At 59.4% G+C, this 57,089-nt stretch carries 54 protein-coding genes, 1 tRNA gene and 2 pseudogenes (2 of these 57 only partly in view); 27 read left to right on the forward strand and 30 right to left on the reverse strand.

Annotation, left to right across the window (positions count from 1 at the left end; all coding sequences use genetic code 11):
• The 4 genes from AC3ITA_RS22710 to AC3ITA_RS22725 all read left to right on the forward strand — a co-directional run.
• On the forward strand, positions 1 to 506 hold the 3' end of the coding sequence (locus tag AC3ITA_RS22710; protein ID WP_489278400.1) for a TonB-dependent receptor. The gene continues 2,062 nt to the left of window position 1, outside the view; 506 of the gene's 2,568 nt are visible here — the last part of the coding sequence; its start codon lies off the left edge, out of view; its stop codon occupies positions 504 to 506.
• A 114-nt stretch (positions 507 to 620) separates the two neighbouring features.
• Positions 621 to 1,223, forward strand: a complete 603-nt coding sequence (locus AC3ITA_RS22715; RefSeq protein ID WP_095942755.1) for a biliverdin-producing heme oxygenase — start codon at positions 621 to 623, stop codon at positions 1,221 to 1,223.
• Positions 1,224 to 1,382: 159 nt separating this feature from the next.
• Positions 1,383 to 1,772 carry a YbaN family protein gene (locus tag AC3ITA_RS22720; RefSeq protein WP_150673646.1) on the forward strand — a complete coding sequence of 130 codons (390 nt, stop codon included), beginning with the start codon at positions 1,383 to 1,385 and terminating at the stop codon, positions 1,770 to 1,772.
• Positions 1,773 to 1,918: 146 nt separating this feature from the next.
• A complete protein-coding gene (locus AC3ITA_RS22725) occupies positions 1,919 to 2,650 on the forward strand; it encodes a hypothetical protein (RefSeq protein WP_489278401.1) in 732 nt (243 codons plus the stop codon).
• A gap of 60 nt (positions 2,651 to 2,710) precedes the next feature.
• Here AC3ITA_RS22725 and AC3ITA_RS22730 read toward each other — a convergent pair whose 3' ends face one another.
• Positions 2,711 to 3,379 (reverse strand): hypothetical protein, encoded by a 669-nt coding sequence (locus AC3ITA_RS22730; RefSeq protein WP_150673648.1) that lies wholly within the window; start codon positions 3,377 to 3,379, stop codon positions 2,711 to 2,713.
• Between the two features lie 616 nt (positions 3,380 to 3,995).
• On the opposite strand from AC3ITA_RS22730, the pseudogene AC3ITA_RS22735 reads away from it, so the two are divergent.
• The 3 genes and pseudogenes from AC3ITA_RS22735 to AC3ITA_RS22745 form a co-directional block, all read left to right on the forward strand.
• Positions 3,996 to 5,012, forward strand: a pseudogene (locus tag AC3ITA_RS22735) (methyl-accepting chemotaxis protein); the annotation flags it as partial.
• A 102-nt stretch (positions 5,013 to 5,114) separates the two neighbouring features.
• A complete protein-coding gene (locus tag AC3ITA_RS22740; RefSeq protein ID WP_404942368.1) occupies positions 5,115 to 5,870 on the forward strand; it encodes a methyl-accepting chemotaxis protein in 756 nt (251 codons plus the stop codon).
• 172 nt (positions 5,871 to 6,042) lie between these two features.
• Positions 6,043 to 7,392: a CoA transferase gene (locus AC3ITA_RS22745; RefSeq protein ID WP_489278402.1), complete on the forward strand. Its 1,350-nt coding sequence runs from the start codon at positions 6,043 to 6,045 to the stop codon at positions 7,390 to 7,392.
• Between the two features lie 127 nt (positions 7,393 to 7,519).
• On the opposite strand, the gene AC3ITA_RS22750 is transcribed toward AC3ITA_RS22745, so the two are convergent.
• Both AC3ITA_RS22750 and AC3ITA_RS22755 read right to left on the reverse strand, forming a co-directional pair.
• Positions 7,520 to 8,383: a DNA-3-methyladenine glycosylase family protein gene (locus AC3ITA_RS22750; RefSeq protein WP_489278403.1), complete on the reverse strand. Its 864-nt coding sequence runs from the start codon at positions 8,381 to 8,383 to the stop codon at positions 7,520 to 7,522.
• Positions 8,380 to 8,514: a hypothetical protein gene (locus tag AC3ITA_RS22755; protein WP_489278404.1), complete on the reverse strand. Its 135-nt coding sequence runs from the start codon at positions 8,512 to 8,514 to the stop codon at positions 8,380 to 8,382. The genes AC3ITA_RS22750 and AC3ITA_RS22755 overlap by 4 nt, the downstream gene beginning before the upstream one ends.
• 435 nt (positions 8,515 to 8,949) lie before the next feature.
• On the opposite strand from AC3ITA_RS22755, the gene arcD reads away from it, so the two are divergent.
• From arcD to AC3ITA_RS22815, 12 genes are all read left to right on the forward strand, one after another.
• Complete coding sequence (gene arcD / locus AC3ITA_RS22760) at positions 8,950 to 10,377, forward strand: arginine-ornithine antiporter (protein WP_095942762.1); 1,428 nt, start codon at positions 8,950 to 8,952, stop codon at positions 10,375 to 10,377.
• A 52-nt stretch (positions 10,378 to 10,429) separates the two neighbouring features.
• Entirely contained in the window at positions 10,430 to 11,686 is a 1,257-nt protein-coding gene (arcA, locus tag AC3ITA_RS22765; protein WP_095942763.1) for an arginine deiminase, read from the forward strand.
• Between the two features lie 24 nt (positions 11,687 to 11,710).
• Positions 11,711 to 12,721, forward strand: a complete 1,011-nt coding sequence (locus AC3ITA_RS22770; RefSeq protein WP_095942764.1) for an ornithine carbamoyltransferase — start codon at positions 11,711 to 11,713, stop codon at positions 12,719 to 12,721.
• A 151-nt stretch (positions 12,722 to 12,872) separates the two neighbouring features.
• Positions 12,873 to 13,802, forward strand: a complete 930-nt coding sequence (arcC, locus tag AC3ITA_RS22775; protein WP_095942765.1) for a carbamate kinase — start codon at positions 12,873 to 12,875, stop codon at positions 13,800 to 13,802.
• 63 nt (positions 13,803 to 13,865) lie between these two features.
• Positions 13,866 to 14,228 (forward strand): DUF5064 family protein, encoded by a 363-nt coding sequence (locus AC3ITA_RS22780; RefSeq protein WP_095942766.1) that lies wholly within the window; start codon positions 13,866 to 13,868, stop codon positions 14,226 to 14,228.
• A gap of 200 nt (positions 14,229 to 14,428) precedes the next feature.
• The gene (locus AC3ITA_RS22785) at positions 14,429 to 15,937 is read left to right on the forward strand and encodes a sigma-54-dependent transcriptional regulator (protein ID WP_414929441.1); all 1,509 of its coding nucleotides are present in this window, start codon (positions 14,429 to 14,431) and stop codon (positions 15,935 to 15,937) included.
• Positions 15,938 to 16,365: 428 nt separating this feature from the next.
• Positions 16,366 to 16,749 carry a glycine cleavage system protein GcvH gene (gcvH, locus tag AC3ITA_RS22790; protein WP_008047373.1) on the forward strand — a complete coding sequence of 128 codons (384 nt, stop codon included), beginning with the start codon at positions 16,366 to 16,368 and terminating at the stop codon, positions 16,747 to 16,749.
• Between the two features lie 11 nt (positions 16,750 to 16,760).
• Entirely contained in the window at positions 16,761 to 19,613 is a 2,853-nt protein-coding gene (gene gcvP, locus AC3ITA_RS22795) for an aminomethyl-transferring glycine dehydrogenase (protein WP_095942768.1), read from the forward strand.
• 203 nt (positions 19,614 to 19,816) lie between these two features.
• On the forward strand, positions 19,817 to 21,193 hold the full coding sequence (locus tag AC3ITA_RS22800; RefSeq protein ID WP_489278405.1) for an L-serine ammonia-lyase: 1,377 nt from the start codon (positions 19,817 to 19,819) through the stop codon (positions 21,191 to 21,193).
• A gap of 36 nt (positions 21,194 to 21,229) precedes the next feature.
• On the forward strand, positions 21,230 to 22,354 hold the full coding sequence (gcvT, locus tag AC3ITA_RS22805; protein ID WP_150673656.1) for a glycine cleavage system aminomethyltransferase GcvT: 1,125 nt from the start codon (positions 21,230 to 21,232) through the stop codon (positions 22,352 to 22,354).
• Positions 22,355 to 22,757: 403 nt separating this feature from the next.
• Positions 22,758 to 22,970: a cold-shock protein gene (locus AC3ITA_RS22810; RefSeq protein WP_007977299.1), complete on the forward strand. Its 213-nt coding sequence runs from the start codon at positions 22,758 to 22,760 to the stop codon at positions 22,968 to 22,970.
• A 95-nt stretch (positions 22,971 to 23,065) separates the two neighbouring features.
• Positions 23,066 to 23,554, forward strand: a complete 489-nt coding sequence (locus tag AC3ITA_RS22815) for an RDD family protein (RefSeq protein ID WP_095942771.1) — start codon at positions 23,066 to 23,068, stop codon at positions 23,552 to 23,554.
• Positions 23,555 to 23,690: 136 nt separating this feature from the next.
• Here AC3ITA_RS22815 and nadA read toward each other — a convergent pair whose 3' ends face one another.
• From nadA to AC3ITA_RS22905, 18 genes are all read right to left on the reverse strand, one after another.
• Positions 23,691 to 24,749, reverse strand: a complete 1,059-nt coding sequence (nadA, locus tag AC3ITA_RS22820) for a quinolinate synthase NadA (RefSeq protein ID WP_095942772.1) — start codon at positions 24,747 to 24,749, stop codon at positions 23,691 to 23,693.
• A 270-nt stretch (positions 24,750 to 25,019) separates the two neighbouring features.
• Positions 25,020 to 25,095: transfer RNA gene (locus AC3ITA_RS22825), tRNA-Lys, on the reverse strand.
• A gap of 63 nt (positions 25,096 to 25,158) precedes the next feature.
• Entirely contained in the window at positions 25,159 to 25,851 is a 693-nt protein-coding gene (queC, locus tag AC3ITA_RS22830; protein ID WP_095942773.1) for a 7-cyano-7-deazaguanine synthase QueC, read from the reverse strand.
• A gap of 1 nt (position 25,852) precedes the next feature.
• A complete protein-coding gene (gene queE / locus AC3ITA_RS22835) occupies positions 25,853 to 26,500 on the reverse strand; it encodes a 7-carboxy-7-deazaguanine synthase QueE (RefSeq protein WP_008047363.1) in 648 nt (215 codons plus the stop codon).
• A 166-nt stretch (positions 26,501 to 26,666) separates the two neighbouring features.
• Complete coding sequence (gene ybgF / locus AC3ITA_RS22840; protein WP_414929438.1) at positions 26,667 to 27,506, reverse strand: tol-pal system protein YbgF; 840 nt, start codon at positions 27,504 to 27,506, stop codon at positions 26,667 to 26,669.
• Positions 27,507 to 27,512: 6 nt separating this feature from the next.
• Positions 27,513 to 28,010, reverse strand: coding sequence for a peptidoglycan-associated lipoprotein Pal (gene pal, locus AC3ITA_RS22845; RefSeq protein WP_003178634.1), 498 nt, complete (start codon positions 28,008 to 28,010; stop codon positions 27,513 to 27,515).
• Positions 28,011 to 28,062: 52 nt separating this feature from the next.
• Positions 28,063 to 29,343 carry a Tol-Pal system beta propeller repeat protein TolB gene (gene tolB / locus AC3ITA_RS22850; protein ID WP_167362903.1) on the reverse strand — a complete coding sequence of 427 codons (1,281 nt, stop codon included), beginning with the start codon at positions 29,341 to 29,343 and terminating at the stop codon, positions 28,063 to 28,065.
• 17 nt (positions 29,344 to 29,360) lie between these two features.
• A complete protein-coding gene (tolA, locus tag AC3ITA_RS22855; RefSeq protein ID WP_095942775.1) occupies positions 29,361 to 30,440 on the reverse strand; it encodes a cell envelope integrity protein TolA in 1,080 nt (359 codons plus the stop codon).
• Entirely contained in the window at positions 30,440 to 30,892 is a 453-nt protein-coding gene (gene tolR / locus AC3ITA_RS22860) for a protein TolR (protein ID WP_160389304.1), read from the reverse strand. Before tolR ends, tolA begins: the two co-directional genes overlap by 1 nt.
• 23 nt (positions 30,893 to 30,915) lie before the next feature.
• Positions 30,916 to 31,611, reverse strand: coding sequence for a protein TolQ (gene tolQ, locus AC3ITA_RS22865; protein ID WP_007897030.1), 696 nt, complete (start codon positions 31,609 to 31,611; stop codon positions 30,916 to 30,918).
• A complete protein-coding gene (gene ybgC, locus AC3ITA_RS22870) occupies positions 31,601 to 32,068 on the reverse strand; it encodes a tol-pal system-associated acyl-CoA thioesterase (protein WP_008052449.1) in 468 nt (155 codons plus the stop codon). The genes tolQ and ybgC overlap by 11 nt, the downstream gene beginning before the upstream one ends.
• A 127-nt stretch (positions 32,069 to 32,195) precedes the next feature.
• Positions 32,196 to 33,257, reverse strand: coding sequence for a Holliday junction branch migration DNA helicase RuvB (gene ruvB, locus AC3ITA_RS22875; protein ID WP_008015800.1), 1,062 nt, complete (start codon positions 33,255 to 33,257; stop codon positions 32,196 to 32,198).
• Positions 33,258 to 33,866 (reverse strand): Holliday junction branch migration protein RuvA, encoded by a 609-nt coding sequence (gene ruvA, locus AC3ITA_RS22880; protein WP_095942777.1) that lies wholly within the window; start codon positions 33,864 to 33,866, stop codon positions 33,258 to 33,260.
• Positions 33,867 to 33,979: 113 nt separating this feature from the next.
• Complete coding sequence (gene ruvC / locus AC3ITA_RS22885; protein WP_008015799.1) at positions 33,980 to 34,504, reverse strand: crossover junction endodeoxyribonuclease RuvC; 525 nt, start codon at positions 34,502 to 34,504, stop codon at positions 33,980 to 33,982.
• 157 nt (positions 34,505 to 34,661) lie between these two features.
• The gene (locus tag AC3ITA_RS22890; protein WP_056726044.1) at positions 34,662 to 35,408 is read right to left on the reverse strand and encodes a YebC/PmpR family DNA-binding transcriptional regulator; all 747 of its coding nucleotides are present in this window, start codon (positions 35,406 to 35,408) and stop codon (positions 34,662 to 34,664) included.
• A 128-nt stretch (positions 35,409 to 35,536) separates the two neighbouring features.
• The gene (gene aspS, locus AC3ITA_RS22895; RefSeq protein ID WP_007995642.1) at positions 35,537 to 37,312 is read right to left on the reverse strand and encodes an aspartate--tRNA ligase; all 1,776 of its coding nucleotides are present in this window, start codon (positions 37,310 to 37,312) and stop codon (positions 35,537 to 35,539) included.
• Positions 37,313 to 37,431: 119 nt separating this feature from the next.
• Positions 37,432 to 37,653 (reverse strand): FmdB family zinc ribbon protein, encoded by a 222-nt coding sequence (locus AC3ITA_RS22900; protein ID WP_032829812.1) that lies wholly within the window; start codon positions 37,651 to 37,653, stop codon positions 37,432 to 37,434.
• Between the two features lie 124 nt (positions 37,654 to 37,777).
• Positions 37,778 to 38,125, reverse strand: coding sequence for a ribbon-helix-helix domain-containing protein (locus tag AC3ITA_RS22905; protein WP_095942780.1), 348 nt, complete (start codon positions 38,123 to 38,125; stop codon positions 37,778 to 37,780).
• A 413-nt stretch (positions 38,126 to 38,538) separates the two neighbouring features.
• Here AC3ITA_RS22905 and AC3ITA_RS22910 point away from each other — a divergent pair, with 413 nt between their 5' ends.
• Positions 38,539 to 39,141 carry a cold-shock protein gene (locus AC3ITA_RS22910; protein ID WP_489278406.1) on the forward strand — a complete coding sequence of 201 codons (603 nt, stop codon included), beginning with the start codon at positions 38,539 to 38,541 and terminating at the stop codon, positions 39,139 to 39,141.
• A gap of 64 nt (positions 39,142 to 39,205) precedes the next feature.
• On the opposite strand, the gene AC3ITA_RS22915 is transcribed toward AC3ITA_RS22910, so the two are convergent.
• Together AC3ITA_RS22915 and AC3ITA_RS22920 are read right to left on the reverse strand one after the other, a co-directional pair.
• Positions 39,206 to 39,412 (reverse strand): SlyX family protein, encoded by a 207-nt coding sequence (locus tag AC3ITA_RS22915; protein ID WP_008052459.1) that lies wholly within the window; start codon positions 39,410 to 39,412, stop codon positions 39,206 to 39,208.
• 3 nt (positions 39,413 to 39,415) lie between these two features.
• On the reverse strand, positions 39,416 to 39,841 hold the full coding sequence (locus tag AC3ITA_RS22920; protein ID WP_095942782.1) for an HIT family protein: 426 nt from the start codon (positions 39,839 to 39,841) through the stop codon (positions 39,416 to 39,418).
• Between the two features lie 910 nt (positions 39,842 to 40,751).
• Between AC3ITA_RS22920 and AC3ITA_RS22925 the strand changes: the two genes are divergently transcribed.
• Positions 40,752 to 42,080 carry an OprD family porin gene (locus tag AC3ITA_RS22925; protein ID WP_414929437.1) on the forward strand — a complete coding sequence of 443 codons (1,329 nt, stop codon included), beginning with the start codon at positions 40,752 to 40,754 and terminating at the stop codon, positions 42,078 to 42,080.
• 132 nt (positions 42,081 to 42,212) lie between these two features.
• Here the strand turns inward: AC3ITA_RS22925 and AC3ITA_RS22930 are convergent, their stop codons facing one another.
• Both AC3ITA_RS22930 and AC3ITA_RS22935 read right to left on the reverse strand, forming a co-directional pair.
• Complete coding sequence (locus AC3ITA_RS22930) at positions 42,213 to 43,055, reverse strand: mechanosensitive ion channel family protein (protein WP_414929436.1); 843 nt, start codon at positions 43,053 to 43,055, stop codon at positions 42,213 to 42,215.
• A gap of 136 nt (positions 43,056 to 43,191) precedes the next feature.
• Positions 43,192 to 43,677, reverse strand: a complete 486-nt coding sequence (locus tag AC3ITA_RS22935; RefSeq protein ID WP_053155306.1) for a YajQ family cyclic di-GMP-binding protein — start codon at positions 43,675 to 43,677, stop codon at positions 43,192 to 43,194.
• A 135-nt stretch (positions 43,678 to 43,812) separates the two neighbouring features.
• On the opposite strand from AC3ITA_RS22935, the gene AC3ITA_RS22940 reads away from it, so the two are divergent.
• The 3 genes from AC3ITA_RS22940 to AC3ITA_RS22950 are packed head-to-tail and all read left to right on the forward strand — an operon-like array spanning position 43,813 to position 47,396.
• A complete protein-coding gene (locus tag AC3ITA_RS22940; protein WP_489278407.1) occupies positions 43,813 to 44,730 on the forward strand; it encodes a putative 2-dehydropantoate 2-reductase in 918 nt (305 codons plus the stop codon).
• 45 nt (positions 44,731 to 44,775) lie between these two features.
• Positions 44,776 to 46,812: a sensor histidine kinase gene (locus AC3ITA_RS22945; protein WP_489278408.1), complete on the forward strand. Its 2,037-nt coding sequence runs from the start codon at positions 44,776 to 44,778 to the stop codon at positions 46,810 to 46,812.
• 2 nt (positions 46,813 to 46,814) lie between these two features.
• The gene (locus AC3ITA_RS22950) at positions 46,815 to 47,396 is read left to right on the forward strand and encodes a cob(I)yrinic acid a,c-diamide adenosyltransferase (protein WP_150673659.1); all 582 of its coding nucleotides are present in this window, start codon (positions 46,815 to 46,817) and stop codon (positions 47,394 to 47,396) included.
• Positions 47,397 to 47,523: 127 nt separating this feature from the next.
• Here the strand turns inward: AC3ITA_RS22950 and AC3ITA_RS22955 are convergent, their stop codons facing one another.
• From AC3ITA_RS22955 to secA, 4 genes are all read right to left on the reverse strand, one after another.
• Positions 47,524 to 48,468, reverse strand: coding sequence for a Nudix family hydrolase (locus tag AC3ITA_RS22955; protein WP_489278409.1), 945 nt, complete (start codon positions 48,466 to 48,468; stop codon positions 47,524 to 47,526).
• A complete protein-coding gene (locus tag AC3ITA_RS22960) occupies positions 48,465 to 49,097 on the reverse strand; it encodes a glutathione S-transferase family protein (RefSeq protein WP_489278410.1) in 633 nt (210 codons plus the stop codon). The genes AC3ITA_RS22955 and AC3ITA_RS22960 overlap by 4 nt, the downstream gene beginning before the upstream one ends.
• Before the next feature lie 146 nt (positions 49,098 to 49,243).
• Entirely contained in the window at positions 49,244 to 50,461 is a 1,218-nt protein-coding gene (gene argJ, locus AC3ITA_RS22965; RefSeq protein ID WP_414929431.1) for a bifunctional glutamate N-acetyltransferase/amino-acid acetyltransferase ArgJ, read from the reverse strand.
• A 120-nt stretch (positions 50,462 to 50,581) separates the two neighbouring features.
• The gene (gene secA, locus AC3ITA_RS22970) at positions 50,582 to 53,317 is read right to left on the reverse strand and encodes a preprotein translocase subunit SecA (RefSeq protein WP_095942791.1); all 2,736 of its coding nucleotides are present in this window, start codon (positions 53,315 to 53,317) and stop codon (positions 50,582 to 50,584) included.
• A 307-nt stretch (positions 53,318 to 53,624) separates the two neighbouring features.
• On the opposite strand from secA, the gene AC3ITA_RS22975 reads away from it, so the two are divergent.
• Positions 53,625 to 54,083, forward strand: coding sequence for a DUF721 domain-containing protein (locus tag AC3ITA_RS22975; protein ID WP_046042193.1), 459 nt, complete (start codon positions 53,625 to 53,627; stop codon positions 54,081 to 54,083).
• A 104-nt stretch (positions 54,084 to 54,187) separates the two neighbouring features.
• On the opposite strand, the gene AC3ITA_RS22980 is transcribed toward AC3ITA_RS22975, so the two are convergent.
• Positions 54,188 to 55,666, reverse strand: a complete 1,479-nt coding sequence (locus AC3ITA_RS22980; RefSeq protein ID WP_095942826.1) for a helicase HerA-like domain-containing protein — start codon at positions 55,664 to 55,666, stop codon at positions 54,188 to 54,190.
• A 188-nt stretch (positions 55,667 to 55,854) separates the two neighbouring features.
• On the opposite strand from AC3ITA_RS22980, the pseudogene AC3ITA_RS22985 reads away from it, so the two are divergent.
• Positions 55,855 to 56,886 (forward strand): annotated as a pseudogene (locus tag AC3ITA_RS22985) (HAMP domain-containing protein); the annotation flags it as partial.
• A 93-nt stretch (positions 56,887 to 56,979) separates the two neighbouring features.
• Positions 56,980 to 57,089 carry the 5' end (the start) of a methyl-accepting chemotaxis protein gene (locus tag AC3ITA_RS22990; protein WP_489280820.1) on the forward strand. The gene runs 655 nt beyond the window's last position, so 110 of the gene's 765 nt are visible here — the first part of the coding sequence; the start codon lies at positions 56,980 to 56,982; its stop codon lies off the right edge, out of view.

Raw genomic sequence — 57,089 nt, forward strand, 5'->3', positions numbered from 1 at the left:
ACGCCACCATCAAGGGTGCCGAGATCAAGGGCCGTCTGAACCTCGACGCCTTCGGTGCGCCGCAAGGCCTCTATACCCGGGGTTCGGTGGCCTATGCCTACGGTCGCAACGACGACAACGGCGAGCCGCTCAACAGCGTCAACCCGCTGACCGGCGTATTCGGCCTCGGCTACGACAAGGACACCTACGGCGGCTTGCTCAGCTGGACGCTGGTGAAGAAGAAGGACCGCGTCGACAGCACCAGTTTCAAAACCCCGGACGGTACCAGCACCCAGTTCAAGACCCCCGGTTTCGGCATTTTGGACCTGAGCGCGTTCTACAAAGTGACCGACGACGTGACCATCAGCGGCGGCGTCTACAACCTCACCGACAAGAAATACTGGCTGTGGGATGACGTGCGCGGCTACGACAGCGTCGGCGAAGCCTCGGTGACCCAACCGGCCAACCTCGACCGCCTGACCCAGCCGGGTCGCAACTTTGCGGTCAACCTGATCTGGGATATCTGATCCGCTCATCTCGCCGGGCGGTTTCATCACGCCGCCCGGCGAGGAATTTTTACTGTCAGGCGCCTTGCTGTTCGTCTCGTTACCAAGCGCCTCATCTTTCTCCAAGGAATCGCCATGACTACCCAGGCCACTGCACAACGCACCAACCTGCGTTCGCAACGTTTGAACCAGATCACCAACGAGCCACACAGCAAGCTCGATGCCCTGGTCAAGGCCCATGCTCCGTTTGAAACCCCGGCCAGTTTCGCCCGCTTCGTGGTGGCGCAGTACCTGTTCCAGTCGGAATTGGTGTCGCTGTACAACGATGCCGAACTGACCGCCATCGTCCCGGACCTGCCGGCCCGCTGCCGTGCCGATGCCGCCAGGGCCGACCTCGCGGACCTGGACACCGACGTGCCGGCACCTGTGGCCGGTGCACTGAAGCACCCGACCAAGGCCGAGGCCCTGGGCTGGATCTTCGTCTCCGAAGGTTCGAAGCTCGGCGCGGCGTTCCTGATCAAGCGTGCCGTGGGCCTTGGCCTGAGCGAAACCTTCGGCGCCCGCCACCTCGGCGAACCGGCCGGTGGCCGCGCGGAAGGCTGGAAGCGCTTCGTCAAGACCCTGGACGGTCTGGCATTCAGCGCCCAGGAAGAAGCCGAAGTGGAAAAAGGCGCCATCGACGCGTTCAACCGTTTTACGGTGTTGCTGGAGCAGGCTTACGCTACCGAAGCTGCCTGACACACCACTGCCCCTGTGGGAGCGAGCCTGCTCGCGATGACGGAATGACATTCAATAGAGATGTCGACTGTAAGACCGCTATCGCGAGCAGGCTCGCTCCTACAAAGGGCCGGGTCAATCTGCAGGATCTCCATTCAGCGTCACACGCCTCCCGAGCCCATGCCCGCATCAACAAAACTCTCCCGCCTCCTCTTCGGCCTGCTGGCCTACGTCAGCCTGGGCGTCGGCCTGATCGCCATCGTCATACCCGGCCTGCCAACCACCGAGTTCATCCTGCTGGCCGCCTGGGCCGCAACCCGAAGTTCGCCGCGCCTGAGTGCCTGGCTGGAAAACCACCGGCTGTTCGGCCCCATCCTCCATAACTGGCGCAACGGCAGGATCATCGCGCGCCGGGCAAAAATCAGCGCCTCTGTCAGCATGCTGTTATGCGCCGGTCTGATGCTGGTGATGCTCGATCACGGCTGGCCGATTTACCTGGCAATTGCCGGTATGGGGCTGGGCAACCTGTGGATCTGGTCGCGACCGGAATCACTGTCGCAATCGACCTGAAACCTCTTCAAACCGCCCTGTATCAGCCGGCAACGGCACACTTGAAAGTACCTACTTCCTGTTCGGATTTCTCCTACGTGTTTATCAGGTCATCCATTTCTGTGTCTGGCCGTTAAGCACCATGACGCCCACAACGAGAAGCTGACATGAATGTAAGTGCCGCTGCATCTTTTCAAGTTCCGTATCCGCAAACAGTGAAGGCGAACACGGAAAAAGCCCAATCCAAGAAAGTCGAAGGCTTTGTAGTAGATGAGAAAAGGGTGAATTTGACCATCGAGAAACTCCGGTCCCCTATAAAAACAGGTATCACTAGCGAAGATCTGGATGAGTTGGAAAAATTTTTGGAGGTATCCGGTACAGGCAGCAAGTATTCCGGCCTGCGTTATGAAATAAAGTGCCATAGAGACCTAATCCTTTGGGCTAAAGAGCTTCGCGCAGGAGATATGCTCCATGATATGGAAGGGATATACGCCAACTTCAAAAAAGACCTGCAAAGTAAATGGCCAGTCATGGCCAAAAACGTCATTGGTTTCACGATAGCCGAAGACGGTCGGTTGAAAGTCACTTCGCCCCCCAACACATTGACCCCCAAGGAAGAGGAAATACTGAATAGCCTGTTGAACAAGACCAAAGGCTTGCAAGCCTTGACTCTCAAGCACGCAATCGCCGTGATCGAACTGGTCCAGCTGGACAAGCCACAGTTCGAGGGCAAGGTGAAACTGGACTTGAGCAACTTCCATACGCTGATTGACTATGGATTATTGTTGAGCAAAGGCGCATTGGACCTGAGAAGCCCGGACTCTTGGCTGGACCAATTGCATAAAAAGTCCGACCAGGATCCGAGCGTGAAAAAGCAGGGACTGCACATCGAGGTCTGATCGTATGATTCGCTCGGCAAAGCGCTCATGCACACTCGCTTTGCCGGGAACATGACAGCCCTAATTACGCAACATCCTTTGATAGCATATCTGTGCGAATGAAACGTTCGGCACTCTGCGACCTCCCACCCCCGACGCGTCTTTGCCTTTAACCTGGATCAACCAATACCCCCGGTTGTATTCGACTTCCCACTTATTGCGATACTTGCCACTGCTGGTCCAGAAAGGGTCAGACTTCAATTGGCCGTGACACCCGTCCAACTGAATGGCGCCCGCAGCGTGACCAGTACCGTCTGTTACAAGATCGAACGAATCCTCATCCGCCCCCTTGTTCAATTTTAAAGTAGCGGTACCACCCTCGAGTGGGTTACCTGTCGAATCCTTCAACCGGACCGACCAATTCAAAACTCTGTAGGCCTGTGTGGTCGCCCAGTAGGACGGTAACTCGCCTGCATCGCCCTGGACGTGACTGTCGGCGTAATAAGGTGCTGAACCCAACTTAAGGTCGTAGGTATCACCCACCACGAACGGGCCAGACAGCGTCTTCGAGATGCGAACCTGAACGGCTTGACTCGGCTCCAGGCCAGACACCGCAAAGGGTTCCCCCCAAGGGATATTCACCCAGTTTTCATTGCGACTATATTCCAGAGTCAATGGCCCGCCTTTTGTCACACCCGCATGGATCAACACGTCCTGTCCCCGTACGGCGATGAAGCTGTAATGCTTCACATCGGTTTCGTCAGCCAGGCTGTCCTCGAGCGTGTTCAGTTTGTCCGGCAGTACCGTTACCGCCGTTGTTACTTGAGAAGCGGTACATATATATGTTGGAGCACACACCCCCAGCCCGTCGCCTCAAAACTCGAGACGTGAACTCCTCCTGAATCCGCCCCGCGTTTTTCCTATTTTTAACCCCATTTTCGGCACATTTTCCTGCGCAAACGTTCAACCAATACCGTTCGTCGGGTTGCCCCTCATGTAACCTCAACGCCACGCCGATGTGCATTGATCGGCGCTAAATGGATTTAGCGAGTGAGCCGCAACGGCCCACAGCCAACACTTCATCCATTCGCGAGCTCGCCCTATGTTCGACTCACTGTCCATCCGCCTGAAAATCGTCCTGCTGTCCGGTCTGTGCCTGCTGGGCGTAGTCGCCTTGATAGTGGGCATGAACATCTACCAGACCAATCAGAACGATGACCTGGTCAGCGATTCCAGCAGCACAATGCTCACCACCAGTGTGCAGGACCTGCTCCAGGCCAAAGCCGCCGAGCAAGCGGTGCGGGTGCAGAAGACCTTCGGTGAAACCCTGACGGTGGTGACCGCCCTGGCCGACCAGATCAAGGACATGCGCACCCTGGCCGCCAAGCGCTCGCTGGAGCCCGGCGCTTTGCGTGAGGAATTGAACCAGAGCCTGAAAACCGCCTTCGAGCGCAACAGCAAAGTGCTGGGGATCTGGCTGGCCTTCGAACCCAACGGGCTGGACGGCAAGGACAGCGAATTCGCCAACGACGCCGCCCGCCAGTCCAACGAGATCGGTCGTTTCGCCACCTACTGGAGCCGCGCCGGCGGTGAGTCGTTGAACACAATCATGGTCGAAGAGGACATGACCAAAACCACCCTGAACCTCAGCGGCACGCCGTACAACGTCTGGTACACCTGCCCGCGGGACAGCAAGCGCATCTGCCTGCTCGACCCCTACGCCGATACGGTCGGCGGCAAGGAAGTGTTGATGACCACCATTTCCGTACCGCTGCTGGTCGAAGGCAAGTCCATCGGCGTGGTCGGTATCGACATCGCCCTCGACGCCCTCCAAGCGGCGGCGGTCGACTCCCAGCGCGACCTGTTCAACAGTGCCGGGCACATGCTGATCGTTTCCGGCACCGGCGTGCTGGCCGCCTACAGTGTCGATGCCGGCAAAGTCGGCAAGAACATCGGCGACACCCTGGGCGGCGATGGCAAGGACATCCTGCAATTGCTCGCCAATGGTGCGCCGAAGATTCTCCAGCAAGGCGACCTGATCCGCGCGGTGTACCCGGTCAGCCCGATTAGCGATGCCAAGGCCTGGGCCGTGGTGATCGACCTGCCCAAACAAGTGCTGCTGGCCGATTCGGTGAAGCTGCAAGCGGTGCTCGACGATGCCCAGCAAAGCGGCACACTCAAGGCGCTGTCGGTGGCGGTGATTGCCGGCCTGCTCGGGCTGTTGCTGATGTGGCTCACCGCGTCCGGCGTGACCCGCCCGATCAACAGCGTGGCCGACATGCTCAAGGCGATTGCCAGTGGCGACGGCGACCTGACCCAGCGCCTGCACTACAGCAAGAAGGACGAGCTGGGTGAACTGGTGGGCTGGTTCAACCGCTTCCTCGACAAGCTGCAACCGACCATCGCGCAGATCAAGCAAAGCATCACCGATGCCCGTGGCACCGCCGACCAATCTTCGGAAATCGCCCGCCAGACCAGTGAAGGCATGCAGGTACAATTCCGCGAAATCGACCAGGTCGCCACCGCGTCCAACGAAATGAGCGCCACCGCCCATGATGTCGCCAACAGCGCCTCGAACGCGGCCAACGCGGCGAAAGGTGCCGACCAGTCGGCCCGCGACGGCATGTCGATCATCGAGCGCAGTACCCGCGACATCAATCAACTGGCCGAAGAAGTCAGCAAGGCCGTGACCGAAGTCGAAGCCCTCGCGGTCAACAGCGAGCAGATCGGTTCGGTGCTGGAAGTGATTCGCAGCATCGCCGAACAAACCAACCTGCTGGCGCTCAACGCGGCGATTGAAGCTGCCCGTGCCGGTGAAAGCGGTCGTGGCTTTGCGGTGGTGGCCGATGAAGTGCGCAACCTGGCCAAACGTACCCAGGATTCGGTGGAAGAGATTCGTCTGGTGATCGAACGCATCCAGAGCGGCACCCGCGGCGTGGTCGCCACCATGCATTCGAGCCAGACCCAGGCCCACAGCAACGCCGGGCAGATCCAGCAGGCAGTCCAGGCCTTGGGCAAGATCAGCGACGCGGTCACCGTGATCAGCGACATGAACCTGCAAATCGCCAGCGCCGCCGAACAGCAAAGCGCCGTCGCCGAAGAGGTCAACCGCAACGTCTCGGCGATCCGCACCGTCACCGAAACCCTGACCGGCCAGGCCACGGAATCGGCGCAGATCAGCAGCCAGCTCAATTCCCTGACCACCCACCAGATGAAGTTGATGGATCAGTTCCGCGTTTAAATAGTCACCACATCCCCCCTGTGGGAGCGAGCCTGCTCGCGAAAGCGGTCTTTCAATCAACATTGATGTTGAATGTAATTCCGTCATCGCGAGCAGGCTCGCTCCCACAAGGTTTCACATGATCCAGCCATGTTTGAACTAAGATCTGGCTCTCACTCCAGAGGGCCCTTCGATGACTGATCTGCTCACGTCCATTCAAGCCGCACTCGGTTTGCCTCATACCCCGATTCCATTCACGTCCAGCGGCGCCCTGCCCTCGGCGTTTGCCGTCACGGATCTGGCCTGCGCCAGCATTGCCGTCGCAGGCCAGGCCGCCAGCGAACTGCTGCACCAGCAAACCGGGCGCCTGCCCGACCTTGAAGTTGACCGGCGCCTCTCATCATTCTGGTTCGCAACCTCGATTCGCACGCTTGGCTGGAGCGTTCCGCCGCTGTGGGACCCGATAGCCGGTGACTACGCCACCCGCGATGGCTGGATTCGCCTGCACACCAACGCGCCCCACCACCGCGCCGCCGCCGAAAGCGTGCTCGGCGCCTGTACGGACCGCTCAGCGATGACCGGCAAAGTGGCCCGATGGGCGAACAACGAACTGGAGCAGGCGGTGGTCGATGCCGGTGGTTGCGCCGCCGAAATGCGCACCTGGGAACAATGGCAGGTCCATCCTCAAGGCCAGGCAGTGAATGCCGAACCCTTGATTCTGTTCGCCAACCACCCAAGCCAGAGCCGCAAACCGTGGACAGGTTCAGTTGCTCGACCGTTGGCCGATATCAAGGTGCTGGATTTGACCCGAGTACTGGCAGGCCCCATTGCCAGTCGCTTTCTGGCAGGCCTCGGTGCCGATGTCTTGCGCATTGATCCGCCGACCTGGAACGAGCCCGGGGTGGTGCCGGAAGTCACCTTGGGAAAACGCTGCGCGCGTCTTGATCTGAACGACAGGTCCGACCGCGCCGTATTCGAATGCCTGCTCAAGGACGCCGACATTCTGCTCCACGGCTATCGCGCCGATGCACTGGAGCGACTTGGCCTGGGCATGAATGAGCGTCGGCAACTGAACCCCGGCCTGATCGACGTTTGCCTCAACGCCTATGGCTGGAGCGGCCCCTGGCAAAACCGGCGGGGCTTCGACAGCCTGGTGCAGATGAGCAGTGGCATCGCCGAAGCGGGCAGGCGCTGGAAACAGGCGGACAAGCCGACGCCATTGCCGGTACAGGCCCTCGATCACGCCACCGGGTATTTGATGGCGGCCAGTGCGATCAGGTTGTTGGCGCAGCGGTTGAACGACGGTACGGGGGGCTCGGCCCGGTTGTCGTTGGCGCGTACGGCAAGGTTGTTGATCGAACAGGGTGCCGGCCCGAATGAATCGTTGCGTGGCGAAGATCAACACGATCAGGGGCTACAGATTGAGCAAACGCCCTGGGGGCCGGCGCATCGATTGCAGCCGCCCCTGAAGATCATCGGAACGCCGCTGCAGTGGGCATTGCCCGCGACTGAGCTGGGTTCACATCCCGCGCAGTGGTGGTGACTTTCAGATGGCTATCGCGAGCAGGCTCCCCACAGGTAACCGGGTTCTCCCGGACGACCGCGATCAAATGTAGGAGCGAGCCTGCTCGCGATAGCGCCAGCAGAGACAACACTAAACTCGCTCCCGATCAATCAGGGCGACTCAACGAAGTCCACAGCACCTGCGCCGCATACCCCCGATAAGGCCGCCAGGTTTCGGCTCGCGTTAAAAGCTGCCGCGCCGTCACCGGCCCACCTTCCAGCGCCGTCAACGCATTGATCAGCCCGACATCACCATTGGGAAACCCATCCATCTCCCGCAACTGGCGCAAGGCAATGTACTGCGCCGTCCAGTCACCAATCCCGTGCAACGCCAGCAACCGCGCTACGCCCCCCTCCCGGCCGGGCTCAAACAATCGTGGATCATCGAGCAGTGCCTGAGCCACCCCCGACAAGGTCCGGCCTCGGCTTTTCGGCATGCCCAGCGCTGCCAGATCTGCGCCTGCCAAAACGCTGGCCCGGGGAAACACATGGGTCAAACCCGATAGCTCTGAACTCAACGGCACACCGTACTGCGCCACCAGTTTCCCCGCCAATCTGATCGCCGCCACCACCGTGATCTGCTGCCCCAGTATCGCGCGGATCGCCAATTCCAGCCCATCCCAGGCCCCCGGCACACGCAGCCCGGGGCGCTCGGCAATCAACCGGGCCATTAGCGGATCAACCGCTAAATGCCGATGGATCGTGGCGAGGTCGGCATCCAGATCAAACATCTGCCGCACGCTTGCGACGATTTCGGGCACGGCGTTCGAGTCGGGAAAATCCAGCGTCAGCTCCAGGGCATCAGACGTAGCAGGTCGGATAGAAAAGCTGCCGTGCTTACCCTTCAGTTCGATGCCGCGCGAGTAAACGCCGCCGGCAACCGTCTCCAATCCTGCAATCGCCCGCGCCGACAAAAAACCCAGCATCGCCGGCCAGTCATAGGGTGGCTGATACGCCAGCAACACCTTCACAGGCTCAACAACCCGCTGTACAAGCCATAGGCCGCCAGCCCCGCATGGCCCAGAGCGATGCGAGCAATCATCGGGCCCACCACCAACGCGCTCAATGCGCTCAAGCGAAGCTTGTTCAGTGATTGCGACATCGTTGCATCTCCATTTTTCGGGCGGCAACTGCCGCGAGACCGTCACATAGCGGATGTTAATTAAATTGATGAAGAGTAATGACGTTTATTGAATAACGCCAACAACCGTCTTTTAACTTGCACAAAACGGCTAAATGGACGTCGTTATAACCATTTGCTTTATACGCTTTATTAATACATCAATTTTGTACAAAACCCGTTAAGAGCATTTTCAGATCCTGAACAACCAACTAACGTCATAATTCGAAACAAATGCAAAAAAGTTCTTAAATAACCTGCAAAAGCCTCTAGAACAAGCATTACAGACAGCCACCCTGCAAACAATGGCACTCTGCCAACAAACTGTAGCACTCTCATTTAGTGATCCAAGTCAGCTGATTGGATAGCCAACGGAATTAGTCTGTTGCCTCTCTTCTCCTGCATTGGAGTCATGCAATGTCTGAAGCACCCGGAAAATTGAAACTCGGCGCGCTGATTGCGTTAGTCGTAGGTTCAATGATTGGTGGCGGGATCTTTTCCTTGCCACAAAACATGGCCGCCAGCGCGGATGTCGGCGCCATTCTGATCGGTTGGGCGATTACCGCGGTCGGCATGCTCACCCTGGCATTCGTGTTCCAGACCCTGGCCAACCGCAAACCCGATCTTGATGGCGGTGTCTACGCCTACGCCAAGGCCGGTTTCGGCGACTACATGGGCTTCTCGTCCGCCTGGGGGTACTGGATCAGTGCCTGGCTGGGGAACGTCGGGTACTTCGTACTGTTGTTCAGCACCCTCGGCTACTTCTTTCCGCTATTTGGGGAGGGCAATACCCCTGCTGCCGTGATCGGCGCCTCGGTGCTGCTCTGGGCCGTACATTTCCTCGTGCTGCGAGGAATCAAGGAAGCCGCGTTCATCAACCTGGTGACCACCGTCGCCAAGATCGTGCCGCTGCTGCTGTTCATGTTGATCGCGTTGTTCGCTTTCAAACTGGACATCTTCACCGCCGACATCTGGGGCTTGAAGAACCCGGACCTTGGCAGCGTGATGGATCAAGTGCGCAAAATGATGCTGGTCACCGTGTGGGTGTTCATCGGCATCGAAGGCGCGAGCATCTTTTCGGCCCGGGCGGAAAAACGCAGCGACGTGGGTAAGGCCACCGTGATCGGCTTTGTCACCGTGCTGCTGTTTTTGGTCCTGGTCAACGTGTTGTCGCTGGGGATCATGACCCAGCCGGAACTGGCCAAACTGCAGAATCCGTCCATGGCCGCCGTGCTGGAACACGTGGTCGGTCACTGGGGCGCGGTGCTGATCAGCGTTGGTCTGATCATCTCATTGCTGGGGGCGCTGCTTTCGTGGGTGCTGCTGTGCGCGGAGATCATGTTCGCTGCCGCCAAGGACCACACCATGCCGGCGTTTTTGCGCAAGGAAAACGCCAACCATGTACCGGTCAACGCCCTGTGGCTGACCAACGCCATGGTGCAGATCTTCCTGATCATCACGCTGTTCTCGGCCAGTACTTACCTGTCGCTGATCTACCTCGCCACCTCGATGATCCTGGTGCCCTACCTGTGGTCGGCGGCCTACGCACTGCTGTTGGCGGTCCGCGGCGAAACCTACGAAGGCGCGCTGGCCGCACGCAAGAAAGACCTGTTTATTGGCGCCGTGGCCCTGATCTATGCGATCTGGCTGATTTACGCCGGTGGCATGAAATACCTGCTGCTCTCGGCCCTGCTCTACGCCCCCGGCGTGATTCTGTTCGCCAAAGCCAAGCTGGAAATCAACAAACCGGTTTTCACCAACGTCGAGAAGCTGATTTTCGCTGCGGTGGTCGTCGGCGCCGTGGTGGCGGCCTACGGTCTCTACGACGGTTTCCTGACCCTTTAGCCCCCTGTTTCCAGGATCACTACCCTTTTTTGTCATCTGGAGGATCACTGCAATGACCACGGAAAAAGTTAAGTACGGCGTCCATTCCGAAGCCGGCAAACTGCGCAAAGTCATGGTTTGCTCCCCAGGCCTGGCCCATCAGCGGCTGACCCCGAACAACTGCGATGAACTGCTGTTCGATGACGTGCTGTGGGTGGCCCAGGCCAAGCGCGACCACTTCGACTTCGTCACCAAGATGCGCGAACGCAACATCGATGTGCTGGAAATGCACAACCTGCTGACCGACATCGTCGCCATTCCCGAAGCCCTGGACTGGATTCTGGAACGCAAGATCACCGCCAACTCGGTGGGCCTGGGCCTGATCAACGAAACGGCCTCTTGGCTGCGCAGCCTGGAGCCACGCAAGATCGCCGAGTTCCTGATCGGTGGCGTGTCGGGCGATGATTTGCCGACCAGTTTCGGCGGCAAAGCCATCGAGATGTTCCGCGACTTCCTTGGCAACTCCAGCTTCATCCTGCCGCCGCTGCCCAACACCCAATTCACCCGCGATACCACCTGCTGGATCTACGGTGGCGTCACCCTCAACCCGATGTACTGGCCGGCACGCCGTCAGGAAACCCTGCTGACCACCGCCATCTACAAGTTCCACCCCGAATTCACCAACGCCGACTTCCAGATCTGGTACGGCGACCCGGACAAAGAACATGGCAACTCCACCCTTGAGGGCGGAGATGTGATGCCGATCGGCAACGGCGTGGTGTTGATCGGCATGGGCGAACGCTCGTCGCGCCAGGCCATTGCCCAACTGGCGGTGAACCTGTTCAAAAACAAGGCCGTCGAGAAAGTGATCGTCGCCGGCCTGCCGAAATCCCGCGCGGCGATGCACCTGGACACCGTGTTCAGCTTCTGTGATCGCGACCTCGTCACGATCTTCCCGGAAGTGGTGAACAAGATTGTCGCCTTCACCCTGCGTCCCGATGAAAGCAAGGCGGGCGGCATCGACATCCGCCGCGAAGAAACCAGCTTCCTCGATACCGTCGCCCAGGCCCTCAACCTCAAGGCCCTGCGCGTGGTGGAAACCGGCGGCAACAGCTTCGCCGCCGAACGCGAGCAATGGGATGACGGCAACAACGTAGTGGCCCTGGAGCCCGGCGTGGTCATCGGCTACGACCGCAATACCTACACCAACACCCTGCTGCGCAAGGCCGGTGTGGAAGTGATCACCATCAGCGCCGGCGAACTCGGCCGGGGACGGGGCGGCGGCCATTGCATGACCTGCCCGATCATCCGCGACCCGATTGACTACTAACCTGTTCACCTTAGGAGATCCAAAATGGCGTTCAATATCCATAACCGCAATCTGCTGAGCCTGGAACACCACACCCCTCGCGAATTGCGCTACCTGCTCGACCTGTCCCGCGACCTCAAGCGTGCCAAGTACACCGGCACCGAACAGCAGCATCTCAAGGGCAACAACATCGCGCTGATCTTCGAAAAGACCTCGACCCGCACCCGCTGCGCGTTCGAAGTCGCAGCCTATGACCAGGGCGCCAACGTTACCTACATCGACCCGAACTCTTCGCAGATCGGCCACAAGGAAAGCATGAAGGACACCGCCCGAGTGCTCGGGCGCATGTACGACGCCATCGAGTACCGTGGCTTCAAGCAGGAAATCGTCGAGGAACTGGCCAAGTTCGCCGGCGTGCCGGTGTTCAACGGCCTGACCGACGAATATCACCCGACGCAAATGATCGCCGACGTGCTGACCATGCGAGAACACGCCGACAAGCCCATCCACGAGATCAGCTACGCCTACCTGGGCGACGCGCGCAACAACATGGGTAACTCCCTGCTGTTGATCGGCGCCAAGCTCGGCATGGACGTGCGCATCTGCGCGCCCAAAGCCCTGTGGCCGGCGGACGACCTGGTGGGCCGCTGCAAGCAATACGCAGAAGAAAGCGGCGCGCGCATCACCCTCACTGAAGACCCGAAAGCGGCGGTCAAGGGCGTGGACTTCATCCACACCGATGTCTGGGTATCGATGGGCGAGCCGGTCGAAGCCTGGGCCGAGCGCATCCAGCAACTGCTGCCGTATCAGGTCAACGCCGAACTGATGAAAGCCACCGGCAACCCGCGCACCAAATTCATGCACTGCCTGCCGGCGTTCCACAACTGCGACACCAAGATCGGCAAGCAGATTGCCGAGCAGTACCCGCACCTGAGCAACGGCATCGAAGTGACCGATGACGTGTTCGAGTCGCCGGCCTGCATCGCCTTCGAGCAAGCGGAAAACCGCATGCATACGATCAAGGCGATTCTGGTGTCGACGCTGGCTGACCTTTAAGACCGGCACCGGTCAATGTAGGAGCGAGCCTGCTCGCGATAGCGGTCTGACATTCAATATTAATGTCGACTGATGCTGCGCAATCGCGAGCAGGCTCACTCCTACAATTGACCGAGTCGTTTGCCTTTCCTCTGTTTAGAAGGACTGCACCATGCGTATCGTCGTAGCTCTTGGCGGTAATGCCCTGCTCCGCCGGGGCGAACCCATGACCGCTGACAACCAGCGCGCCAACATCCGAATCGCCACCGAACAGATCGCCAGGATCCATCCCGGCAACCAACTGGTCATCGCCCACGGCAATGGCCCTCAGGTCGGCCTGCTGTCATTGCAGGCGGCGGCCTACACCTCGGTTTCGCCCTATCCGCTGGACGTGCTCGGCGCCGAGACCGAAGGCATGATTGGCTACATCATCGAACAGGAACTGGGCAACCTGCTGGACTTCGAAGTGCCCTTCGCGACCTTGCTGACCCAGGTCGAAGTCGATGCCAATGACCCGGCCTTCAAGAACCCCACCAAACCCATCGGCCCGGTCTACAGCAAGGCCGATGCGGAAAAACTCGCCGCCGAAAAAGGCTGGGCCATTGCCCCGGACGGCGACAAATACCGCCGCGTGGTCGCCAGCCCGAAACCCAAGCGCATCTTCGAAATCCGTCCGATCAAATGGCTGCTGGAAAAAAGCAGCATCGTGATCTGCGCCGGCGGCGGCGGCATTCCGACCATGTATACCTCGCCCGGCAAACTCGAGGGCGTCGAAGCGGTCATCGACAAGGACCTGTGCTCGGCGCTGCTGGCCGAACAGCTTGAAGCCGATCTGCTGGTGATCGCCACCGACGTCAACGCCGCGTTCATCGACTTTGGCAAACCCACGCAGAAAGCCATCGCCCAGGCCCACCCCGACGAAATTGAGAAACTCGGCTTCGCCGCCGGCTCCATGGGACCGAAGGTGCAGGCAGCCTGCGAATTCGCACGCCATACTGGAAAAGTCGCAGTGATCGGCTCGCTCGCGGACATCGAAGCGATCGTCCAGGGCAAGGCCGGTACGCGCATCAGCACGGCGACACCGGGCATCAGCTATCAGTAAACGAAACATCGGGGCAGGCCTGAGGCCTGTCCTGATTCGAGATCTTTTGAAGGAGAGTCAACAATGGCAACGTTCGAGCCGGGTCACCTGCACATCGAGCGACACGCGCTGAACAAGGATGATGTCAGCTACAACATCCACATCGACTATGAAGTCAGCCAGGACCCCAAGGAAGGCAAAGGGATGCTGTTCAAGATGCACGGCAGTATTCAGAACAAGGACATGAGCGAGTCGTTCTTCCTGCCCAAGGACATGGCCTACAACTTCGCCAGCAACGTCACCAAGATTGCCGAAAAGCATGGCATCCCGAAAACCCATAGCAACATCGGTTCGATCCACAAGCACTACGACGCGATGTTCGAGGACGTGCGGGTGCAGTTGAACATGAAATCGGGCGACCCGGTCAAACCCGAGCACCTGGAATAACCTGCCGAGCCTGTAGGAGCGAGCCTGCTCGCGAAGACGTAGTGTCAGACAATATTTTTAGTGACTGATACACCGCTATCGCGAGCAGGCTCGCTCCCACAGGGGGGCATCACCCCATTGAAGGTCGCGCAAAATTTCACCATTAGCCCGCCCCAAGGCATACTTGCCACCCTCCGCACTGCAGACCCCAAGACCGCCCCATGCGTATCCACGTCAGCTTCATCGACCGCGTCGGTATCACCCAGGAAGTCCTGGCCCTGCTCGGTGGGCGCAATCTGAACCTGGATGCGGTGGAAATGGTCCCGCCCAATGTCTATATCGACGCCCCGACCCTGAGCCCGCAAGTGCTCGAGGAACTGCGCGATGCCCTGTTCAGCGTGCGTGGCGTGCAAGCGGTGACGGTGGTCGACATCCTGCCCGGCCAGCGCCGGCACTTGCAGCTCGACGCCTTGCTGGCCGCCATGACCGACCCGGTGCTGGCACTGGACAGCGACGGCAAGGTGCTGCTGGCCAACCCGGCCCTGATCGCCCTGTACGGCCGCGAACCGGACGGTGAAAGCGTGGGCGACCTGTTTGCCGACCCGGCCTTGCTCGACGCCCTGCTCGAACACGGCTTTCGCCTGCCGCTTCGGGAAATCACCGTCAACGGCCAGACCCTGTTGCTCGACGCCACGCCGATTACCGACGCCGGCGCCCTGCTGACCCTGTACCAACCGAACCGCATCGGCGAACGCCTCTCCGCGCTGCACCATGACCACGCCGAAGGTTTCGATGCCCTGCTCGGCGAGTCCCCGGTGATCCGCACCCTCAAGGCGCGCGCCCAGCGGGTGGCGGCCCTCGATGCACCGCTGCTGATCCAGGGCGAAACCGGCACCGGCAAGGAACTGGTGGCCCGCGCCTGCCACGCCATCAGTGCCCGGCACAATTCACCCTTTCTGGCGTTGAACTGCGCGGCATTGCCGGAGAACCTCGCCGAAAGCGAACTGTTCGGCTATGCCCCTGGCGCTTTCACCGGCGCACAACGGGGCGGTAAGCCGGGACTGATGGAACTGGCCAACCAGGGCACGGTGTTTCTCGATGAAATCGGCGAGATGTCACCGTACTTGCAGGCCAAATTGCTGCGTTTCCTCAACGACGGCAGTTTTCGCCGGGTTGGCGGTGACCGTGAGGTCAAGGTCAACGTACGAATCCTCAGCGCGACCCACCGCGACCTGGAAAAAATGGTCAGCGAAGGCCTGTTCCGCGAGGACCTGTTCTATCGCCTCAACGTCCTTAACGTTGAAGTGCCGCCGCTACGCGAGCGCGGCCAGGACATCTTGCTGCTGGCCCGCTACTTCATGCAGCAGGCCTGCGCGCAGATCCAGCGACCGATCTGTCGCCTGGCACCGGGCACTTACCCGGCGCTGCTGGGCAACCGCTGGCCGGGCAACGTGCGGCAATTGCAGAACGTGATCTTCCGCGCCGCGGCAATTTGCGAAAGCAGCCTGGTGGACATCGGCGACCTCGACATCGCCGGCACCTCGGTGGCTCGCCAGGGCGACCATGACGTCGACAGCCTGGAACAGGCCATGGACGAGTTCGAGAAAACCCTGCTGGAAAAACTCTACGCCAGCTACCCCTCGACCCGGCAACTGGCGACGCGTCTGCAAACCTCCCACACGGCGATTGCCCATCGGTTGCGCAAGTACGGGATTCCGAGCAAGGCCTGACACAACACAACCTGTGGGAGCCAGCCTGCTGGCGATGGGGTCATATCAGTTAACATCTTTATTGCCTGCCACACCGCAATCGCCAGCAGGCTGGCTCCCACAGGTTTTGTGTTCGCCCCGCAAATCCCACTCTAAATACGACCTCCATCTGTACTGAAAGCGCTACAGCGGAACGATATCGCTACACCCCTCTCCGATCACGGCTGTACAAGGCTTTGATCCACCTCGGCTTTTATCATTGACATGTGCCGTATCGATTTCGCTACAACGATTGATTTTCAGACTTTGTCGAAACCACCTAAATCATTGATCAATAACAATAAAAACAACGTTGGCCGCGTTCTTGCTATGTACTCCCCCATAACCCGGGCATCGCCCAAGCATTCAATCGCGTCCACCAGACGAGTCTGGCCCCCTTAGGAGTTTCCATGAGCGAGTTGCGTTTTACTGAAGATCACGAATGGCTGCGCACCGAAGCTGACGGCAGCGTCACGGTCGGCATCACCGCTTTCGCACAGAACGCCCTGGGCGACGTGGTTTTCGTTCAACTGCCTGAGCTGCAGTCCTACGACAAAGGCGCCGAAGCCGCCACCGTGGAATCGGTAAAGGCTGCCAGTGGCGTGTACATGCCGCTGGACGGCGAAGTGCTGGAAGTGAACCCGGCGCTGGACAGCAGCCCTGAACTGGTCAACGAAGATCCGCTGGGCGAAGGCTGGTTCTTCCGCTTCCAGCCGAGCGACGCCTCGGCAGTCGCCCAACTGCTGGATCAGGACGCCTACGACCGCCTGATCAAAGCCCAAGCCGAAGCCTGAGGAGCACTGACATGACCCAAGTGAATCTGACCACCGCCAACGAATTCATCGCCCGTCACATCGGCCCGCGCGCCGGTGACGAGCAAGCCATGCTCAACAGCCTCGGTTTCGACTCCCTGGAAGCCCTGAGCGCCAGCGTGATTCCCGACAGCATCAAGGGCACCAGCGTCCTCGGCCTGGAAGATGGTTTGAGCGAAGCCGATGCCCTGGCCCTGATCAAGTCCATCGCGACTAAGAACCAGCTGTTCAAGACTTTCATCGGCCAGGGTTACTACGGCACCCACACGCCGTCGCCGATCCTGCGCAACCTGCTGGAAAACCCGGCCTGGTACACCGCCTACACCCCGTACCAGCCAGAAATCTCCCAGGGCCGTCTCGAAGCGCTGCTGAACTTCCAGACCCTGATCAGCGACCTCACCGGCCTGCCGATCGCCAACGCCTCGCTGCTCGACGAAGCCACCGCCGCTGCCGAAGCCATGACCTTCTGCAAACGCCTGAGCAAGAACAAAGGCAGCCACGCCTTCTTCGCCTCCGTGCATTGTCACCCGCAGACCCTCGACGTACTGCGCACCCGTGCCGAGCCTTTGGGCATCGACGTGGTGGTTGGCGACGAGCGCGAGCTGAGCGACGTGACGCCATTCTTCGGCGCCCTGCTGCAATACCCGGCGAGCAACGGTGACGTGTTCGATTACCGCGAACTGACCGAACGCTTCCACGCCGCCAACGCCCTCGTTGCCGTGGCTGCCGACCTGCTGGCCCTGACCGTGCTGACCGCGCCGGGTGAATTCGGTGCCGACGTGGCCATCGGCAGTGCACAACGTTTCGGCGTACCGCTGGGCTTCGGTGGCCCGCACGCGGCGTACTTCTCCACCAAGGACGCGTTCAAGCGTGACATGCCGGGCCGCCTGGTCGGTGTTTCCGTAGACCGTTTCGGCAACCCGGCCCTGCGCCTGGCCATGCAGACCCGCGAGCAACACATCCGTCGCGAGAAAGCCACCAGCAACATCTGCACCGCGCAAGTACTGCTGGCCAACATCGCCAGCATGTACGCCGTGTACCACGGTCCGAAAGGCCTGACGCAGATCGCCAATCGTGTGCATCACCTGACCGCAATCCTGGCCAAAGGCCTGAGTGCACTGGGCCTGAGCGTCGAGCAAGCGAGCTTCTTCGACACCCTGACCGTGAAGACCGGCGCGCAAACCGCTGCCCTGCACGACAAGGCACACGCCCAGCGCATCAACCTGCGCGTGGTCGATGGCGAGCGCCTGGGCCTGTCCCTGGACGAAACCACCACTCAGGCTGACGTTGAAGCCCTGTGGACACTGCTGTCCGACGGCAAGGCCCTGCCGGATTTCACCGCCCTCGCCGCTTCGGTGCAGAGCGCCATCCCGGCCACGCTGGTACGTCAGTCGCCGATCCTCAGCCACCCGGTGTTCAACCGCTACCACTCGGAAACCGAGCTGATGCGCTACCTGCGCAAACTGGCGGACAAGGACCTGGCGCTGGACCGCACCATGATCCCGCTGGGTTCGTGCACCATGAAGCTCAACGCCGCCAGCGAAATGATCCCGGTGACCTGGGCCGAGTTCGGCGCCCTGCACCCGTTCGCCCCGGCCGAGCAAAGCGCCGGTTATCAGCAATTGACCGACGAACTGGAAGCGATGCTTTGCGCCGCTACCGGTTATGACTCGGTATCTTTGCAACCGAACGCCGGTTCCCAAGGTGAATACGCAGGTCTGCTGGCGATCCGTGCCTACCACCAGAGCCGTGGCGAAGACCGTCGCGACATCTGCCTGATCCCGTCGTCGGCCCACGGCACCAACCCGGCCACCGCCAACATGGCCGGCATGCGCGTGGTCGTCACCGCCTGCGATGCCCGTGGCAACGTCGACATCGAAGACCTGCGCGCCAAAGCCATCGAGCACCGCGAACACCTCGCCGCGCTGATGATTACCTACCCGTCGACCCACGGCGTGTTCGAAGAAGGCATCCGCGAAATCTGCGGCATCGTTCATGACAACGGCGGCCAGGTGTACATCGACGGTGCCAACATGAACGCCATGGTCGGCCTCTGCGCCCCGGGCAAGTTCGGCGGCGACGTTTCGCACCTGAACCTGCACAAGACCTTCTGCATCCCCCACGGCGGTGGCGGCCCGGGCGTCGGCCCGATCGGTGTGAAATCGCACCTGGCGCCATTCCTGCCGGGCCACGCACAGATGGAGCGCAAGGAAGGCGCCGTTTGCGCGGCACCGTTCGGCAGCGCGAGCATTCTGCCGATCACCTGGATGTACATTCGTATGATGGGTGGCGCGGGCCTCAAGCGTGCTTCGCAGCTGGCGATCCTCAATGCCAACTACATCTCCCGTCGCCTCGAAGAACACTATCCAGTGCTGTACACCGGCAGCAACGGCCTGGTGGCGCACGAATGCATCCTTGATCTGCGTCCACTGAAAGACAGCAGCGGCATCAGCGTCGATGACGTCGCCAAGCGCCTGATCGACTTCGGCTTCCATGCGCCGACCATGTCGTTCCCGGTGGCCGGCACGCTGATGATCGAGCCGACCGAAAGCGAATCCAAAGAAGAACTGGACCGTTTCTGCGATGCCATGATCCGCATCCGCGAAGAAATCCGCGCAGTGGAAAACGGCACCCTGGACAAGGACGACAACCCGCTGAAAAACGCCCCGCACACCGCCAAGGAGCTGGTGGGCGAGTGGTCGCACCCGTACAGCCGTGAGCAAGCGGTGTACCCGGTTGCGTCGCTGATCGAAGGCAAGTACTGGCCGCCGGTCGGTCGCGTCGACAACGTGTTCGGCGACCGCAACCTGGTCTGCGCCTGCCCGTCGATCGAAAGCTACGCTTAAACGAATGAGGGGGCGGAATCATCCGCCCCCAATTTCCAGAACACCACAGCCCCCTGTGGGAGCGAGCCTGCTCGCGATGACGGACTGACAGCCACCATCGTTGTCGACTGAACGACCGCTATCGCGAGCAGGCTCGCTCCCACAGGGAACTGAGCCAAGCCTCAGATCCCGCCATACCCATAACAAGAAACCGGAGAACCACCATGTCGTTAAGCGTGTTCGACCTGTTCAAGATTGGCATCGGCCCCTCCAGCTCCCACACCGTCGGCCCGATGCGCGCCGCTGCGCGTTTCGTCGAAGGTTTGCGCCGTGAAGGGCTACTGACGGCCACCACCTGCGTCAAGGTCGAGTTGTACGGCTCGCTCGGGGCCACCGGTAAAGGCCACGGCAGCGACAAGGCTGTGTTGCTGGGCCTGGAAGGCGAACACCCGGACACCGTGGATACCGAAACCGTCGCTGCGCGCCTGCAAGACATTCGCGGCAACGGCCGCTTGAACCTGCTCGGCGAACACAGCATTGCGTTCAACGAGAAAGAACACCTGGCGATGATTCGCAAACCGCTGCCCTATCACCCCAACGGCATGATTTTCCGCGCCTTCGACGCAGCGGGCCTGCAGATCCGCAGCCGCGAGTACTACTCGGTCGGCGGCGGTTTCGTGGTCGATGAGGACGCCGCCGGCGCCGACCGCATCGTCGAAGACGCCACGCCCCTGACATTTCCGTTCAAAAGCGCCAAGGATCTTCTCGGTCATTGCGTCAAATACGGGCTATCGATCAGCCAGGTGATGCTGACCAACGAAAGCGCCTGGCGCCCGGAAGCGGAAACCCGCGCCGGCCTGCTTAAAATCTGGCAAGTGATGCAGGACTGCGTCGCCGCCGGATGCCGTAACGAAGGCATCCTGCCCGGCGGGCTGAAGGTCAAGCGCCGGGCCGCCGCGCTGCATCGGCAATTGTGCAAAAACCCGGAATCGTCCTTGCGCGATCCCCTGTCTGTGCTGGACTGGGTCAACCTCTACGCGCTGGCGGTCAACGAGGAGAACGCCAACGGCGGGCGCGTCGTAACGGCGCCCACCAATGGTGCGGCGGGGATCATTCCAGCGGTGCTGCACTACTACATGCGCTTTATCCCGGGCGCCAATGACGACGGCGTGGTGCGATTCCTGCTGACCGCCGCGGCCATCGGCATTCTGTACAAGGAAAACGCCTCCATCTCCGGCGCCGAAGTCGGCTGCCAGGGCGAAGTCGGTGTCGCCTGCTCGATGGCCGCCGGCGCCTTGTGCGAAGTACTGGGCGGCACTGTGCAACAAGTGGAGAACGCCGCGGAAATCGGCATGGAACACAACCTCGGACTGACCTGCGACCCGATTGGCGGGCTGGTGCAAGTGCCTTGCATCGAGCGCAACGCCATGGGTTCGGTCAAGGCCATCAATGCCGTGCGCATGGCCATGCGCGGCGACGGACAACACTTCGTCTCTCTCGACAAGGTCATCCGCACCATGCGCCAGACTGGCGCCGACATGAAAAGCAAATACAAGGAAACCGCCCGTGGCGGTTTGGCGGTCAACATTATCGAGTGCTGATGCGCGCTCATCTGCACCCTTCTTCAGGAGCTGAATATGTCCACCGAACAACTGTTGAAAACCCCGTTGCACGCACTGCACATCGAACTCGGCGCACGCATGGTGCCCTTCGCCGGCTACGACATGCCCGTGCAATACCCGCTGGGCGTGATGAAAGAACACCAGCACACCCGCGATCAGGCCGGGTTGTTCGACGTCTCGCACATGGGCCAGATCCGCCTGACCGGCGCCAATGCCGCCAAGGCCCTGGAAACCCTGGTGCCGGTGGACATCATCGACCTGCCGGTGGGCATGCAGCGTTACGCCATGTTCACTAACGAGACCGGCGGCATCCTCGACGACCTGATGGTCGCCAACCTGGGTAACGACGAACTGTTCCTGGTGGTCAACGCCGCCTGCAAGGATCAGGACCTGGCCCACCTTCGCAAGCACATCGGCGACCAGTGCAGCATCGAGCCGCTGTTCGAAGAGCGTGCCCTGCTCGCCCTGCAAGGCCCGGCGGCAGTCAATGTACTGGCGCGTCTGGCGCCTACAGTTGCAAAGATGACCTTCATGCAGTTCGCCCGCGTGAAGCTGCTGGGCGTGGACTGCTTTGCCAGCCGTTCGGGTTACACCGGCGAAGACGGTTTCGAAATTTCCGTACCGGCCGCCAATGCCGAAGCCCTGGCTCGCGCCCTGCTGGCCGAACCGGAAGTGGCCGCCATCGGTCTTGGCGCCCGCGACTCCCTGCGCCTGGAAGCCGGCCTGTGCCTGTACGGCCACGACATGAACACCGACACCACCCCGATCGAAGCAAGCCTGCTGTGGGCGATCTCCAAGCCACGTCGCGCCGATGGTGCACGGGCTGGCGGCTTCCCTGGCGCCGAAACCGTATTCGCCCAGCAACAGGCAGGCGTGAACCGCAAACGTGTAGGTCTGCTGCCGCAGGAACGTACACCCGTACGTGAAGGCGCCGAGATCGTCAACGAAGCCGGCGACATCATCGGTAGCGTCTGCAGCGGCGGTTTCGGACCGACCCTGGGCGGTCCGCTGGCCATGGGTTATGTCGACAGCGCCTACATCGCACTGGACACCCCCGTTTGGGCGATCGTTCGTGGGAAAAAGGTGCCTTTGCTTGTAAGCAAAATGCCATTTGTTCCACAACGCTACTATCGTGGCTGATTGACTGTTCCTATAAGTAACGCGGTTGCGTTAACGGTGCACTAATGTGTAACGCAACCGCCATATAACAGTGCATCGTTTGGCTATAAGCTTCGATTATGAACTTTGCTTATAACGATCGAAAACAATTGAACAACACTAGGGAATAAGCCCCCGCTAATGGACTGACTTTGCCATCAACCTGAGGAAATACGGGGCCTTCACGGGGCTTGTTTTTTCTCCCGTAGTTGGCGTAGAGTTTGTTCACTGTGTTTGCATGGGTCGCTTGGAATCGTGACCTGGGCAGTAGCCTACAAGTTAGCTACATCCCGTTCGACGTCTTCTTACTCTCCTGCAACCAGCCCCAGTACTCTTTCATGAGAAGGAGACTGTCATTAATTTTTTGCGTCAAAGGAAATAAGAAATGTCCCAACGTCAGAGCGGTACCGTCAAGTGGTTTAACGACGAGAAAGGTTTTGGTTTTATCACTCCTGAAAGCGGTCCGGATCTGTTCGTGCATTTCCGCGCCATCCAGGGCAACGGCTTCAAGAGCCTGAAAGAAGGCCAGAAAGTGACTTTCATCGCCGTGCAGGGCCAGAAAGGCATGCAGGCTGACGAAGTACAAGCAGAAGCCTGATCTTCTGTAACGAAAAAGCCCCTGATGCTGACATCAGGGGCTTTTTTGTGCGCGTAAATCCGTAAAATGGCTTCTTTTTTCGCCGAGAGCCTGCCATGTCGAAACACCTGCTTACCCCCCAGGGCAACTTTCCTGCCGCTGGCCTGGGTCGTCGTCTGGCAGCCATGTTCTATGATTTCCTGCTGTGCACCGCTCTGCTGATCGTCACCAGCGGCGTCTACAAGATGATCCAGATGGCGATCATCGGCGAAGAAAGGATGCGCACCCTGACCGAAGCGGGCGCGCTGGACGGCGACCCCCTGCTTTCCACCGTCTTGCTGTTCGTATTGTTCGGCTTCTTCGCCAAATTCTGGACCTGGTCCGGTCAGACGCTGGGCATGCAGGTCTGGTGCATCCGTGTGCAGAATGCCGATGGCTCGTCCATCAGCCTGTGGCAGGCGCTGCTGCGCTTTGTGGTGTCGATTGCTTCGCTGCTCTGCGTTGGCCTCGGATTCTTCTGGTCGCTGTTCGACAAACAGAAACGCAGCTGGCATGACATCTACTCCAATACCGAGCTGGTGCGGATTCCGAAGAAGACCAAATAATTCTCCGACGCAAAAACCATTGCAGGAGCGAGCCTGCTCGCGATGGCGGTCTGTCAGTCAACATTGATATGACTGACAGACCGCCATCGCGAGCAGGGCTCACTCCTACAGTTTTATGCGGCGATCCTGACAAACCTCAGGCGTTCCCGGCCAACTTCATCCGCGCCGCCTGGGTGAAATCAAGCATGCGCTTGAGCGGTCGGATTGCCTGCGGAATCAGCGCCGGGTCGACAAAGATCTCGTTCGACCCTTCCTTCAACGCCTTGAGCGTGCGCTCAAGGGTGTTCATGGCCATCCACGGGCAATGCGCACAACTGCGGCATGCCGCGCCGTTACCCGCCGTCGGGGCTTCGATAAAGACCTTGTCCGGGCACAGCTGCTGCATCTTGTAGAAGATGCCACGGTCGGTCGCGACGATCAGCGTCTTGTTCGGCAGGCTCTGGGCCGCCGCGATCAACTGACTGGTCGAACCCACGGCGTCCGCCAATTCAATCACCGAGGTCGGCGACTCCGGGTGCACCAGAATCGCCGCATCCGGGTACAGCGCCTTCATGTCTTCAAGCTGCTTGGACTTGAACTCTTCGTGAACGATGCAGGCACCGTCCCACAGCAGCATGTCGGCACCGGTCTGGCGCTGGATGTAGGTCCCCAGGTGCTTGTCCGGGCCCCAGATAATGGTCTCGCCATTGTCCATCAGGCTTTCGACGATCTCCAGCGCACAGCTTGAAGTCACCACCCAATCCGCTCGGGCCTTTACCGCAGCCGACGTGTTGGCGTACACCACCACCGTGCGCTCCGGGTGTTGATCGCAGAACGCGGAAAACTCGTCCACCGGGCAACCCAGGTCGAGCGAACAGGTCGCTTCGAGCGTCGGCATCAGCACGCGTTTTTCCGGATTGAGGATCTTGGCGGTCTCACCCATGAACTTCACGCCAGCGACGACCACGGTCTTGGCCGGATGGGCGTTGCCGAAACGAGCCATTTCCAGCGAGTCGGAAACACAGCCCCCCGTCTCTTCGGCCAGCGCCTGAATGACAGGGTCACAATAGAAGTGGGCCACCAGCACCGCGTCCTGAGCCTTGAGCTCGGCAGCGATGGCAGCACGGTAATAAGCCTCTTCATCGGCGGTCAGCGGCTTGGGCTGTTTGGCGTCGAGGTGGGCTTGAACCAGAAGGCGTTCGGAAATTTGCGTCATGTTCGCAAGACCTGCAAGCGCATTCGCGCGAAAGTCGAGTATACACCCGGCTCCGGACCCATCGGGGTACCGCCGGGAAAGTGAGTATTGATCAGGCACGGACAGCGTTGAAGCTGCGCAAGGCTACAGAATATCCGACGGATGCAAAAGGTGATTCTGACCTGCGTCATGCGCAGCAGCGCGCTGCGAAGCGGGCTTGAATCGCGGGCAAAAAAAAACCCGGAAATCCTCACTTGCGTGGGCCTTCCGGATTTTCTAAACCGCCAAAAATGGTGGGTCGTGTGGGATTCGAACCTACGACCAATTGGTTAAAAGCCAACTGCTCTACCAACTGAGCTAACGACCCGCTGTGTGGTGGCGCGTATAATACTGATTTTTAAGGACTATTCAACACCTATTTTGAAATAAATCAAAAATAAGGGGTTGGATCGCTGATTCCGGCCGCCGCAAAGCCTTCTGCACGCAGTCGGCAGCTGTCGCACTTGCCGCACGCACGGCCTTCATCGTCGGCCTGATAGCAGGAAACGGTCAGTCCATAGTTCACGCCAAGCTTCACGCCTTCCTGGACGATCTGCGCCTTGCTGAGGTTTTGCAGCGGCGCCTGGATGCGGAAGCCATTGCCTTCCACGCCGGCTTTGGTTGCCAGGTTGGCCATGCGCTCGAACGACTCGATGAACTCGGGACGGCAGTCCGGGTAACCGGAGTAGTCCACCGCGTTGACGCCGATAAAGATGTCCCGTGCGCCGAGCACTTCTGCCCAGCCCAGGGCCAGGGACAGGAACACCGTGTTACGCGCAGGCACGTACGTCACCGGAATGCCTTCACCGAGCTCCTCTGGAATATCGATACTGCTGTCGGTCAGGGCCGAGCCGCCCATGCCGTTCAGGTTCAGGCCGATCACCTTGTGCTCGACCACACCCTGGTCCCGTGCCACACGCTCGGCGGCGTACAGCTCGGCGTGAGAGCGCTGACCGTAGTCAAAGCTCATGGTGTAGCAGCTGTAGCCTTCGGCGCGCGCCATGGCCACGACGGTCGCCGAGTCCAGGCCACCGGAAAGCAGGATGACCGCTCGTTTTTCAGCCGTATTGAGTTGTTCAGTCATTTCAGCGCCCCGGCTCGTCATTCCATAGATATTTATGCAGCTGCAATTGCAAACGCACTGGCAGGTTGTCCGCCACCACCCAGTCCGCCAGATCCCGGGCATTGAGATCATGGTGACTTGGCGAGAACAGGACTTCACCGGCACGCAGGTCAAGACCGTACTGGATCAGCTTGGATACGGACCAGTCATAGTCCTCTCGCGAGCAGATGACAAATTTCACCTGATCGTTGGGCGTGAGCAGCTCGATGTTTTCGTAGCGATTGCGGTGCGCTTCCTTCGAACCCGGGGTTTTCAGGTCGACAACGCGACTGACCCGGGAATCTACTGCCGAGATATCGATGGAGCCACTGGTTTCCAGCGACACTTCGTAACCGGCGTCACACAAGCGCTTGAGCAAGGGAATGGCGTTGGGCTGTGCCAGGGGCTCGCCGCCCGTGACGCAGACGTATCGCGGGCGAAAACCGGCAACTTGCTCGAGGATGTCGTCGAGCGTGCGAATGGTTCCGCCGGTGAACGCGTAGGCGCTGTCGCAGTATTGGCAACGCAGAGGGCAACCGGTCAGGCGCACAAAAACAGTGGGCAGGCCGGCAGTCCGCGTTTCACCCTGCAACGAGTAGAAAACTTCGGTGATTCTCAATGTGTCTTGCATAGTCGCCACGGGCGTAACAGCTAAACAGGCTGTCCGCCTCCGTCAGGCACTTGAAGGAACCCCGGCAAAGCGCAGGCCCCTAAAAGCGTGTTTCATAAAAAGGGCGTGAATTCTAACGAAAAAACCCGCGACAAGCGCGGGTTTCTTTGAAACGGGTCAAGCAGGCTTACATTTTTTGCAGATCACGCTGGGCCAACTGAGCGGCGGAAGTGCCCGGATATTGGGACACCACCTGCTGCAGAATGCCTTTGACCCGGTCGGTATGACCCAGGCGACGCTCTACATCAGCGAGCTTGTACAGCGAGTCCGGCACTTTGGCGTGCTTGGGATACAGCTGCGAAACCTTGGCAAACGCCTGACCTGCGCCTTGCAGATCGCCTTTGGCCAGATTCACTTCGCCCAACCAGTATTGGGCGTTGCCCGCGTACTGGCTGTTCGGGTATTTGCGCAGGAAAGCGGCAAAAGCCTGGCTGGCCTTGTCGAAATCCTTGGCCTTGATCAGGTCGAAGGCAGCATCGTAATAGAGCTTTTCCTTCGCCGGATCCGCCGGTTCGCCACCCGCGGCAGGTGCTTGAGCGGCGGCTGCGCCAGCTGCCGCACCTGCGGCTGCACCAGCGGAATTCGAATCACCGCCGGTGGAAGAATTTTCAGGAGTCGCGGCTGGTGCAACGCCGGTTCCTATGCGCCGATCAAGATCCTGGTATCGCTCCAGGTTTTCCTGTTTCATGCGCGCTACATCATTTTGCAGAACTTCAATCGCACCTTGCTGGCGCTCGATCTGTTGCTGCATTGATTGCAGTTGGTTGAACAGCTCGCCCTGTGCCGAGACAGGGGCCGAAACCCCTCCCCCGGCATAGGCGCCGTTCGTACCGTAACCTGCAGGCGGATAACTGCTCCCGCTATTGTTATAGCCGGAGTCGTTATCGACCACAGGAACCGCAGCCCACACCGCAAGCGGCGCGAGGCTGAGAGCCAGAACAGTTACAGCACGACGGCACGTTCGCATGACGAATTACTTACGCAGTTCGACGCGACGGTTTTGAGCCCAGGACTGCTCGTCGTTGCCGGTAGCAACTGGACGCTCTTCGCCGTAGGAAACCAGTTCCAGCTGAGCTGGGGAAACACCTTGCAGTACCAGGTAGCGCTGAACGGCTTTCGCACGACGCTCGCCCAGTGCCATGTTGTACTCACGAGTACCACGTTCGTCGGTGTTGCCTTCCAGAACAACGCGAGCGCCGTTTGCTTTCAGGTCTTTGGCGTGAACGTCCAGAGCGCGCATGGCTTCTGGCTTCAGGTCCGAGCTGTCGTATTCGAAGTAGAAAGTAGTGATAGCGCGCAGAGCAGCTTCTTCGCTCAGGGAGCCGTCAACTGCACCAGTGTTTGCGCCGTAACCAGCGTTTGGATCTACCGCGCCTTCACCGGCATTGTCGCCGCCTTTGGACGAGCAACCTACAGCTACAGCCATGGCCAGTGCCAGCGCAGCAAATTTACCAAACTTCAGCATTTCCATCGTGAAACTCCTAATGAACCCCAGTGTGTTAAGTACAACGTATAGCGCCGCGTCAGTTCAGGTAAGGGGACCAGGAAGGTTCTCTGACTTCGCCTTGTGCGGTAGGAAGCGGGAGCCTTACGCGTCCATTGATGGACACGAGCATCAAGACTCCCCGGCCCTGCTGGCGGGTGGCGTAGATTACCATGGTGCCGTTGGGCGCGACAGTAGGCGACTCGTCCAGAGTGCTATCAGTGAGGATTTTTACACTACCGCGCTGCAAATCCTGGGCCGCCACCTTGAAATTGGTGAAGCCATCCTGACGGTGAATCATGACAAGCGTCTTTTCATCAGCCGACAGTTTAGGGTTGGCGTTGTAGTTACCGACGAAAGTCACGCGTTCGGCACCGCCACCACCGGCACTGGTCTTGTAGATCTGCGGCTTGCCGCCACGGTCGGACGTGAAGTAGATGGTCGAGCCATCCTTGCCCCAGAACGGTTCGGTGTTGATGCCAGGGCCGTTGGTGACGCGGCTGATCTGACGCGAACCCAGGTTCATCACATAGATGTCCGGGTTGCCGTCTTTCGACAGCACGAACGCCAGGCGATTGCCATCCGGCGACCAGGCTGGCGCACCGTTCAGGCCTTCGAAGTTGGTGATCTGCTCACGGCGACCGGTGTCGATGTTCTGCATGAAGATGCGTGGACGCTTCTGCTCGAAAGAGACATAAGCGATGCGCTTGCCATCCGGTGCGAAACGCGGCGACAGGATCGGCTCGCGCGACTGCAGCAGGGTCACGGCGCGAGCACCGTCGTAGTCCGAACGTTGCAGGGTGTAGCGAGTGTTGTTCTCGGAGAAACGCTCGGCCGTTACGTACAGCAGGCGAGTCGAGAAAGCACCCTTGATACCTGTGAGCTTTTCGAACGACTGGTCGGAGATATAGTGCGCCATGTCGCGCAACTGATCGACACCGCCGGACACGCTGCCGGTCAGCACTTGCTGTTCGGTGGCCACGTTGAACAGTGCGTATTGCACCTGCAGCCGACCGCCCGCCGGAACGATGCTGCCGACCATGACGTACTGGGCACCCAGCGCCTTGAAGTCACGGAAGATGATTTCGCTGGCCTGGCTCGGCTGGCTGATCATGTTCTGCTTTGGAAGCGGCGAGTAGTAACCCGAGTTACGCAGGTCGTTACCGATGATTTCCGCCATGTCGTCCGGCAGCACGCTACCGCCCTGGAAGCCGAACGGTACGACGGCGATCGGGGTCGCCCGATCGCTGCCGCTTGTAACCAGAATGTTTTTCTCATCTGCCATCGCCATCCCTGCCATGCAGCAGATAACGACCAGCATTCCTCGAAGAAGGTTTCTCACAAAGCTAGATCCTCAGGTGTGAATGTCATCTTGAATGAACGATACGGAGCGAAATCACTCGGCTTCATTCCCTGCATTTCTGTCAAACGTCCAATATTCTTCACCGCTGCAACAGCCGACGCGTCAAACGGACCGTCGCCACTGGACTTGGACACGCTGACCGAAGTCACCGTCCCGTCCGGCAACATGCCGATTTGCAACACGACCGTCATGCCTTTGCGGGCCGAAGGCGGACGAGCCCAGCCTTCCGCTGCACGCGCACGAATCAGATCATCGAAACTGCCGGCGACTTCATCGCCCTGCTCATCGGCCAAGGCCTGCTGACGCTGCGGCGTGTCGGAAAGCAAATCGGCCAAGGCCTGGGCCTTTTTGTCTTCGGCGGATTTACGCGCCGCTTCCTGCGATTTTTTCTTCGCAGCATCGGCAGCCGCTTTCTTCTTCGCGTCTTCAGCGACTTTCTTCTTCGCCTCTTCAGCTTCAGATTTCTTCTTGGCGTCTTCCGCGGCTTTCTTCTTGGCGTCTTCGACGATCTTTTTCTTCGCTTCTTCGGCGGCCGCTTTCTTGGCCTCTTCTTCAGCCGCTTTCTTGGCTTCTTCTTCGGCCTTCTTCTTGGCTATATCAGCCAATTGTTTCTCTTCGACCTTTTTGGCTTCGGCGGTCTTCTTCGCTTCATCGGCTTTCTTGGCTTCATCAGCCTTTTTTGCCTCTTCCGCTTTCTTCGTCTCGTCGGCCTTCTTGGATTCTTCGGCTTTTTGAGCCGCATCTTCCTTCTTTTGTTCCGCGGCCTTGATCGCTTCCTGCTCGATCTTTTTCTGTTCCATCTGTTCGACTTCGGTCTGGCGCGCAGCGGATTTCTGCGCTTCACCGGCAATCTTCTGATTGGTCTGGGTGGTGGCCCGACTTTTCGACTTCAGTTGGTACAGGGTCGCCTGGACAATCGGCTTGGCCGGCGGCAGTTCCGGGGTAAAGGCAAAGCTGACGAACAGCATGCCGAACACCAGCACGTGCAAGCCAATCGCCCAGACACTAGGCCAGAAGTAGCTTTCCGAGGCGGACGGCTCTCGCTGTTGCTGCATCAGGGCGCCTCGGTAATCAAGCCAACATTACCGACCCCGGCTTTCTGCAACCCGCCCATGGCCCCCATGACGGAGCCGTAATCGACGGTTTTGTCGCCGCGAATGAAGACCTGGGTACGCTTGCCGCCTTCGTTGCCGACGCGAATGATCTTGGTCACCGCGTCAGTCATCTGCGGCAGGGTCATGGCCCGATCCTGCTGCTTTTCGGTGTCGACTTCGCTACCAAGATTCCAGTAGTAGGTCTTGTCGGATTTGATGGAAATGGTCAGGACCTGGGTGTTGTTGTCCTGCGGCAAGGCTTCGCTGGAAACCTTGGGCAGATCAACTTTCACGCCCTGATTGAGCATCGGCGCGGTCACCATGAAGATGACCAGCAGCACCAACATCACGTCGATGTAAGGCACCACGTTCATCTCGGCGACCGGCTTGCGCTTTTTGCGAGCTCGAGCGATTAAAGCCATTGGAAATTACCTGCTTATTCTTCGCTGGTGTGCACTTTACGGTGCAGGATCGCCTGGAACTCGTCGGCGAAGGTGTAGTAGCGGCCCAGCAGGGTTTCGCTGCGAGCAGCAAAACGGTTGTAAGCGATAACGGCTGGAATGGCAGCGAACAGACCGATCGCGGTGGCAATCAGTGCTTCGGCGATACCTGGCGCCACAGTGGCCAGCGTCGCTTGCTGGGCGGTGGCCAGGCCACGGAAGGAGTTCATGATCCCCCAGACGGTACCGAACAGACCGATGTACGGGCTCACGGAACCAACGGTGGCCAGGAAAGGCAGACTCTGCTCGAGCTTTTCTTCTTCGCGGGAAATGGCGACGCGCATGGCACGGGCCACGCCTTCCATGACCGCTTCCGGATCAACGCCCGACTGCTGGCGCAGACGGGAGAATTCCTTGAAACCGGCACGGAAGATTTGCTCGACGCCCGAATCAGGGTCCGGATTGCTGCCGGCCTGACGGTACAGTTTGGACAGGTCGATACCCGACCAGAAGCGCTCTTCAAAGCTCTCCAGGGCGCGTCGACCGGCACGCAGCAGGTTGCTGCGCTGAAAAATCATGATCCACGAGGTCACCGATGCGGCTACCAGGATCAGCATTACCAGTTGCACCACGATACTGGCATTGCTGACCAGGCTCCACATGGAGGAATGGTCGACGACGTTAGCTTCCACGCTTTATCTCCTGCTTTGAGTGTGTACCCGCGCCGCTCACGTCGGCAAAGGCCGCCCGTAGAGCTTCGGGAATGGCCCGGGGTTTCAAACTTTCAGTGCGCACACAGGCCACCAGAAACTGCCCTTCGCAGAGCAGCACATTATCCGTTGCCCGCCTGACCTGCTGCTTGAAGCGCAGGCTGGCACGGTTCAATTCGATTACCTCGGCGCTTACCAGCAGTTCGTCGTCCAGTCGCGCCGGCGCGTGGTAGCGCGCTTCGCTGGAATGCACGACGAACAACAGGTCCTCACCGGCAAGCGTGGATTGGGCAAAGCCCAGATCTCGTAGCCGCTCGGTTCGAGCCCGTTCCATAAACTTGAGGTAATTAACGTAATACACGATGCCCCCCGCATCGGTGTCCTCGTAATAAACGCGACAGCGATGTGCGAAAGGCTCAAGCCCGTTTTGCGCGCGCATACTCTAGTGCTTACTCCTCAGGTTGCCAATCCGGCATGGCAACTGTTTTTCATTGTTCTGCGGCTTTCACGTGAAAGTACGGTCCTGGGACCCTACATTGCCCGAAAAAATCAGCACGCAATGTTAATTAATCGTCAGCGGCATCGAGAAACTCGTCTACCACGGGCATTTCGCCCAATCGTGACGGAATGTTTAAACCAAAATGCAGGTAGGCATGCCGCGTCACCACCCGCCCCCGAGGCGTGCGCATGATGTAACCCTGCTGGATCAGGTATGGCTCGAGCACGTCTTCGATGGTGTGACGCTCTTCGCTGATGGCGGCGGCCAGGCTGTCGACCCCGACCGGCCCGCCATCGAATTTCTCGATCATGGTCAGCAACAGACGTCGGTCCTGGTGATCGAAGCCACGCTCGTCGACGTCCAGCAGGTTCAGCGCCAGGTCGGCAATCGGCTTGGTGATGTGGCCCTTGGCGCGAACTTCAGCGAAGTCGCGCACCCGGCGCAGCAAACGGTTGGCGATCCGTGGGGTGCCACGGGCACGTCGGGCGATTTCGAAAGCACCTTCCGGGTCCAGCGGCAAACCAAGGATGCTTGCCGAGCGACTGACAATTGTCGACAGATCGGCGTTGTTGTAGAACTCCAGGCGCTGGACGATGCCGAAACGGTCTCGCAACGGGTTGGTAAGCATCCCCGCACGCGTCGTTGCGCCGACCAGGGTGAACGGCGGCAGATCCAGCTTGATCGAACGCGCGGCCGGGCCTTCACCGATCATGATGTCGAGCTGAAAATCCTCCATGGCCGGGTACAGCACTTCTTCAACGATGGGCGACAGGCGATGGATTTCGTCGATAAACAGCACATCGTGGGGCTCAAGGTTGGTCAACAGCGCCGCCAGGTCACCGGGGCGCTCCAGCACCGGCCCCGAGGTGCTCTTGATCGACACGCCCATTTCCTGGGCGATGATGTTGGCGAGCGTGGTCTTGCCCAGGCCGGGCGGCCCGAAGATCAGCGTGTGATCCAGGGACTCGTTACGACCGCGCGCAGCCTGAATGAACAACTCCATCTGCTCGCGAACAGTCGGCTGGCCAATGTATTCGGCCAGGCTGACAGGGCGAATGGCGCGGTCCTGGACTTCTTCGCGCTCACGCGGACTGTGCGTGGCAGCGATCAGACGATCAGCTTCAATCACTTAGATCATTCCCTTCAAGGCGCGGCGGATCATGTCTTCACTGCTCAAATCTTTCTCCTTGATCGCAGACACCGCCTTGCTCGCTTCCTGGGGCTTGTAGCCCAGGGAAATCAAGGCGCTGACGGCATCAGTCTCGGCAGTGTTCACCGGAGCCGGTCCATCCGGCTGGTTCGGCACCAGGGCGAACATGGCCGGTACGGTTTCCCAGGCCTTGAAGCGATCCTTGAGTTCCACCAGCAAGCGTTCGGCGGTCTTCTTGCCGACGCCCGGGACCTTGGTCAGCGCCGAAGTGTCCTGGGACTGTACGCAGCGAACCAGCTCGTCGACTTCCAGGCTCGACATCAAGGCCAGGGCCAGTTTCGGCCCGACGCCATTGAGGCGGATCAATTCGCGAAAAAAATCGCGCTCACGCCTGCCGATAAAACCATAGAGTAACTGTGCGTCTTCGCGCACGACCAAATGGGTATGCAAGGTTAGCGGCTCACCGACCGACGGCAAGCGGTAAAGGGTCGTCATGGGCACTTCAAGTTCATAGCCCAGGCCATTTACATCCAGAATCAGATGGGGAGGCTGCTTCTCAGCCAGGGTGCCGCGCAAACGTCCAATCACGTTACAAATCCTTGAGCGTTGGCCAGCTCTTGGCCAGCGACTGATAGAGCGAGCAATACCGCCGACGACACAGGCGGAACGCACTCACTCCATGAAAATGATTGCTGATGCTATCAGAGACGCAGGCGCCCGCCACGACTGCGTGCAGCTCCCAGCCCATGGGGCAGCAGGCTGGAGCGAGTGTGAGCATGGCAAATGGCAATGGCCAGGGCGTCCGAGGCATCGATCTGCGGTTTACTGGTGAGCTTGAGCATGTGCATGACCATCATTTGCACCTGCTCCTTGTTGGCCGCACCGGTGCCGACGACCGCCTGCTTGACCTGGGTTGCGGTGTATTCGGCTATTTCCAGGCTTTCCTCGGCACCCGCGACGATCGCTGCGCCACGGGCCTGCCCCAGTTTCAGGGCGGAATCGGCGTTACGGGCCATGAAAACCTTTTCGATCCCCATGGTCACCGGATGGTAAGTCTGAATGATCTCCCGTACCCCGCGATAGACAATCTGCAGTCGCTCATGCAGCTCGCCGGCACCGGTGCGGATACAACCGGAGGCGACGTACTCACAGCCACGGCCGGTATCACGAACCACACCGTAACCGGTGATACGCGAACCGGGGTCGATACCAAGAATTAAAGTCATAACGCCTGCGACTCATTAAAAGCACGAAATTCAATACAACGAAAAACAAATGTGGGAGCGAGCCTGCTCGCGATAGCGATTTCACATCCAGCAACGATGCTGCCTGAAAATCCGCAATCGCGAGCAGGCTCGCTCCCACAATGTATCCTGGTCGCCCTTAACCGAGCTGTGCAGCCACCGACTCCGGGATTTCCGCATTGGAATAGACGTTCTGCACGTCATCCAGGTCTTCAAGCATGTCGATCAGCTTGAGGACTTTCTCGGCGCCTTCCAGATCGAGCTCGGCGCTGGTGGTCGGCAACATGACGATTTCCGCGTCGTCACCCTTGAAACCCGCCGCTTCCAGTGCGTTACGCACCGAATAGAACCCGGCAAACGAGGTGAACACGTCGATCGAACCGTCTTCGTTGGTCACCACGTCATCGGCGTCGGCTTCCATGGCGGCTTCCATCAGCGCATCTTCGTCAACGCCGGCAGCGAAGGAGATCTGCCCCTTGCGTTCGAACAGATAGGCCACCGAACCGTCAGTCCCCAGGTTGCCGCCGCATTTGCTGAACGCGTGACGAACAGCGGCTGCGGTGCGATTACGGTTGTCGGTCATGCATTCGACCATCACCGCCACGCCGCCCGGGCCGTACCCTTCGTAGGTCAGCTCGACCATGTCATCGGTGTCGGCTGCGCCGGCACCACGGGCAACCGCGCGATCGATGATGTCGCGGCTCATGTTTGCACCAAGGGCCTTGTCCAGCGCCAGGCGCAGACGCGGGTTGGAGCCCGGATCACCACCGCCCTGACGGGCAGCGACGGTCAACTCGCGGATCCACTTGGTGAAAATCTTGCCCTTCTTGGCATCCTGACGTTCTTTGCGGTGCTTGATGTTCGCCCACTTGGAATGACCTGCCATAACTCGCTCCGAATTCTCTTTGAAACATTGCCCGCTGCGCTGTATTGCGCCGGCCGGCAAACAAAAATCTTGAACTGCTCTATCTATAAAGAAAGGGCGCATCCACAGATGCGCCCTTCAGGTCAGCCTTACTCGGCCTTAGGCGTTTCGCGCAGACGAATGTGCAGCTCGCGCAATGCCTTGGCATCCACCTGGCCCGGTGCCTGAGTCATGACATCTGCCGCGCTCTGGGTTTTCGGGAAGGCGATCACTTCACGGATCGACTGGGCGCCGGTCATCAGCATCACCAGGCGGTCCAGACCGAAGGCCAGGCCACCGTGCGGCGGCGCGCCGTATTTCAGGGCGTCGAGCAGGAAGCCGAATTTCTCTTCCTGTTCCGCTTCGTTGATGCCCAACAGACGGAACACCGACTGCTGCATCTCTTTACGGTGGATACGGATCGAACCGCCACCCAGTTCGGTGCCGTTCAACACCATGTCGTAGGCACGGGACAGAGCGCCAGCCGGGTTGGCTTCCAGCTCTTGCGGGGTGCACTTCGGTGCGGTGAACGGGTGGTGCAAGGCGGTGAAGCTGCCGTCGTCGTTTTCTTCGAACATCGGGAAGTCGACGACCCACATTGGTGCCCACTTGCAGGTCAGCAGATCCAGGTCGTGGCCGAGCTTGATCCGCAGCGCGCCCAGGGCTTCGCTGACGATCTTCGCCTTGTCGGCACCGAAGAACACGATATCACCGTCGACCGCACCCACGCGATCGAGGATCACGTTGAGGTTGTCTTCAGGGATGTTCTTCACGATTGGCGACTGCAGGCCTTCAACACCCTTGGCGCGCTCGTTGACCTTGATGTACGCCAGGCCCTTGGCACCGTAGATGCCGACGAACTTGGTGTAGTCGTCGATCTGCTTGCGCGGCATGCTCGCCCCGCCAGGTACGCGCAAGGCGGCGATACGGCATTTCGGGTCGTTGGCCGGACCGCTGAACACCTTGAAGTCGACTTCCTTGAGCTGATCGGCCACGTCCACCAGCTCCAGCGGGTTACGCAGGTCTGGCTTGTCGGAACCGTAGCGGCGCATGGCTTCTTCAAAGGTCATGTGCGGGAACTCACCGAATTCCAGGCCCAGCACTTCCTTGAACAGGTTGCGGATCATTTGCTCGGTCAGGCCCATGATCTCTTTTTCATCGAGGAAGCTGGTCTCGATGTCGATCTGGGTGAATTCCGGCTGACGGTCGGCCCGCAGGTCTTCGTCACGGAAGCACTTGGCGATCTGGTAGTAACGGTCGAAGCCGGCCACCATCAGCAGTTGCTTGAACAGCTGCGGCGATTGCGGCAAGGCGAAGAACGAACCGGCATGAGTACGGCTCGGCACCAGGTAGTCGCGTGCGCCTTCCGGGGTGGCACGGGTCAGGATCGGCGTCTCGACATCGAGGAAGCCGTTCTCGTCCAGGAAGCGACGGATGCTGGTGGTCATGCGCGAACGCAGACGCAGCTTCTCGGCCATTTCCGGGCGACGCAGATCGAGGAAGCGATAGCGCAGGCGGGTTTCTTCGCCGACGTCGGAGAACTCGTTCAACGGGAACGGCGGAGTTTCCGATTCGTTCAGCACTTCCAGCTCGTAGCCCAGGACTTCGATCATGCCCGACGCCATGTTGGCGTTGGTCGCACCGGCCGGACGCAGGCGAACCTTGCCGGTGATCTTCACGACGTACTCGCTGCGCACGCGGTCGGCAGCGGCGAAGGTTTCAGCGCGGTCCGGATCGAACACGACCTGGGCCAGACCATCACGATCACGGATATCGAGGAAAATCACCCCACCGTGGTCACGGCGACGGTGGACCCATCCGCAAAGGGTAATTTCCTGGCCGTCCAGGCTTTCGTTCAGTTGGCCGCAATAATGGCTGCGCATCATGGTCGTGGTTTCACTTCTCGTAATTCGAAATTCGGTTGGAGATCCTACAGCAGCCCCGCCTTTAAAAAGTCGCCGGGTGATGCAAGAGCTCGCGTGTCGTTCAACTCAGGTTCCAGACCTTAGTCAGCTTTGTCGCCGCCGGCCAGGTTCTTCTTGGAACCGGTCTTGAAATCGGTTTCGTACCAACCCGTGCCGCTGAGGCGGAAGCCCGGCATGGACAGCAACTTCTTAAGCTCTGGCGCCTGACAGGCAGGGCAGTCGACCAGCGGTGCATCGCTGATCTTTTGAATGGCTTCCAACTGATGACCACAGGAAGCACATTGATAATCGTACATCGGCATGGAGGTTGTCTCGGCGATCAGATTGCTACCGCTTACGCAGGGTTTTGCGGCAAAGAGCGGGATTATATCCATTAAATGCGGCCTGTGCAGCCGTAAGACTGCACAGGCCGACACTCTGCTGTTTTCACCGCCCCGACCAGGCCGTGGCAATGCAACCCCCGTCCTTGAGACTGTGCACGACGCAGACAACCCGAACCAATCCACTGAAGTTCCTTACCCCGCCATGGCGCAAGTGAACTTCGCGATCCACATGAGACAACAGGTTATTGATCGAGCAACCATTGACCCGGGCCATCTCCGCCAAAATGTCCCAATAAACCTGCTCAAGCCGCAAACAGGTGGCGAAGCCATTCAATCGCACGGAGCGGGACAAGGGCTGGGCCAGCCCCATATCGAACTCGCGAACAAACGGATCAACCCTTACATCCTTGCGCGAACCGTATCGCCGCTCTTCCTGCCTTTCATAAACCATAACGCTGACACTCCTTTGCCATCCTGGTTTCTTTAAGCGCAACTGTCTGTCGCCTTATAAAAACGCAGATACAAAGGTATTTTCCAGCCGACTTTATGACCCTCGACGTAGGATAAGCCAACAACTTTTGGCAGACCCTGGAGAACGTCCTACTCCGGACATTTTCCCACGCAGCGAAGCGATATCCCCTTCAGAACCTGCGGCAATTCGCCCCGAAAAGAGCCGCCGGACGCCCTGATTTGAGTAGCCTGCGGCTTTGCTGTTAAATAGACAGCGTGTCGCCAATGCCTATTTTTCCGGGCATGGCGCATAGGCTGATACCGGGTACGTGTCCAACGCCTCTTTATTATCTTGAAGCGAACCGTGCGCCATCAGCTCTTCCTTGTGAGCTGTCTTAACGTGAGTTAATCAAAATGTTGAAAATCGTCCATCTGTTGATAGGCGCAGCGGCCTTGCTGCTGTCCTTCATCCCTAGCCTGCAATCCGAAGCCTTGCCTTACCTGCAACAACCCGACGCACTGTACCTGGCCTTTTTCGGCCTGCTCAACCTTACGCTTGCACCAGTCATCCCTTACTGGAACAAAGGCCCGCGTCACCAACTGCAAAACCTGGTCAGCGCCCTGCTGGTTCTGAGCGTGGTCCTGCAAACCCTGACGCTGATCGCACCGATGCCCGTCATCGCCGGTCAACCCGCCGTACTGTTCAGCCTGGTCGCAGCCCTGGTTGCCGTTGCCCTGCACCTGGGCATCAGCTTCTACAAGTCGTCACCCACCGCCGCCTCGCCAAGCTACGACATGAGCAACCGCGATACCGGCACCGTCAAGTGGTTCAACACATCCAAAGGCTTCGGCTTCATCTCCCGCGACTCCGGCGACGACATCTTCGTCCACTTCCGGGCCATTCGCGGTGAAGGCCATCGTGTCCTGGTCGAAGGCCAGCGCGTGGAGTTCTCCGTCATGAATCGTGACAAGGGCCTGCAAGCCGAAGATGTGATCGCCGCACTGCCGCGCCGCTGATTCAAGGCCAAAAAAAACCGCGCACAGCCCAGCTGTCCGCGGTTTTTTCATGCCTGTGATTTGCCTAATAGTGCGGCGGCGGCGCTTCTTCTTCGAATGACTCGAACTGCCCGACCATTTCCTCCTGCCGCTTGAGCAGCGCGGCCATTTGCAGCTGCAGGCGCTCGACCACCCGTTGCTGCGCCACCAGCACATCGTTCAATGCCTGAATGGTGTCATCCTGAAACGCCAGACGGCTTTCCAGCTCGGTAACGCGTTCTTCCAGGCTCATGGTTCAGCCCTCCAGAAACGTAAAATCATCGGTCAAAATCAAGCGCAAACGTTCGCGAATCGCGGCGATCTGCTCCGAACCGTAGGGTTTTGCCGGATGTTTACCCCAAACCGGCGCTGGCCAGGCGGCATCTTCGCGCTTGCGCACAATCACATGCATGTGCAACTGACTGACGACATTGCCCAGCGCCGCCACATTCAACTTGTCCGCATCGAACGCATCCTTGAGCACTTGCGACAGCGCAGTGGTTTCCTGCCAAAGCTGTTGCTGCTCTGCGACATCCAACTGAAATATCTCGCTGATAGCCTCGCGACGAGGTACCAGGATGAACCAGGGATAGTTCGAATCGTTGGACAGCAGCAACCGGCAGAGCGGAAAGTCCCCGATCAGTAACGTGTCTTGTTGAAGTCGTGGATCTAAAGCGAACACTGCGCGCACTCCCGCCGGGTCATCATTTTTCAGCTTAGCGCTCTATCCAGAAGGACAGCGCACCAAGCGACCGGACGGCAGCATACCTGCGAACGGCGCAGGCTTCACGGCGAACCTTGCATCGAGGCCACGAGCGTCAGCAAAAAACTGACAGACGCCCCCGGATGGGACAATTTTCACTACCGCGCACCATTGCAGAACCGGATAGCAGCGAAAAAACGCCGAAATGACTGATCAACAAGGAAAAGTTCGCTTCAGGCAAGCGGCCGACAGAGATGAATTCAGTACAGGGCAAAAAATTTTTGCACCAAAACCGCACAGTAGGTCTACGCTGAACGCTTCGACATCCGCCATTTACTCAGTTGTGGGGTGAACCGGTAACATTTCTGGTTGCCAGACTGTCGATCAGAAGGGCGCAACATGATGTCAGGCAAGGCGTCAAGCCCAAACCAAAAGCGCTTGAGCCCCCCGGTTTTATGAGGTATTTACAGCATCTGGCAGTCAATTGGAAAAAAAGCGTAACAAAACACGAGTTTGTGCACGCTTGTTGCATTGATACCCAGTATCGCCCGAGTGGCACCCGCTGGAAGCGGAGGCCCTCAGGTAAAAAAAATAGTGGCAAGGTAGCCCGATGGAGATTCAAACGTTTCACCAGGACTCTTTTTACCGACGACAAGGCGCAGAAAACAGCATTAAAGTTGTCCGCCCTGTTGCGTCGGAGCTGGAAATTTGCGACATCTACCATGCTGTTTGCGACAGGGTCGTAAAGAAGGCGAAAGGTTAGATGCGCAAGTATCGCCAACATTGTCGGCGTGATATAAGTTTGCGCCGACACAAAAAGAAAGAGCCGCCCAGATAATAAAACAGGTGGGACGGCAGTACTCTTCTAAAACCAAAGGAGCAAATCACGATGCGCGTGATGAAGTGGAGCATGATCGCACTGGCAGTTGCAGCAGCAGCCAGTACCCAATTGGCTACGGCCGCCCCTTTCGTAAGTGACCAGGCTGAAGCCAAAGGTATTGTTGAAGACAGCACGCTGAACTTGCTGGTTCGCAACTACTACTTCAACCGTGATAACAAAGATGGCGCCAACGACCAGAAAGACTGGACCCAAGGCATCTGGGGCAATTTCAGCTCCGGTTACACCCAAGGCCTGATCGGTGTTGGTGTTGATGCATTCGGCTACCTGGCAATCAAACTGGACGGCGGTGATGGCACCGGCGGCACCGGCAACATGAGCCGCGACGCTGATGGCGAAGTCAACGACAGCCAGGGCAAAGCAGGCGGCGCAGTTAAGTTCCGCGTATCCAAAACCGAGCTGAAAGTCGGCGACATGCAGCCAAGCACTGCCCCAGTGTTTGCAGTTGGCGGCTCCCGTATCCTTCCTCAAACTGCCAGCGGCATCCAGCTGCAGAGCAGCGAAGTCAAAGACCTTGACCTCGAAGCCGGTCACTTCTACTCGGCGACCAGCCAGGACCGCAACGCCCGTGACGGCGGCCTGTTTGCAACCTACGCTGGCGTAGAAGCCAACAGCATCGACTACTTCGGTGGTAAATACGGCATCACCGACAACCTGTCGGCATCGCTGTATGGCGCCAAGCTGGAAGACATCTGGAACCAGTACTACGCCAACCTGAACTACACCATCCCGCTGGGTGGCGATGAGTCGCTGAACCTGGACGGTAACATCTACAACACCAAAGATACCGGTGACGCCAAAGCGGGCGATATCAGCAACACCGCTTACTCCCTGGCAGCCGCTTTCTCGTTCATGAAAGCACACACCATCACCCTGGCCTTCCAGAAGGTTAACGGTGACACTCCGTTCGACTACATCGGCGTGGGCAAAAACAACCGCGGCGGCGACTCGATCTTCCTCGCCAACTCCATCCAGTACTCTGACTTCAACGCCCCTGGCGAGAAGTCTGCACAGGTTCGTTACGACCTGAAAATGGCTGAGTACGGCGTTCCAGGTCTGAGCTTCATGACCCGTTACGTTAAAGGTTGGGACATCGACGGCACCAAAACTCCAGCAGGCAGCGCTTACGAAGGCCTGTATGGTGCAGACGGCAAGCACAACGAGACCAACTTCGAAGCCAAGTACGTTGTTCAGACTGGCCCGGCAAAAGATCTTTCCTTCCGTATTCGTCAAGCATGGCACTTCGCTAACGCTGACGAAGGTGAAGGCGACGTGAAAGAGTTCCGTTTCATCGTCGACTACCCGCTGTCGGTTTTGTAATCGCATCCAGTTAGTTTGCGGTAACAAAACAAAAGGCCCATCTTCGGATGGGCCTTTTTTGTTGGCTGTTGCCTGACTGCTTCCTTACAGAACATGCCTGACCAAAGAGTCAGACATTGCTCAAAGGCCCCGTCACTGCACCGCAGATTCCTGAACCACTCGAATAACCCGCTGTGGAAATGGAATATCGATGCCGGCCTCTCGCAGACGGTCACGGGACAGTTCGTTGAACATGAACATCACGTCCCAGTAATCGGCAGTCTTTACCCAGACACGAAGCGAAAGCGTGATCGCACTGTCACCCAGGGTGGAAACAACGGCCAGCGGCTCCGGATCGGCCAATACACGCGGATCCTTGGCCAATTCCAGCAAAACTTCACGGGCTTTCTGCAGGTCCGCTTCGTAATCAACACCGACATCAAACACGACTTTGCGGGTCGGCTGACGATTGGTGTTGGTGATGATGCCATTCGACAGATTGCCGTTAGGCACGATGATGGTCTTGTTGTCACCGGTACGCAGCACGGTATGGAAAATCTGGATGCTGTCGACAGTACCGGCGATACCCTGAGCCTCGATCCAGTCACCAATGCGAAACGGACGGAACAGCAAAATCAGCACGCCACCGGCGAAGTTCGCCAGGCTGCCCTGCAAGGCCAGGCCAATGGCCAGGCCTGCCGCACCGATCGCCGCCACAAACGAAGTGGTTTCCACACCGATCATCGAGGCCACGCTGACGACCAGCAGGATCTTGAGGATGATGTTCGCCAGGCTGCTGATGAAGCCTTGCAGCGCCAGGTCGGCATTACGCAATGCAATCAGGCCGCCGAGCTTTTTCGTGACCTTGTTGATCAGCCACCAGCCGATGGCCAGGGTGATGACCGCCAGCAGTACACGGCTGCCGTATTCCATGATCATCGGGATCCAGGTTTGGGATACCTTGACCAGATTGTCTACCTCGGCATTTAAGTCCATCTACACTCTCCTGTTTTCCGGCTACCCGGCATGCGTAAAAAAAGCGGCAGAAAGACCGAACCGCGACGGGCTCAATCGTTTCTGCCGCTGCTTGGCCTCCGACGCTGCAAACGCCAAGAGGTTCCCGATTCGAGACTCAGTCGCGGAAGTTGTTGAACTGCAGCGGCATACCGAATTCCTTGGCCCGCAGCGCTGCAATGGCTTCTTGCAGGTCATCACGCTTTTTGCCGGTGATACGAACCTGCTCGCCCTGAATGGCCGCCTGAACCTTGAGCTTGGCGTCTTTGACATGGGCGACGATTTTCTTCGCCAGCTCCTTGTCGATGCCTTCCTTGAGGACGGCTTCCTGTTTCATCAGCTTGCCCGATGCGAACGCGTCCTTGACTTCAAGGCACTGCACGTCGATTTTGCGCTTGACCAGCGCCAGCTTGAGGATCTCAATCATCGCTTCGAGCTGGAAATCCGCTTCGGCGGTCAGGTTGACGGTCAGGTCTTTTTCCTTGAACTCGAAGCTGCCTTTGCCTTTCAGGTCATAACGACGATCGAGTTCCTTGACGGCGTTCTCGACCGCGTTGGTGACTTCGTGTTTGTCCAGTTCGGATACCACGTCGAACGACGGCATGTAATCTCTCCAAATTTAAAGGCGCACTGATGGAGCACGCCTGGCTTGCGGTTAAAATCCGCGCTGATTATAACGGGTCTTTCCCATCATTCACTGCGAGCTGCCGATGCACGCCTTAAACAGAGTAAAAAGTTGATGTCCACCACCTGGCATGTACTGGGCGCCGGCAGCCTCGGCACCTTATGGGCGACACGTCTGGCACGGGCTGGCGTGCCGGTCAGGCTGATACTGCGGGACACCGCGAGACTGCAGGCCTATGAGACGGCCGGTGGATTGACCCTGGTGGAGCACGGCGAGGCGCAACACTATGCCGTACCCGCCGAGACAGCCGACAATCCCCAACCGATCCACCGCCTGCTGGTGGCCTGCAAAGCCTACGATACCGAAAGCGCGGTGGCCCAATTGACGCCACGCCTGGCCCCAGGCGCCGAATTGATCCTGCTGCAAAATGGCCTGGGCAGTCAGGACGCGGTGGCCGCACAGGTTCCTCAGGCTCGCTGCATCTATGCCTCGAGCACCGAAGGTGCCTTCCGCGATGGCGATTGGCGCGTGGTGTTTGCCGGGCATGGCTTCACCTGGCTGGGGGATGCCAGCCATCCGGTGGCGCCGATCTGGCTCGACGACCTGAGCGCTGCCGGTATCCCTCACGAGTGGAGCACCGAAATCCTGACCCGGCTGTGGCGCAAACTCGCCCTCAACTGTGCGATCAATCCGCTGACGGTGCTGCACGATTGCCGCAACGGCGGTTTGCAGCAACATCACTGTGAAGTCGCCACCCTGTGCGGTGAACTGGTGGAGTTGCTCGAGCGTTGTGGTCAGCCGGCAGCGGCCGAAAACCTGTTGCCGGAAGTCGAACGGGTGATTCACGCCACCGCAGCCAACTACTCCTCGATGCATCAGGACGTCACAAGCCAGCGCCGCACTGAAATCAGCTACCTGCTCGGTTACGCCTGCAAAGTGGCCGGGCGTCATCAACTGAACCTGCCTCACCTCAATCAGCTTGAGGCAAGGTTGATCGCTCGCCTGCAAAGCCTTGGATTGCCCAGCGACTGAGCAGCGGCTACGCTGGCCACTTGTTCCTTGTCTGCGATGAATCCGATGCCATTGCGTCAGCGCCTTGAAAACCTGCCCGTCGGCCAGAAACTGCTGGCCGCCCTGCTGGTACTGATGGTCACCGTCCTGCTGGTTGCCAACCTGACCTTTATCAGCGCCGCCTACTACATCTCCCAGGAAAGCATGGCGCCCCAGGCACTGCAAACCATCGGCCGGCTGGTATCCAACCCGAGCCTGGCCTCCGAGGCCCTGGCGTCACCGCAAAGCGCCGAGCGCCTGCTGAATGAACTCAACAGCTATTCGCCATTGCGCGCGGCGGCCCTGTATGACGGAAAGGGTGAGCGACTGGCGCAATTGCAGCATGGCGATAACCTGGAGCTGCCGAAGCGCTTCCGGCATATCGAAGACTGGCAGGCCACCGAGTTTCGTACCAACCAAGTCATCCCCCTGCCCCGCACCGGTGCGGCACCAGGGCACCTGCTGTTGGTGGCCTCAAGCGAACTGCCAGTGGCGTTCTACACCGGGACCCTGACGGCGAGCCTGGGGATTCTGATCTTCAGCGTATTGCTGTGGCTGATCATTGCCCGCCAGATCAAGCGCCTGATTACCCGGCCGATCCACCAGCTCGAAGAGTTGTCCCGGCAGGTCACCCGTGAAGAAAACTACGCACTGCGTGCTTCACGCGGAAACCACGATGAAATCGGCAGCCTCGCCGAGGCGTTCAATACCATGCTCTCGCGGATCGAGGCCAGGGAGCAGCAACTCAAGCGGGCCAGGGACGACTCCCAGGCGGCCTACGACCAGGCCCAGGGGCTGGCGGAAGAAACCCGCCATACCAACCGCAAACTGGAGCTCGAAGTCCAGGTGCGCAGCAAGATCGAGAAAAAGCTCACCGGTTTCCAGAACTACCTCAACAGCATCATCGACTCCATGCCATCGGCGCTGATCGCCCTCGACGAACAGCTCTACGTGACGCAATGGAACCAGGAGGCCAGCGCCCTCTCCGGCACGCGCCTGGATGAAGCTCTCAACCAGCCCATCTTCCTGGCCTTCGAACCGCTCAAGCCGTTCTTGCCGCAACTCAAGCAAACGGTCGAGCAGCATACGGTGGCCAAGATCGAACGTGTTACCTGGCTCAAGGACGACGAACCCCGCCACTATGCCCTGACCTTCTATCCGTTGATGGGCGGTGCCGGGCGCGGCGTGGTGATCCGGATCGACGACATCACCCAGCGCCTGTCCCTTGAAGAGATGATGGTGCAGTCGGAGAAAATGCTGTCGGTGGGTGGCCTGGCCGCCGGCATGGCCCATGAGATCAACAACCCGCTGGGCGCGATCCTGCACAACGTGCAAAACATTCGCCGACGTCTGTCGCCCGATTTACCGAAAAACCTCGAAGTGGCCGAACAGGCTGGCATCGAACTGGCGACGGTCAACCAGTACCTGCAAATCCGCGAAGTGCCGCAGTTGCTCGATGGCATCCAGCAGGCCGGTGCCCGGGCGGCGAAAATCGTTACCCACATGCTCAGCTTCAGCCGTCGCAGCACCCGCCAGATGGCCCCGTGCGACCTGCCCGCCCTGATCGACCAGGCCGTGGAGATCGCCGGTAACGATTTCGACCTGGCGATCGGTTTCGACTTCAAGGGCCAGGCCATCATTCGTCAGTTCGATCCAGCACTGGGACCGGTCCCCGGCACCGCCAACGAACTGGAGCAAGTGCTGCTCAACCTGTTGAAAAACGCCGCGCAAGCCATCCACCAGCGCGAAGACGACAGCGAGCCGGGGCGGATCATTCTGCGCACCAGGCTCAATCCGCCATGGGCGGAAATTCAGGTCGAGGACAACGGTATCGGCATGAGCGAAAATGTGCGCAAACGCACCTTCGAGCCGTTTTTCACGACCAAGGAAATCGGCCAGGGCACCGGGCTTGGGCTGTCGGTGTCGTACTTCATCATCACCAATAACCACAAGGGGCAGATGGAAGTGCAATCGACCCTGGGCCAGGGCACCTGCTTCACCTTGCGCCTGCCCTTGGCGAGTACACCGCCTGTCTCGCAACAACTCAACCTGCTATCGAGGTAACCATGGGCTTTCGTTTGTCGAAGATTTACACCCGCACTGGCGACAAAGGCGAGACCGGGCTGGGCGATGGTCGTCGCGTACCCAAGGATCACCCGCGGATCGAGGCCATTGGCGAAGTCGATACGCTGAACAGCCAGGTTGGGGTGCTTCTGGCCGGGTTGGCGGCGCAAACTGCTCAGTTTCCAGGCTTGAACGAAGTGATCGAGGTATTGGCCCCCTGCCAGCATCGGTTATTTGATCTGGGTGGCGAACTGGCGATGCCGGTGTATCAGGCGTTGAATGCAGCGGAAATCGAACGTCTGGAAGCGGCGATCGATGTGTGGAATGAAGAGTTGGGGCCGCTGGAAAACTTCATCTTGCCCGGCGGTTCGACGCTGATTGCCCAGGCCCATGTCTGCCGCAGCCTGGCGCGCAGCGCAGAACGGCGCTGTCAGCAGCTCAATGCGATTGAGCCGTTGGCCGGGGTTGGCCTGGCTTACATCAATCGATTGTCGGATTTGTTGTTTGTGATGGCGCGGCTGATTGCCAAGCGTCAGGGAATTGCCGAGATTCTTTGGCAGCCGGCTGCGAAACCTGAGGTTTAGTCGGCGGCTGTCAGGCCCTCATCGCGAGCAGGCTCGCTCCCACATTTGATCGCATTTCTTCAGCAACAATGCGGTCACCTGTGGGAGCGAGCCTGCTCGCGATGGCGTCATAAGCTACAGCACAGAATCAGGCCTCAGGCCAAAACGCCCGAATCCCCGCCACACCCTGTGCCCCCGCAGCCCAGGCTTTCTCGACCTCAGCCGGGCCAACCCCACCCAGCAGGAACACCGGCTTGCTGAAGCCCTCGATCAAGCTCGATGCCTGTTCCCAACCCAACGGCTCGGCGCCAGGGTGAGTCAGGGTTGGCTGCACCGGCGACAGGGTCACGAAATCCACCCCCATCTGTTCGGCCAGCGCCAGCTCTTCAGCGTTATGGCACGAAGCCGCCAGCCAGCGCGATGCCGGTAACGGTCGGCCAGCCGCTGCGTACTTGCGCAGCTGCGCCGAGGTAATGTGCCAACCGGCGGACGGGAAGTCGCCCAGCCATTCGAATGGCCCCTTGATCATCAATTGCGCCTTGCCGGCACACAGACCCACCGCATCCACCGCCAGGTCACGGTATTTCGGGTCGTAACCGTTCGGTGCACGCAACTGGATCAGCTTGATCCCACCCGCGATGGCTTTCTGGATTCCCCGCAGCAACGCCGGGGTTTCCAGGTCTTCCGGGGTGATCAGGTACTGAGCGGGTAGTTTCGCGGCCGCGACGATCGGCTGATTGGCTGCCGGAAACTCGTAATCCGATAGATCTCGGGGCGACACCCAGGCCAGTGGTTGGCCTTCGGCGCCGTGGGGCTCGCCGGTAAACGCCGAGACTTCCCAGACATCCAGCAACACCTGCTTGTCCGGGTAATCGTGCCGGACCTTGATCAGCGGGCGCGTCGCGCCGACCACGATACCCAGCTCCTCATGGAGTTCACGGGCCAGTGCGGTTTCGACCGATTCATCGGCCTCGACCTTGCCCCCGGGAAACTCCCACAAGCCGCCCTGATGCTGAGAGTCAGCACGACGGGCGATCAGGATTTGGCCACTGCCATCGCGGATGACGGCGGCGGCGACATGGACTCGTTTCACCTTTGCAACTCCTCCAGTCCAGCCTTCTGCCAGGCCTTGAATGCTGGCCATTGGTAGAGGGTTTCAACATAGGCTTCGTCGGCCGCGGACAGCTTCACCCGATAGGTGCGCAGGCGCACGGCGATGGGTGCAAAGAACGCGTCGGCCAACGTGATGCGGCCAAACAGGTACGGACCGCTCTCGGTCGCAGCGGCACGACACTCGGCCCACAACGCCGACATGCGCTCGATGTCCGCCTGGACATCGGCCGGGACCGGCGACAGTGCTGCGTCATGGCTCAGGTCGAACGGCATGTTGCCGCGCATGGCGAAAAAGCCACTGTGCATCTGCGCGCAGGCCGAACGCGCCTGGGCACGGGCGGCAGTGTCTTTGGGCCACAGGTTCGCGTCGGGAAACTGTTCCGCCAGATATTCGGCAATCGCCAGGGAGTCGGCGATGGTGCCGTGTTCGGTTTTCAGCAGCGGGACCTTGCCGGTCGGTGAATGCTTGAGCAGACGCTCACGGGTGTCCGGCTGGTTCAGCTTGATCAGTTCTTCGGTGTAGGAAGCGCCGGTCAGGTCGAGGGCCAAGGCGCCTCGCAGGGACCAGGAAGAAAGCAGTTTGTCGCCGATGATCAGGTGCAGGCTCATGTTCGGGACCTTTGGATGGAGGACAGAGCAGTCTAGTTGGCGACTGACAGACCGCAATCGCTAGCAAGGCTAGCTCCCACATTGGATTTGTGTACACCAGGAACCAGTGTGGGAGCTAGCCTGCTAGCGATAGGGGCAACGCGGTCTTACGTACGGTACTCGGCGTTGATCTTCACGTATTCGTGGGACAGGTCGGTGGTCCAGATGGTTTCGCTGCAATCGCCACGACCCAACTCGATACGGATGGTAATTTCTTCCTGCTGCATCACCGCCGCGCCCTGGGCTTCGGTATAGGTCGCCGCGCGCGCGCCACGACTGGCAATGCACACTTCACCGAGGAATACATCGATCTTGCTCACGTCCAGGTTCGGTACACCGGCACGGCCTACGGCCGCCAGGATACGGCCCCAGTTCGGGTCCGAGGCGAACAGCGCGGTCTTGATCAGCGGCGAGTGGGCCACGGTGTAACCCACATCCAGACATTCCTGGTGATTGCCGCCGCCGTTGACTTCAACGGTGACGAATTTGGTCGCGCCTTCACCGTCGCGAACGATGGCCTGGGCCACGTCCATGCACACTTCGAACACCGCTTGCTTGAGCTTGGCGAACAGCTCGCCTTCGGCACGGGTGATCTCCGGCAACGCCGCCTGACCGGTAGCGATCAGCATGCAGCAGTCGTTGGTCGAGGTGTCGCCATCGATGGTGATACGGTTGAACGATTTGTTGGCGCCGTCCAGCATCAGGTTTTGCAGCACGTCGCGGGAGACTTTGGCGTCGGTGGCGATGTAGCCGAGCATGGTCGCCATGTTCGGGCGAATCATGCCGGCGCCTTTGCTGATCCCGGTAACGGTGATGGTCACACCGTCGTGCTGGAACTGACGGCTGGCACCTTTTGGCAGGGTGTCGGTGGTCATGATGCCGGTGGCGGCAGCTTCCCAGTTATGGATCGACAGGTCGTCGAGAGCCGCTTGCAGCGCGCCTTCGATTTTCTCGACGGGCAGCGGCTCGCCGATCACACCGGTGGAATACGGCAGCACCTGGCTGGCATCGACACCGGTCAACTCGGCCAGTTTCGCGCAAGTGCGCTCGGCGGCGGCCAGGCCAGGCTCGCCGGTGCCGGCGTTGGCGTTGCCGGTGTTGGTCAGCAGGTAACGCACAGCACCTTGCACGCGCTGTTTGGCCAGGATCACCGGTGCGGCGCAAAAGGCGTTCAGGGTGAACACGCCGGCAACCGTGGAGCCTTCTACACAGCGCATGACCACAACATCCTTGCGCCCCGGGCGCTTGATGCCGGCCGAGGCGATACCGAGTTCAAAACCGGCAACCGGGTGCAACGTTGGCAAAGGACCAAGACCAACAGCCATGAATGCGCTCCTTTATAAATGATGTCAGCACCGTTTCAGCAGAACGGCGGTTCGAATGGTAAAACGCCGCGACGGCAGAAGCCGGTCGCGGCGCGGGTATTTCAGCGATTGAAACGGGTTTTACTGAATCTGCCCGTGGCAATGCTTGAACTTCTTGCCCGAACCGCAGTAGCACAGCTCATTGCGACCCAGCTTCTGCTCGTTGCGAACCGGCGCGGCAGCAAGGGCAACATCGACCTCTTCGCCCAACACTTCCGGCTGCTCAAGGCCTGGGGCTTCTTCATGCAGGAACTGCATGCGAGCGGCCAGTGCCTCGGCTTCCTGACGCAGGCGCTGCTCTTCTTCGATCGGGTCTTCGCGGCGAACCTGAACGTGGGACAGCACACGGATCGAGTCGCGCTTGATCGAGTCCAGCAATTCGGAGAACAGGGTGAAGGACTCGCGCTTGTATTCCTGCTTCGGGTTCTTCTGGGCATAACCACGCAAGTGGATACCGTGGCGCAGATGATCCATGGTCGACAGGTGGTCTTTCCACAGGTCGTCCAGTACGCGCAGAACGATTTGCTTCTCGAAGGTGCGCAGCGCTTCGGCGCCCGCCTGGTCTTCTTTCTCGTTGTACGCCGCGATCAGTTCCTGCATCAGTTTCTCGCGCAGGGTTTCTTCGTACAGGTGATCGTCTTCGTCGAGCCATTGCTGGATCGGCAACGTCACACCGAAATCACTCTGCAATGCAGCTTCCAGACCGGCCACGTCCCACTGCTCAGGCAGCGATTGCGGAGGAATGTGTGCGCTGACGGTGGCGTCGAGCACATCCTGACGGAAGTCAGCGATGGTCTCGCCAATGTTGTCGGCAGCCAGCAACGTGTTACGCATGTGATAGATCACTTTACGCTGTTCGTTGTTGACGTCGTCAAACTCAAGCAGTTGTTTACGAATGTCGAAGTTGCGGCCTTCAACCTTGCGCTGGGCCTTTTCGATGGCGTTGGTCACCATGCGGTGCTCGATCGCTTCGCCAGGCTGCATGCCCAGGGCCTTCATGAAGTTCTTCACCCGGTCAGAGGCGAAAATGCGCATCAGGCTGTCTTCCAGCGACAGGTAGAAACGACTGGAACCGGCGTCACCCTGACGACCGGCACGACCACGCAGCTGGTTGTCGATACGGCGCGATTCGTGACGCTCGGAGGCAATCACCTGCAAACCGCCCGACTCGAGCACTTGCTGGTGACGCTTCTGCCAGTCGGCCTTGATCTGGGCGATCTGCTCAGGGGTCGGGTTTTCCAGGGAAGCCACTTCCACTTCCCAGTTACCGCCCAAGAGGATGTCGGTACCACGACCGGCCATGTTGGTGGCGATGGTCAGCGCGCCCGGGCGACCGGCCTGGGCAATGATCTCGGCTTCCTTTTCGTGGAACTTGGCGTTCAGAACCTTGTGTTCGATGCCTTCCTTCACGAGCAGACTGGACATGTGCTCGGAGGTTTCGATGGTGGCGGTACCGACCAGAACCGGACGGCCCGCGGCCATGCTTTCCTTGATGTCAGCCACGATTGCCGCGTATTTCTCGTCGGCGGTCAGGAACACCAGGTCGTTGTAGTCTTTACGGGCCAGCGGCTTGTTCGGTGGAATCACCATGACCTGCAGGCCATAGATCTGGTGGAACTCGAACGCTTCGGTGTCGGCCGTACCGGTCATGCCGGACAGTTTGTTGTACAGACGGAAGTAGTTCTGGAAGGTGGTCGATGCCAGGGTCTGGCTTTCGGCCTGGATGTTCAGGTTTTCCTTGGCTTCGATGGCCTGGTGCAGGCCTTCGGACAAGCGGCGGCCCGGCATGGTGCGACCGGTGTGTTCGTCGACCAGTACGACCTGACCGTCCTGCACGATGTATTCGACGTTGCGATGGAACAGCTTGTGCGCGCGCAGACCGGCGTAGACGTGAGTCAGCAGGCTCAGGTTGTGCGCCGAGTACAGGCTCTCGCCTTCAGCCAGCAGGCCGATGCGGGTCAGCATTTCTTCGACGTACTGGTGACCGGCTTCGTTGAGTTCGACCTGACGGGACTTCTCGTCAACGGTGTAGTGGCCGGCCTTGGTGACTTCGCCTTCCACTTCTTCGACGTGCAACTCAAGCGTCGGGATCAGTTTGTTGACTTCGATGTACAGCTTGGAGCTGTCCTCGGCCTGACCGGAAATGATCAGCGGGGTACGGGCTTCGTCGATGAGGATGGAGTCGACTTCGTCGATCACGGCAAAGTTGAGTTCGCGCTGGAATTTTTCTTCCATGCTGAACGCCATGTTGTCGCGCAGGTAATCGAAACCGAATTCGTTGTTGGTGCCGTAGGTGATATCGGCGGCGTAGGCCGCGCGCTTCTCTTCCGGCGGCTGGAACGGCGTGACAACGCCGACCGTCAGGCCGAGGAATTCATACAGCGGGCGCATCCAGTTGGCGTCACGGCGGGCCAGGTAGTCGTTCACCGTGACAACGTGCACGCCGTTGCCGGACAGCGCGTTGAGGTAAACGCCCAGTGTTGCCACCAGGGTCTTGCCTTCACCGGTACGCATTTCCGCGATCATGCCTTCATGCAAGGTCATGCCGCCGATCAGCTGGACATCGAAGTGGCGCATGCCCATGACACGCTTGCCGGCTTCGCGGGCGACCGCAAAGGCTTCTGGCAGCAGCTTGTCGAGGGATTCCCCTTTGGCGATGCGGGCCTTGAACTCGCTGGTCTTGGCACGCAATTGATCGTCCGAAAGGGCCACCATTTGCTCTTCGAAGGCATTGACGAGTTGCACCGTCTTGAGCATGCGTTTGACTTCACGCTCGTTCTTGCTTCCAAAAAGTTTCTTTAACAAAGGCGCAAACATATCGGCAGGATCTTCCACACTAAAGGGATGGAGGGCGGCCCCGTGAGTCGCCCGAGCAGCCCTCATGGCCGCATGCGAACGAGCATTCTACCCGGAAACGATGGAGAGGAAAGTGGCGATATTCCACGATGCTGGCACAGCGCTTTGACGGGGCTCACTTAAAATAAGGGCGTTTTGCTCAACTTCAAGCCGTTCCAGGCAGAAGTTAGTTGTTGATTTAATGGGCAAAGCACCCACAAAAGCAATGGGCGGGTGCATCCGGCGCTTTCTGCTACCATGGCGCCTCTGTTACTTCAGGTGTCTGATCATGGCATTTCGCCCACTTACGGCCAAAGTACCTGCCGTTCTACTACGCGAAGCCAAGCCGCTGAAAGCCATTCTCGGCCACGCCCAACGTCTGGGTCATCTGCAGCGTTTGCTCGAAAGCCAATTGCAACCCGCCGCTCGCGAGCATTGCCACGTGGCTTCCTGGCGCGAGGGCAGTTTGTTGCTGATTGTCACCGACGGCCATTGGGCAACCCGCCTGCGCTACCAGCAAAAACGCCTGCAACGACAACTGCAAATGTTCGACGAGTTTGCCAATCTGACCCGGATCCTGTTCAAAGTTCAACCGCCGACCGTTCAGCAAGGTGCGGCCGGGCACACCATGGATTTGTCCAACGACGCGGCAGCGACCATTCAGGCCACGGCCGATGGCATCAGCGACCCGAATCTGCGGGCAGCGCTGGAGCGACTGGCGGCGCACGCCAAAACCAAATCCTCATAGCCCCCCCTCCTGCTCGCGAAGGCGGCATGACATTCAACAATGATGTTGCCTGACACACCGATTCGCGAGCAGGCTCGCTCCCACAGTTAAATTGTGTCCGCTCGCTACCGGCGTTTTTTGCTGCCCAGCAACGAGCCCATCAAGCCGCGCACCAACTGTCGGCCAATCTGGTTCGCCGCCTGTTGCATCGCCGATTTCAGCGCCTTCCCGGCCGCTGTGCCGAGGAACTCTCCGGCCTGTTCGGTGAAACTCGGTTCCTGTTTGTCCTGCTCCGCTTCGGGCTCGGGTGCCAGTCCCTTGCGTCCCATCAGCACTTCATAGGCTGATTCGCGATCGATCGGTTGGTCATAACGCCCTTTGAACGGCGAGCCTGCGATCAATATCGTGCGCTCGGTTTCGGTCAAAGGCCCGATCCGCGATTGCGGCGGTGCGACCAGCACCCGTTGGACCATTTCCGGCGTGCCCTTTTCCTGCAAGGTGCCGACCAGCGCCTCACCGATCCCGAGTTCGGTCAACACCGACAACGCATCGAACGCAGGATTTGGCCGAAAACCTTCGGCCACCGCGCGCAGGGACTTCTGCTCCTTGGCGGTGAACGCTCGCAGACCGTGCTGGATGCGCAAACCCAACTGCGCCAGCACATCATCCGGCAGGTCACCCGGCGACTGGGTGACGAAATACACGCCCACGCCTTTCGAGCGAATCAGCCTCACGACCTGTTCCAGACGATCACGCAATGCCTGGGGCGTGCCGTTGAACAACAGGTGAGCCTCGTCGAAGAACAGCGCCAGCAGCGGTTTGTCGGCATCGCCACGCTCCGGCAGTTGCTCGAACAGCTCGGCCAGCAGCCACAGCAGGAATGTCGCATAGACTTTCGGCGCCTCATGCACCAGGCGGCTGGCATCGAGCAAATGAATGCGTCCGCGGCCATCCGCCGTCGGCTGGAGGATATCTTCGAGTTGCAGCGCCGGCTCGCCGAACAAGGCTTCGGCGCCCTGTTGCTCCAGGGTCGCCAGACGTCGCAGCAATGCCTGGCTGGAACCGGTGGTCATCAATGCCGCATCGTCGCCCAGCAACTGGGGGTTGTCCCGCAGATGATTGAGCAACGCCTTCAGATCCTTGAGATCGAGCAACAACAGGCCTTCGCGGTCCGCCACCTTGAACGCGGCGTACAGCGCCGACTGCTGACTGTCGGTCAGCTCCAGCAGGCTGCCCAGCAGCAGCGGGCCCATTTCACTCAAGGTTGTACGTAAAGGATGACCGGACTGACCGTGTATGTCCCACAACGTCACCGGATAAGCCTGAGGTTTGTGGTTGAGCCAGGGCATCCCGGCAATCCGCTCGGCGATCTTGCCCTGGGGGTTGCCGGCGGCGCCGAGGCCGCACAGGTCACCCTTGATGTCAGCGGCGAACACCGCCACGCCGGCATCGCTGAAGGCTTCGGCCATTCGTTGCAAAGTGACGGTCTTGCCGGTGCCGGTCGCGCCCGCGATCAATCCGTGGCGGTTCGCCAGGCGCATGGCCTGGGCAATCGGCTGCCCTTTGAGATCGGCGCCGATAACGAGTTGCAATGAGTCAGGCATTTGGTCACCCATGATTAATCTTTGGTCCTGCACGGCCGATAGAGATTACGACAAAGCAGTCAGACACGATCTGGTCGGAAATTTCCCTAAGGAGAGTCGGAAAATTCACTTGCTTTCAACCTTGCCCGTCGTGCGTCCCTTTATAAAAGCACGCGCTGGACATTAAGACCTTAGCGGAACCCCAAGCCATGAACAAAAATCTGCGTTTCAGCCATAAAATCCTGCTTGCCGCCGCCCTCATTGTGATTGCCGCCTTCGCCTCATTCACGCTGTACAACGACTATTTGCAGCGCAATGCCATCCGCGAAAACCTGGAAAATTATCTGCAGGAAATGGGCGGAGTAACCGCCAACAATATCCAGACCTGGTTGAACGGGCGCAGCCTGCTGATTGAAAACCTGTCACAAACTGTCGCGCTCAACCCCGATGCCGACAACGTTTCCAGCCTGCTTGTACAAAAAGCCGTCACCTCGACCTTCATGGGCGCCTACCTCGGCAGCAAGGATGGCTCTTTCATCATTCGCCCGGACAGCAAGATGCCCGACGGCTATGACCCGCGTGCACGCCCTTGGTACAAGAGCGCGCAAGGCAGCAGCGGTTCGGCATTGACCGAGCCGTATATTGATCTTGCCTCCGGTCAACTGGTGATTTCCATTGTCGACAGCGTTATCAAGGACGGCCAGAACATCGGCGTGGTCGGTGGCGACCTGAGCTTGCAGGTGATCGCCGACAGCCTTGGCTCGCTGGATTTCGACGGCATGGGTTATGCCTTCCTGGTCAGTTCCGACGGCAAGATCCTGGTACATCCCGACAAAGCGCTGGCGATGAAGACGCTCAAGGATGTCTACCCGCAAGACACACCAGCCATCAGCAGCGCAATGAGCGAAGTCCAGGTCGACGGCAAAACCCGCATCGTGACCTTCACCCCGATCAAAGGCCTGTCGTCGGTCAACTGGTACATCGGTGTGTCGGTCGATAAGGAAAAAGCCTACTCGATGCTCAGCGAGTTCCGCGCCTCGGCTGTGGTTGCGACCATCATTGCCGTGGCCATCATCATCGCCCTGCTCGGCATGCTGATTCGCATCCTGATCCAGCCGTTGCACGTCATGACCCGCGCCATGGCCGACATCGCTGACGGCGAAGGCGACCTGACCAAGCGTCTGACCATCCAGAACAATGACGAATTCGGCACCCTCGGCACCGCGTTCAACCGTTTCGTCGAGCGCATTCACGGCTCGATCCGCGAAGTGTCCTCGGCCACCGGGCAAGTCAACGAAGTGGCATTGCGCGTAGTGGCCGCTTCCAACTCGTCGATGTTCAACTCCGACCAGCAAGCCTCGCGCACCAGCAGCGTCGCGGCCGCCATCAACCAGCTCGGCGCCGCCGCCCAGGAAATTGCCCGTAACGCCGCTCAGGCTTCGAG

The organism is Pseudomonas sp. GL_090 (assembly GCF_057837765.1).

Bases quoted from the DNA above. Each gene is read 5' to 3' on its own strand.
- ruvC (WP_008015799.1), bottom strand. From the start codon at position 34,504: ATGACTTTAATTCTTGGTATCGACCCCGGTTCGCGTATCACCGGTTAC.
- arcA (WP_095942763.1), top strand. From the start codon at position 10,430: ATGACCACGGAAAAAGTTAAGTACGGCGTCCATTCCGAAGCCGGCAAA.
- AC3ITA_RS22980 (WP_095942826.1), bottom strand. From the start codon at position 55,666: ATGCCTGACTCATTGCAACTCGTTATCGGCGCCGATCTCAAAGGGCAG.
- AC3ITA_RS22770 (WP_095942764.1), top strand. From the start codon at position 11,711: ATGGCGTTCAATATCCATAACCGCAATCTGCTGAGCCTGGAACACCAC.
- AC3ITA_RS22925 (WP_414929437.1), top strand. From the start codon at position 40,752: ATGCGCGTGATGAAGTGGAGCATGATCGCACTGGCAGTTGCAGCAGCA.
- AC3ITA_RS22810 (WP_007977299.1), top strand. From the start codon at position 22,758: ATGTCCCAACGTCAGAGCGGTACCGTCAAGTGGTTTAACGACGAGAAA.
- AC3ITA_RS22715 (WP_095942755.1), top strand. From the start codon at position 621: ATGACTACCCAGGCCACTGCACAACGCACCAACCTGCGTTCGCAACGT.
- gcvP (WP_095942768.1), top strand. From the start codon at position 16,761: ATGACCCAAGTGAATCTGACCACCGCCAACGAATTCATCGCCCGTCAC.
- queE (WP_008047363.1), bottom strand. From the start codon at position 26,500: ATGCAAGACACATTGAGAATCACCGAAGTTTTCTACTCGTTGCAGGGT.
- pal (WP_003178634.1), bottom strand. From the start codon at position 28,010: ATGGAAATGCTGAAGTTTGGTAAATTTGCTGCGCTGGCACTGGCCATG.
- AC3ITA_RS22800 (WP_489278405.1), top strand. From the start codon at position 19,817: ATGTCGTTAAGCGTGTTCGACCTGTTCAAGATTGGCATCGGCCCCTCC.
- AC3ITA_RS22930 (WP_414929436.1), bottom strand. From the start codon at position 43,055: ATGGACTTAAATGCCGAGGTAGACAATCTGGTCAAGGTATCCCAAACC.
- AC3ITA_RS22975 (WP_046042193.1), top strand. From the start codon at position 53,625: ATGGCATTTCGCCCACTTACGGCCAAAGTACCTGCCGTTCTACTACGC.
- AC3ITA_RS22900 (WP_032829812.1), bottom strand. From the start codon at position 37,653: ATGCCGATGTACGATTATCAATGTGCTTCCTGTGGTCATCAGTTGGAA.
- AC3ITA_RS22785 (WP_414929441.1), top strand. From the start codon at position 14,429: ATGCGTATCCACGTCAGCTTCATCGACCGCGTCGGTATCACCCAGGAA.
- AC3ITA_RS22935 (WP_053155306.1), bottom strand. From the start codon at position 43,677: ATGCCGTCGTTCGACGTGGTATCCGAACTGGACAAACACGAAGTCACC.
- AC3ITA_RS22905 (WP_095942780.1), bottom strand. From the start codon at position 38,125: ATGGTTTATGAAAGGCAGGAAGAGCGGCGATACGGTTCGCGCAAGGAT.
- AC3ITA_RS22755 (WP_489278404.1), bottom strand. From the start codon at position 8,514: ATGTCGCAATCACTGAACAAGCTTCGCTTGAGCGCATTGAGCGCGTTG.
- queC (WP_095942773.1), bottom strand. From the start codon at position 25,851: ATGACTGAACAACTCAATACGGCTGAAAAACGAGCGGTCATCCTGCTT.
- secA (WP_095942791.1), bottom strand. From the start codon at position 53,317: ATGTTTGCGCCTTTGTTAAAGAAACTTTTTGGAAGCAAGAACGAGCGT.
- AC3ITA_RS22780 (WP_095942766.1), top strand. From the start codon at position 13,866: ATGGCAACGTTCGAGCCGGGTCACCTGCACATCGAGCGACACGCGCTG.
- AC3ITA_RS22815 (WP_095942771.1), top strand. From the start codon at position 23,066: ATGTCGAAACACCTGCTTACCCCCCAGGGCAACTTTCCTGCCGCTGGC.
- ybgC (WP_008052449.1), bottom strand. From the start codon at position 32,068: ATGCGCGCGCAAAACGGGCTTGAGCCTTTCGCACATCGCTGTCGCGTT.
- AC3ITA_RS22740 (WP_404942368.1), top strand. From the start codon at position 5,115: ATGCAGGTACAATTCCGCGAAATCGACCAGGTCGCCACCGCGTCCAAC.
- AC3ITA_RS22725 (WP_489278401.1), top strand. From the start codon at position 1,919: ATGAATGTAAGTGCCGCTGCATCTTTTCAAGTTCCGTATCCGCAAACA.
- AC3ITA_RS22945 (WP_489278408.1), top strand. From the start codon at position 44,776: ATGCCATTGCGTCAGCGCCTTGAAAACCTGCCCGTCGGCCAGAAACTG.
- gcvT (WP_150673656.1), top strand. From the start codon at position 21,230: ATGTCCACCGAACAACTGTTGAAAACCCCGTTGCACGCACTGCACATC.
- nadA (WP_095942772.1), bottom strand. From the start codon at position 24,749: ATGACGCAAATTTCCGAACGCCTTCTGGTTCAAGCCCACCTCGACGCC.
- AC3ITA_RS22910 (WP_489278406.1), top strand. From the start codon at position 38,539: ATGTTGAAAATCGTCCATCTGTTGATAGGCGCAGCGGCCTTGCTGCTG.
- arcC (WP_095942765.1), top strand. From the start codon at position 12,873: ATGCGTATCGTCGTAGCTCTTGGCGGTAATGCCCTGCTCCGCCGGGGC.
- tolA (WP_095942775.1), bottom strand. From the start codon at position 30,440: ATGCAGCAACAGCGAGAGCCGTCCGCCTCGGAAAGCTACTTCTGGCCT.
- AC3ITA_RS22745 (WP_489278402.1), top strand. From the start codon at position 6,043: ATGACTGATCTGCTCACGTCCATTCAAGCCGCACTCGGTTTGCCTCAT.
- AC3ITA_RS22890 (WP_056726044.1), bottom strand. From the start codon at position 35,408: ATGGCAGGTCATTCCAAGTGGGCGAACATCAAGCACCGCAAAGAACGT.
- tolB (WP_167362903.1), bottom strand. From the start codon at position 29,343: ATGCTGGTCGTTATCTGCTGCATGGCAGGGATGGCGATGGCAGATGAG.
- arcD (WP_095942762.1), top strand. From the start codon at position 8,950: ATGTCTGAAGCACCCGGAAAATTGAAACTCGGCGCGCTGATTGCGTTA.
- AC3ITA_RS22940 (WP_489278407.1), top strand. From the start codon at position 43,813: ATGTCCACCACCTGGCATGTACTGGGCGCCGGCAGCCTCGGCACCTTA.
- AC3ITA_RS22950 (WP_150673659.1), top strand. From the start codon at position 46,815: ATGGGCTTTCGTTTGTCGAAGATTTACACCCGCACTGGCGACAAAGGC.
- AC3ITA_RS22960 (WP_489278410.1), bottom strand. From the start codon at position 49,097: ATGAGCCTGCACCTGATCATCGGCGACAAACTGCTTTCTTCCTGGTCC.
- AC3ITA_RS22915 (WP_008052459.1), bottom strand. From the start codon at position 39,412: ATGAGCCTGGAAGAACGCGTTACCGAGCTGGAAAGCCGTCTGGCGTTT.
- argJ (WP_414929431.1), bottom strand. From the start codon at position 50,461: ATGGCTGTTGGTCTTGGTCCTTTGCCAACGTTGCACCCGGTTGCCGGT.
- aspS (WP_007995642.1), bottom strand. From the start codon at position 37,312: ATGATGCGCAGCCATTATTGCGGCCAACTGAACGAAAGCCTGGACGGC.
- ybgF (WP_414929438.1), bottom strand. From the start codon at position 27,506: ATGCGAACGTGCCGTCGTGCTGTAACTGTTCTGGCTCTCAGCCTCGCG.
- gcvH (WP_008047373.1), top strand. From the start codon at position 16,366: ATGAGCGAGTTGCGTTTTACTGAAGATCACGAATGGCTGCGCACCGAA.
- AC3ITA_RS22720 (WP_150673646.1), top strand. From the start codon at position 1,383: ATGCCCGCATCAACAAAACTCTCCCGCCTCCTCTTCGGCCTGCTGGCC.